This window comes from Arenimonas malthae CC-JY-1, assembly GCF_000747075.1.
Classification (GTDB): domain Bacteria; phylum Pseudomonadota; class Gammaproteobacteria; order Xanthomonadales; family Xanthomonadaceae; genus Arenimonas; species Arenimonas malthae.
This window is the reverse complement of the sequence record NZ_AVCH01000193.1, coordinates 1-57,224: the sequence shown is the minus strand read 5'-3', so window position 1 is coordinate 57,224 and position 57,224 is coordinate 1. Positions and strand designations below refer to the sequence as shown.

48 protein-coding genes and 1 other RNA gene (1 of these 49 running past the window's edge) are annotated in these 57,224 nt (G+C 68.5%); 38 read left to right on the top strand and 11 right to left on the bottom strand.

What is annotated here, in order from left to right; genetic code table 11:
- The 16 genes from rnpB to lpxC form a co-directional block, all read left to right on the top strand.
- An RNA gene (gene rnpB / locus N790_RS15360) (RNase P RNA component class A) lies at positions 1 to 259 on the top strand; it begins 95 nt to the left of the window's first position.
- 306 nt (positions 260 to 565) lie between these two features.
- Positions 566 to 1,009 carry a division/cell wall cluster transcriptional repressor MraZ gene (gene mraZ / locus N790_RS12835; protein ID WP_043804759.1) on the top strand — a complete coding sequence of 148 codons (444 nt, stop codon included), beginning with the start codon at positions 566 to 568 and terminating at the stop codon, positions 1,007 to 1,009.
- Positions 1,010 to 1,023: 14 nt separating this feature from the next.
- Complete coding sequence (gene rsmH / locus N790_RS12830; protein ID WP_043804757.1) at positions 1,024 to 1,968, top strand: 16S rRNA (cytosine(1402)-N(4))-methyltransferase RsmH; 945 nt, start codon at positions 1,024 to 1,026, stop codon at positions 1,966 to 1,968.
- Complete coding sequence (ftsL, locus tag N790_RS12825; protein WP_043804755.1) at positions 1,965 to 2,234, top strand: cell division protein FtsL; 270 nt, start codon at positions 1,965 to 1,967, stop codon at positions 2,232 to 2,234. The genes rsmH and ftsL overlap by 4 nt, the downstream gene beginning before the upstream one ends.
- Positions 2,231 to 3,994 carry a peptidoglycan D,D-transpeptidase FtsI family protein gene (locus N790_RS12820; RefSeq protein ID WP_043804754.1) on the top strand — a complete coding sequence of 588 codons (1,764 nt, stop codon included), beginning with the start codon at positions 2,231 to 2,233 and terminating at the stop codon, positions 3,992 to 3,994. Before ftsL ends, N790_RS12820 begins: the two co-directional genes overlap by 4 nt.
- On the top strand, positions 3,991 to 5,469 hold the full coding sequence (locus N790_RS12815) for a UDP-N-acetylmuramoyl-L-alanyl-D-glutamate--2,6-diaminopimelate ligase (protein ID WP_043804780.1): 1,479 nt from the start codon (positions 3,991 to 3,993) through the stop codon (positions 5,467 to 5,469). The genes N790_RS12820 and N790_RS12815 overlap by 4 nt, the downstream gene beginning before the upstream one ends.
- The gene (locus N790_RS12810; protein ID WP_043804752.1) at positions 5,466 to 6,848 is read left to right on the top strand and encodes a UDP-N-acetylmuramoyl-tripeptide--D-alanyl-D-alanine ligase; all 1,383 of its coding nucleotides are present in this window, start codon (positions 5,466 to 5,468) and stop codon (positions 6,846 to 6,848) included. The genes N790_RS12815 and N790_RS12810 overlap by 4 nt, the downstream gene beginning before the upstream one ends.
- On the top strand, positions 6,838 to 7,920 hold the full coding sequence (mraY, locus tag N790_RS12805; RefSeq protein ID WP_043804751.1) for a phospho-N-acetylmuramoyl-pentapeptide-transferase: 1,083 nt from the start codon (positions 6,838 to 6,840) through the stop codon (positions 7,918 to 7,920). The genes N790_RS12810 and mraY overlap by 11 nt, the downstream gene beginning before the upstream one ends.
- Before the next feature lies 1 nt (position 7,921).
- Complete coding sequence (gene ftsW, locus N790_RS12800) at positions 7,922 to 9,232, top strand: putative lipid II flippase FtsW (protein WP_043804749.1); 1,311 nt, start codon at positions 7,922 to 7,924, stop codon at positions 9,230 to 9,232.
- Positions 9,229 to 10,314 carry an undecaprenyldiphospho-muramoylpentapeptide beta-N-acetylglucosaminyltransferase gene (murG, locus tag N790_RS12795; protein WP_043804748.1) on the top strand — a complete coding sequence of 362 codons (1,086 nt, stop codon included), beginning with the start codon at positions 9,229 to 9,231 and terminating at the stop codon, positions 10,312 to 10,314. The genes ftsW and murG overlap by 4 nt, the downstream gene beginning before the upstream one ends.
- Positions 10,311 to 11,744: a UDP-N-acetylmuramate--L-alanine ligase gene (murC, locus tag N790_RS12790; RefSeq protein WP_043804745.1), complete on the top strand. Its 1,434-nt coding sequence runs from the start codon at positions 10,311 to 10,313 to the stop codon at positions 11,742 to 11,744. Before murG ends, murC begins: the two co-directional genes overlap by 4 nt.
- Positions 11,741 to 12,706, top strand: a complete 966-nt coding sequence (locus N790_RS12785) for a D-alanine--D-alanine ligase (protein ID WP_043804744.1) — start codon at positions 11,741 to 11,743, stop codon at positions 12,704 to 12,706. Before murC ends, N790_RS12785 begins: the two co-directional genes overlap by 4 nt.
- On the top strand, positions 12,703 to 13,428 hold the full coding sequence (locus N790_RS12780; RefSeq protein ID WP_043804742.1) for a cell division protein FtsQ/DivIB: 726 nt from the start codon (positions 12,703 to 12,705) through the stop codon (positions 13,426 to 13,428). The genes N790_RS12785 and N790_RS12780 overlap by 4 nt, the downstream gene beginning before the upstream one ends.
- Positions 13,425 to 14,660, top strand: a complete 1,236-nt coding sequence (gene ftsA, locus N790_RS12775) for a cell division protein FtsA (RefSeq protein ID WP_043804740.1) — start codon at positions 13,425 to 13,427, stop codon at positions 14,658 to 14,660. Before N790_RS12780 ends, ftsA begins: the two co-directional genes overlap by 4 nt.
- An 82-nt stretch (positions 14,661 to 14,742) precedes the next feature.
- Positions 14,743 to 15,966, top strand: coding sequence for a cell division protein FtsZ (gene ftsZ, locus N790_RS12770; protein WP_043804739.1), 1,224 nt, complete (start codon positions 14,743 to 14,745; stop codon positions 15,964 to 15,966).
- 322 nt (positions 15,967 to 16,288) lie between these two features.
- Complete coding sequence (gene lpxC, locus N790_RS12765; RefSeq protein WP_043804737.1) at positions 16,289 to 17,200, top strand: UDP-3-O-acyl-N-acetylglucosamine deacetylase; 912 nt, start codon at positions 16,289 to 16,291, stop codon at positions 17,198 to 17,200.
- Positions 17,201 to 17,269: 69 nt separating this feature from the next.
- Here the strand turns inward: lpxC and N790_RS15355 are convergent, their stop codons facing one another.
- The gene (locus N790_RS15355; protein WP_084062919.1) at positions 17,270 to 17,776 is read right to left on the bottom strand and encodes a DciA family protein; all 507 of its coding nucleotides are present in this window, start codon (positions 17,774 to 17,776) and stop codon (positions 17,270 to 17,272) included.
- Between N790_RS15355 and N790_RS12755 the strand changes: the two genes are divergently transcribed.
- The 3 genes from N790_RS12755 (at position 17,763) to N790_RS12745 (ending at position 22,516) form a co-directional block, all read left to right on the top strand.
- Complete coding sequence (locus N790_RS12755; protein ID WP_043804735.1) at positions 17,763 to 18,674, top strand: M23 family metallopeptidase; 912 nt, start codon at positions 17,763 to 17,765, stop codon at positions 18,672 to 18,674. The two genes, N790_RS15355 and N790_RS12755, sit on opposite strands and share 14 nt — an antisense overlap.
- A gap of 128 nt (positions 18,675 to 18,802) precedes the next feature.
- Positions 18,803 to 21,547, top strand: a complete 2,745-nt coding sequence (gene secA, locus N790_RS12750) for a preprotein translocase subunit SecA (RefSeq protein WP_043804733.1) — start codon at positions 18,803 to 18,805, stop codon at positions 21,545 to 21,547.
- An 18-nt stretch (positions 21,548 to 21,565) separates the two neighbouring features.
- Complete coding sequence (locus N790_RS12745; protein WP_043804731.1) at positions 21,566 to 22,516, top strand: Nudix family hydrolase; 951 nt, start codon at positions 21,566 to 21,568, stop codon at positions 22,514 to 22,516.
- Positions 22,517 to 22,531: 15 nt separating this feature from the next.
- Here the strand turns inward: N790_RS12745 and coaE are convergent, their stop codons facing one another.
- The 4 genes from coaE to pilB are packed head-to-tail and all read right to left on the bottom strand — an operon-like array spanning position 22,532 to position 26,991.
- Positions 22,532 to 23,137: a dephospho-CoA kinase gene (gene coaE / locus N790_RS12740; protein ID WP_043804729.1), complete on the bottom strand. Its 606-nt coding sequence runs from the start codon at positions 23,135 to 23,137 to the stop codon at positions 22,532 to 22,534.
- A 4-nt stretch (positions 23,138 to 23,141) separates the two neighbouring features.
- A complete protein-coding gene (locus tag N790_RS12735) occupies positions 23,142 to 24,008 on the bottom strand; it encodes a prepilin peptidase (RefSeq protein WP_052385937.1) in 867 nt (288 codons plus the stop codon).
- A gap of 7 nt (positions 24,009 to 24,015) precedes the next feature.
- On the bottom strand, positions 24,016 to 25,263 hold the full coding sequence (locus tag N790_RS12730) for a type II secretion system F family protein (protein WP_043804727.1): 1,248 nt from the start codon (positions 25,261 to 25,263) through the stop codon (positions 24,016 to 24,018).
- 3 nt (positions 25,264 to 25,266) lie between these two features.
- Positions 25,267 to 26,991 carry a type IV-A pilus assembly ATPase PilB gene (gene pilB, locus N790_RS12725; RefSeq protein ID WP_043804726.1) on the bottom strand — a complete coding sequence of 575 codons (1,725 nt, stop codon included), beginning with the start codon at positions 26,989 to 26,991 and terminating at the stop codon, positions 25,267 to 25,269.
- Between the two features lie 132 nt (positions 26,992 to 27,123).
- On the opposite strand from pilB, the gene N790_RS12720 reads away from it, so the two are divergent.
- The 10 genes from N790_RS12720 to N790_RS12690 all read left to right on the top strand — a co-directional run bounded on the left by N790_RS12720 (position 27,124) and on the right by N790_RS12690 (position 37,861).
- A complete protein-coding gene (locus tag N790_RS12720; RefSeq protein WP_043804724.1) occupies positions 27,124 to 27,978 on the top strand; it encodes a glycosyltransferase family 2 protein in 855 nt (284 codons plus the stop codon).
- A 4-nt stretch (positions 27,979 to 27,982) separates the two neighbouring features.
- The gene (locus N790_RS12715; protein ID WP_043804723.1) at positions 27,983 to 29,125 is read left to right on the top strand and encodes a glycosyltransferase family 4 protein; all 1,143 of its coding nucleotides are present in this window, start codon (positions 27,983 to 27,985) and stop codon (positions 29,123 to 29,125) included.
- Positions 29,122 to 29,877: a class I SAM-dependent methyltransferase gene (locus N790_RS12710; protein WP_084062918.1), complete on the top strand. Its 756-nt coding sequence runs from the start codon at positions 29,122 to 29,124 to the stop codon at positions 29,875 to 29,877. The genes N790_RS12715 and N790_RS12710 overlap by 4 nt, the downstream gene beginning before the upstream one ends.
- 80 nt (positions 29,878 to 29,957) lie before the next feature.
- The gene (locus N790_RS16140; protein WP_043804721.1) at positions 29,958 to 31,151 is read left to right on the top strand and encodes a lipopolysaccharide biosynthesis protein; all 1,194 of its coding nucleotides are present in this window, start codon (positions 29,958 to 29,960) and stop codon (positions 31,149 to 31,151) included.
- Complete coding sequence (locus tag N790_RS16895; protein ID WP_425388041.1) at positions 31,148 to 31,954, top strand: class I SAM-dependent methyltransferase; 807 nt, start codon at positions 31,148 to 31,150, stop codon at positions 31,952 to 31,954. The genes N790_RS16140 and N790_RS16895 overlap by 4 nt, the downstream gene beginning before the upstream one ends.
- Complete coding sequence (locus tag N790_RS15760) at positions 31,951 to 32,940, top strand: class I SAM-dependent methyltransferase (RefSeq protein ID WP_084062915.1); 990 nt, start codon at positions 31,951 to 31,953, stop codon at positions 32,938 to 32,940. The genes N790_RS16895 and N790_RS15760 overlap by 4 nt, the downstream gene beginning before the upstream one ends.
- Positions 32,941 to 32,988: 48 nt before the next feature.
- Positions 32,989 to 33,711: a TylF/MycF/NovP-related O-methyltransferase gene (locus N790_RS15755; RefSeq protein WP_084062913.1), complete on the top strand. Its 723-nt coding sequence runs from the start codon at positions 32,989 to 32,991 to the stop codon at positions 33,709 to 33,711.
- A gap of 1 nt (position 33,712) precedes the next feature.
- Positions 33,713 to 35,617, top strand: a complete 1,905-nt coding sequence (asnB, locus tag N790_RS15750) for an asparagine synthase (glutamine-hydrolyzing) (protein ID WP_084062912.1) — start codon at positions 33,713 to 33,715, stop codon at positions 35,615 to 35,617.
- The gene (locus N790_RS15350) at positions 35,610 to 36,764 is read left to right on the top strand and encodes a glycosyltransferase family 4 protein (protein ID WP_084062910.1); all 1,155 of its coding nucleotides are present in this window, start codon (positions 35,610 to 35,612) and stop codon (positions 36,762 to 36,764) included. The genes asnB and N790_RS15350 overlap by 8 nt, the downstream gene beginning before the upstream one ends.
- Positions 36,764 to 37,861 carry a glycosyltransferase family 4 protein gene (locus N790_RS12690; protein WP_043804718.1) on the top strand — a complete coding sequence of 366 codons (1,098 nt, stop codon included), beginning with the start codon at positions 36,764 to 36,766 and terminating at the stop codon, positions 37,859 to 37,861. The genes N790_RS15350 and N790_RS12690 overlap by 1 nt, the downstream gene beginning before the upstream one ends.
- Positions 37,862 to 37,920: 59 nt before the next feature.
- On the opposite strand, the gene N790_RS12685 is transcribed toward N790_RS12690, so the two are convergent.
- From N790_RS12685 to N790_RS12665, 5 genes are all read right to left on the bottom strand, one after another.
- Positions 37,921 to 39,768: a hypothetical protein gene (locus N790_RS12685; RefSeq protein ID WP_156970076.1), complete on the bottom strand. Its 1,848-nt coding sequence runs from the start codon at positions 39,766 to 39,768 to the stop codon at positions 37,921 to 37,923.
- A 186-nt stretch (positions 39,769 to 39,954) separates the two neighbouring features.
- Entirely contained in the window at positions 39,955 to 40,362 is a 408-nt protein-coding gene (locus N790_RS12680) for a pilin (RefSeq protein WP_043804716.1), read from the bottom strand.
- A gap of 122 nt (positions 40,363 to 40,484) precedes the next feature.
- On the bottom strand, positions 40,485 to 40,898 hold the full coding sequence (locus N790_RS12675; protein WP_043804714.1) for a pilin: 414 nt from the start codon (positions 40,896 to 40,898) through the stop codon (positions 40,485 to 40,487).
- A gap of 288 nt (positions 40,899 to 41,186) precedes the next feature.
- Positions 41,187 to 42,572: a sigma-54-dependent transcriptional regulator gene (locus tag N790_RS12670; RefSeq protein WP_043804712.1), complete on the bottom strand. Its 1,386-nt coding sequence runs from the start codon at positions 42,570 to 42,572 to the stop codon at positions 41,187 to 41,189.
- Positions 42,573 to 42,622: 50 nt separating this feature from the next.
- The gene (locus N790_RS12665; protein WP_052385934.1) at positions 42,623 to 44,257 is read right to left on the bottom strand and encodes a sensor histidine kinase; all 1,635 of its coding nucleotides are present in this window, start codon (positions 44,255 to 44,257) and stop codon (positions 42,623 to 42,625) included.
- A gap of 118 nt (positions 44,258 to 44,375) precedes the next feature.
- Here N790_RS12665 and sucC point away from each other — a divergent pair, with 118 nt between their 5' ends.
- The 4 genes from sucC to N790_RS12645 all read left to right on the top strand — a co-directional run bounded on the left by sucC (position 44,376) and on the right by N790_RS12645 (position 50,156).
- Positions 44,376 to 45,539 carry an ADP-forming succinate--CoA ligase subunit beta gene (gene sucC, locus N790_RS12660; RefSeq protein ID WP_043804709.1) on the top strand — a complete coding sequence of 388 codons (1,164 nt, stop codon included), beginning with the start codon at positions 44,376 to 44,378 and terminating at the stop codon, positions 45,537 to 45,539.
- 19 nt (positions 45,540 to 45,558) lie between these two features.
- A complete protein-coding gene (sucD, locus tag N790_RS12655; protein ID WP_043804706.1) occupies positions 45,559 to 46,434 on the top strand; it encodes a succinate--CoA ligase subunit alpha in 876 nt (291 codons plus the stop codon).
- A 73-nt stretch (positions 46,435 to 46,507) separates the two neighbouring features.
- Positions 46,508 to 48,526: an acyltransferase family protein gene (locus N790_RS12650; RefSeq protein WP_043804704.1), complete on the top strand. Its 2,019-nt coding sequence runs from the start codon at positions 46,508 to 46,510 to the stop codon at positions 48,524 to 48,526.
- Positions 48,513 to 50,156 (top strand): NAD+ synthase, encoded by a 1,644-nt coding sequence (locus tag N790_RS12645; RefSeq protein WP_043804702.1) that lies wholly within the window; start codon positions 48,513 to 48,515, stop codon positions 50,154 to 50,156. The genes N790_RS12650 and N790_RS12645 overlap by 14 nt, the downstream gene beginning before the upstream one ends.
- A gap of 28 nt (positions 50,157 to 50,184) precedes the next feature.
- Here the strand turns inward: N790_RS12645 and N790_RS12640 are convergent, their stop codons facing one another.
- Complete coding sequence (locus tag N790_RS12640; RefSeq protein WP_052385933.1) at positions 50,185 to 51,024, bottom strand: outer membrane protein assembly factor BamD; 840 nt, start codon at positions 51,022 to 51,024, stop codon at positions 50,185 to 50,187.
- A gap of 114 nt (positions 51,025 to 51,138) precedes the next feature.
- Between N790_RS12640 and rluD the strand changes: the two genes are divergently transcribed.
- The 5 genes from rluD to N790_RS12615 all read left to right on the top strand — a co-directional run.
- A complete protein-coding gene (gene rluD, locus N790_RS12635; RefSeq protein WP_052385932.1) occupies positions 51,139 to 52,134 on the top strand; it encodes a 23S rRNA pseudouridine(1911/1915/1917) synthase RluD in 996 nt (331 codons plus the stop codon).
- 3 nt (positions 52,135 to 52,137) lie between these two features.
- Positions 52,138 to 52,893, top strand: coding sequence for a peptidoglycan editing factor PgeF (gene pgeF / locus N790_RS12630; protein WP_043804699.1), 756 nt, complete (start codon positions 52,138 to 52,140; stop codon positions 52,891 to 52,893).
- A 67-nt stretch (positions 52,894 to 52,960) separates the two neighbouring features.
- A complete protein-coding gene (locus tag N790_RS12625) occupies positions 52,961 to 53,911 on the top strand; it encodes a tetratricopeptide repeat protein (RefSeq protein WP_169742187.1) in 951 nt (316 codons plus the stop codon).
- A 109-nt stretch (positions 53,912 to 54,020) separates the two neighbouring features.
- Positions 54,021 to 56,603, top strand: a complete 2,583-nt coding sequence (gene clpB / locus N790_RS12620; protein WP_043804694.1) for an ATP-dependent chaperone ClpB — start codon at positions 54,021 to 54,023, stop codon at positions 56,601 to 56,603.
- Positions 56,604 to 56,651: 48 nt separating this feature from the next.
- A partial coding sequence (locus N790_RS12615; RefSeq protein ID WP_043804766.1) for a deoxyribodipyrimidine photo-lyase occupies positions 56,652 to 57,224 on the top strand: 573 nt, incomplete at its 3' end.

Sequence of the window (57,224 nt, the reverse complement as noted above, 5' to 3'; positions counted from 1 at the left end):
GACGGAAAGTGCAACAGAAAACAAACCGCCGAACGGCCCGCAAGGGTGCGTGGTAAGGGCGAAACGGTGGGGTAAGAGCCCACCGCCCGGGGGGACAACGCCCCGGGGCACGGCAAACCCCACCCGGAGCAAGGCCAAATAGGGGTGCTATGGCATGGCTCGTGCCGCACCCGGGTTGGCTGCTTGAGGCCTGCGGCGACGCAGGTCCCAGAGGAATGACTGTCCACGACAGAACCCGGCTTAGCGGCCGGCTCCGCCACTTCCTCCGTCCCGTCTTGCGCAGTCGGCCCCTCGCCGGGGCCCGGCCGGGCCTTGCCGCTTGCCGGCCGGCCAGCGCCCCGGGGCTTTGGGATCTGTTTCACGCTTCCGGATCAAATCCATGTGAAACAAGCCTTGCCGAATGGTTCTTAAACAAGACTCTCAAGTATCGCGCAAGGTCTTGATCCACCTAGCGAATTTCCCCTGATTTTGTCCTTGACACCCCATAGGGGCAGGACTAACGTGGACATCAGAGGGAAATCCGGGTTTTTCGTGGGTTTGGGTGGATAAGGGCTGATCCGAAGCGATGTTCCAGGGCGAAACCGCGATCACGATCGACGACAAGGGCCGGCTGGCGATCCCAACCGCCGTCCGCGACGTCGTCGCGCGCGCCGGGAACCGCCTGGTCGTCACCTACAACCCGTACGAAACCGGCTGCCTGTGGCTGTACCCGGAAGCGGCGTGGGAAACCGTGCGCGACCAGGTGATGGCCATGCCCAACGTCAAGAAGGTCGTGCGCAACCTGCAGCTGAAGCTGGTGGGCTCCGCCACGATCGTCGAGCCCGACGGCAACGGCCGTGTGACGCTGCCGGCCAGCCACCGCCACGCCGCGGGCCTCGAGAAGAAAGCCGTGCTGCTCGGCATGGGCGGCAAGTTCGAATTGTGGAGCGAGCAGGCGCACCTCGCGCAGATCCGTCAGACCATCGGGGAAGACGAGATCAGCGAGGACATGCTCGACCTCAGGCTGTGACGGGCGTGGCCGGGATGCGGGAACAGTCGCAGCCCAGCCATCTCCCGGTGATGTACGCCCAGGTGCTGGACGGCCTGCGCGTGCTGGGGAATGGCAGGTACCTCGATGGCACCTTCGGACGCGGCGGGCATGCGCGCGGGGTGCTCGACCGGCTGGGGCCGGATGGACGGCTGTTGGTGATGGACAAGGACCCGGAAGCGATCGCCACCGCCCACGCGCTTTTCGGCGCGGACGGGCGCGTCGCCGTCTACCGTGGCTCCTTCGCCGACCTCGCCAGCTGGGAAGAAACCGCGCCGGGCCTCGATGGCGTGCTGTTCGACCTGGGCGTTTCCTCGCCCCAGCTTGACGTCGCCGAGCGCGGCTTCAGCTTCGGCAAGGACGGCCCGCTGGACATGCGCATGGACCCGGAGTCGGGCGAGAGCGCCGCCAACTGGCTGGCCCGCGCCGACGAGCGCGAGATCGCCGACGTGCTGTGGACCTACGGCGAGGAAAAGCTCAGCCGCAAGATCGCCCGCACCATCGTCGCGCGCCGCGACGAAACGCCGCTGCTGCGCACCGCCCAGCTGGCCGAGCTGATCGCCTCGGTGGTCGGCCGCGGCGACAGCAAGATCCACCCGGCCACCCGCAGCTTCCAGGCGATCCGCATCTTCATCAACCGCGAACTCGAGGACCTCGAGCGCGGGCTCGACGCCGCGCTGGCGCGGCTGAAGCCGGGCGGCCGGCTGGCGGTGATCAGCTTCCATTCGCTGGAAGACCGCATCGTCAAGCAATTCATCGCCCGCCACGCCAAGGCGCCCCCGGGCAACCGCCGCATGCCGGTGGAAGTGGCGTTCACGCCCGACCTGCGCGACCTCGGCGGCGCCCAGCGCGCCACGCCCGAGGAAACCGCCCGCAACCCGCGCGCCCGCAGCGCCGTGCTGCGCGTGGCCGAGAAGCTGCCGGCGGGAGGCGCGGCATGAGCCTGCGCCACTTCCTGCTGATGGTGCTCTCGGCGGCCGTCATCGCCAGCGCCATCGGCGTGGTCTGGTCGCGGCACCTGCACCGCCAGGCCTACATCGCGCTGAGCACGCTGGAGAACGAGCGCGACGAGCTCAACATCGAATTCGGCCGGCTGCAGCTCGAGCAGGCCACCTGGTCGGAGGCCAACCGCATCGAGCAGGTGGCCGGCGCGCGCATCGGGATGAAGTTCCCGACCGACGAAGACATCGTGGTGCTGCAGCCATGAGCGCGCGCAGCAACTACAGCCCGCGCAACCGCCTGCTGGTGGTCGGCGGCATCCTGGGCGCCTGCTTCATCGTGCTGGTGGCGCGCGCCGCGCACCTGCAGGTGATCAGCGAGGAGTTCTACCAGCAGCAGGGCGACGCGCGTTTCCTGCGCGAGATCCCCATCGCCACCTCGCGCGGCATGATCACCGACCGCAACGGCGAGCCGCTGGCGGTGTCGTCGCCGGTGGAGTCGATCTGGGCGAACCCGAAGGAGCTGCTGCAGCACCCGGACCGCCTGCCGGCCCTGGCCTCGGCGCTCAACATCCCGCTCGACCTGCTCACCCGCCGCGTGTCCGAGCGCGCCGACAAGGAGTTCGTCTACCTCAAGCGCCACCTGAACCCGGACATCGCCGCGGGCATCACCGAGTTGGGCATCCCCGGCGTGTACGCGCAGCGCGAGTTCCGCCGCTTTTACCCGCACGGCGAAGTGATGGCGCACGTGCTGGGCTTCACCAACATCGACGACATCGGCCAGGAAGGCCTGGAGCTGGCCTTCAACGACTGGCTGACCGGCAAGGAAGGCAAGCAGCGCGTCATCCGCGACCGCCGCGGCCGCGTCGTCGAAAACGTGGACCTGGTCGAAGCCGCCGAGCCGGGCAAGGACCTGGCGCTGTCCATCGACCGTCGCATCCAGTACCTGGCCTACCGCGAACTCAAGGCCGCGCTGGTGGAAACCGGCGCCACCAGCGGTTCGGTGGTGGTGCTGGACGTGCCCACCGGCGAAGTGCTGGCCATGGTGAACCTGCCGTCCTACAACCCGAACTCGCGCGTGGGCGCCGACGCCGAGTCGCGCCGCAACCGCGCGGTGACCGACGTGGTCGAGCCGGGTTCGGTGATGAAGACGCTCACCATCGCCGCGGCGCTGGAAGCGGGCAAGTTCACCCCCGAGTCGCCGATCGAGACGGCGCCGGGCTACATCGGCCTGCCGGGCGGCTACCAGGTCCGCGACTTCCGCAACTACGGCACGCTCACCGTCACCGGCATCCTGACCAAGAGCTCGAACGTCGGCGCCATCAAGGTCTCCAACGAGCTCACCGCCGAGCACCAGTACGACATGTACACGCGCTTCGGCCTGGGCCAGCGCAGCGGCAGCGGCTTCCCCGGCGAACTCGCGGGCGTGCTGCCGGCGCCGAACCGCTGGGGCCCGACCGAGAAGGCCACCATTTCCTACGGCTACGGCCTGTCCGTTACGCCGCTGCAGCTGGCGCGCGCCTACGCCGCGGTCGGCAACGGCGGCCGGGTGATGGAGCCCACCTTCGTCAAGGGCGGGGCCGGCGAGGGTACGCAGATCATCGACCCGGCCATCGCGAAGCAGCTGATGGGCATGCTCGAAACCGTGGTCGGCCCGGAAGGCACCGCGCGCCGCGCGGCCGTGCTGGGTTACCGCGTGGCAGGCAAGACCGGTACCTCGCGCAAGGCCGCGGGTGGCGGTTATGCCGCCAAGCGCTACGCCGCGGTGTTCGTGGGCCTGGTGCCGGCCAGCCAGCCGCGTTTCGCCATGGCCGTGGTCATCCACGAGCCTCAGGGCCTGGAATACGGCGGCGGCGCGGTGTCGGCGCCGGTGTTCCACCGGGTCATGGACGGCGCGCTGCGCCTGATGGACGTGCCGCCGGACAACATCGAACAGTGGTTCGCCGCGCAGGCCAAGGCCAAGCCGGCGGCGCCGGTGGCGGTGGCGCCGGCCCCGCCCGCCGCGGTCCCCGCCGGGGCTGCGCCATGACCCGCGCCATGCCCCTGCACGCGCTGCTGCGTGGCATCGCCGCGCCGCCGCCGGGTTTCGACCCGGTGGTCACCGGCCTCTCCGCCGACAGCCGCGCGCTGCGCGCCGGCGACGCCTTCTTCGCGCTCGCGGGCGCCAGCACGCACGGCCTGCGCCACGCCGCGCAGGCCGAAGCGGCCGGCGCCAGCGTCATCCTGTTCGAAGCGCCGGCGCCGGAAGGCCAGGCGCTGCCCGCCAATGCGGTCGAAGTGGCGGGCCTGCGCGGCCACCAGGGCGAACTGGCGGACCGTTTCTACGACGCGCCGTCGCGCGCGCTGCACGTGGTCGGCGTCACCGGCACCAACGGCAAGACCTCCACCGTGCAGCTGCTGGCGCAGGCGCTGAGCCTGGCCGGCGCCACCGCCGGCAGCATCGGCACGCTCGGCGCCGGCCTGCACGGCCGCGTCGTGCCGGGCGAGCGCACCACGCCCGACGTGATCGCCGTGCACCGCCTGCTGGCGGAAATGCGTGACCAGGGCGCGACGCACGTGGCCATGGAAGTGTCCTCGCACGCGCTCGAGCAAGGCCGCGTGGATGCCGTGGCTTTCCAGGTGGCGGTGTTCACCAACCTCACCCGCGACCACCTCGACTTCCACGGCACCATGGAAGCCTACGGCGCCGCCAAGGCCAGGCTGTTCGACTGGCCGACGCTGCAGGCCATGGTGGTGAACCTGGACGACCCGTTCGGCGCCCGCCTGGGCCTGGAATCCGCGCGCGGCGTGCGCCGCATCGGCGTGAGCGCGCGCGGTGCCGCCGGTGCCAGCCTGCGCGCCGAGGACGTGGTGCTGGCGCCGGAAGGCCTGCGCTTCATGCTGGCCGAGGACGGCGCCCGCCACGCGGTGGCCTCGCCGCTGCTCGGCCGCTTCAACGTCGACAACCTGCTGGCCGTGGCCGGCACGCTGCGCGCGCTGGACTGGCCGCTGGCCGACGTGGCCGCGATGCTGCCGCGCCTGTCGCCGGTGGGCGGCCGCATGAGCCGCGTCGGCGGCGAAAACGGCAAGCCGCTGGTGGTGGTGGATTACGCGCACACCCCGGACGCGCTGCAGCAGGCCCTGGCCGGGCTGCGCGAACACACCCCGGGCCGCCTGACCTGCGTGTTCGGCTGCGGCGGCGAGCGCGACGCGGGCAAGCGTCCGCTGATGGCCGCCATCGCCCAGGCCGGCGCCGACCGCGTGGTGGTCACCGACGACAACCCGCGCGGCGAGGATGGCGATGCCATCGTCGCCGGCATCCTGGCCGGCTTCAGCCGCCGCGAGGCCGTGACCGTGCAGCGCGACCGCGCCAGGGCCATCGCCGAGGCGCTGGCCGGCGCCGGCCCCGGCGACGTGGTGCTGGTGGCCGGCAAGGGCCACGAGCCCTACCAGGAAGTGGCTGGCGTGAAGCACCCGTTCGACGACCTGCAGGTGGCGCGCGCCCTGCTGGAGCGTGCACCGTGAGGCCGCTGATGCTCTCGCAGGTGGCGCGCTGGGTCGAAGGCCGGCACCTCGGCGCCGACGTCGAGATCCGCTCGGTCAGCACCGATACCCGCACGCTGGCCCCGGGCAGCCTGTTCGTGGCCCTGCGCGGCGAACGCCACGACGGCCACGCGCACGCCGACCAGGCGCTGGCCAACGGCGCCGCCGCCCTGCTGGTGCACCGCGAAGTGGATTCGCCGCTGCCGCAGGTGCTGTGCGCCGACACCCAGGATGCGCTGGGCGAACTCGCCGCCGGCGTGCAGCAGGGTCGCCCGGCCGTGGTGGTGGCGCTCACCGGCAGCAACGGCAAGACCTCGGTCAAGACCCTGGTGCTGTCCATCCTTTCCCGCGCCGGCCTGGCCTATGCCAACCCCGGCAACCGCAACAACGAGATCGGCCTGCCGCTGGCCGTGCTGGACGCGCCGGAAGACGCGCGTTTCGCCATCTACGAGATGGGCGCCGGCCAGCCGGGCGACATCGCCTACCTCGCGTCCATCGCGCCGCCGCAGGTGGCGCTGGTGAACAACATCATGCCGGCGCACATCGAGCGCATGGGCAGCCTGCTGGGCATCGCCGAGACCAAGGGCGCCATCTACGAGGCGCTGCCCGACGACGGCGTGGCGGTGGTCAACGCCGACGACGCGTTCGCGCCCTGGTTCCTGCAGCGCATCGGCAACCGTCGCGTGCTGCGCTTCGGCCTGGAGAACGACGCCGAGCTGCGCGCCAGCGCCATAAAGCTCTCGCCAGAGTCCTCGGCCTTCCGCCTGCACACGCCGGCCGGCGACGCCGACGTGGTGCTGCCGCTGCCGGGCCGCCACAGCGTGATGAACGCGCTGGCCGCCGCCGGCCTGGCGCTGGGCGCCGGCGCGACGCTGCAGCACGTGGTGGAAGGCCTGCAGTCGGCGCCGGCGGTGCCGGGCCGGCAGGTGCCGCACACCCTTTCGAACGGCGTGGTGCTGGTGGACGACAGCTACAACGCCAATCCGGGTTCGGTGGCGGCGGCGATCGCCGCGCTGGCCGAAGCGGGCGGCGACGCCTGGCTGGTGCTGGGCGACATGATGGAGCTGGGCGAGGGCGCCGGCGTGCTGCACGCCGAAGTCGGCGAGCGCGCGCGCCGCGCCGGGCTCAAGCGCCTGTGGACGGTGGGCGAACTCAGCGCCGCCGCCAGCCGCGCCTTCGGCGACGGCGCCATGCATTTTAAGGACCAGGCGGGCCTGCTGGCCGCGCTGGGGCCGGCGCTGCGCGCCGCCCCGGCCGGGCTGCGCTGCCTGGTGAAGGGTTCGCGCTCGAGCGCGATGGACAAGGTGGTGGCCGCGCTGCTGGCCGCCGACCGGCAAGGAGGCGCCACCGATGCTGCTTGAACTGGCCCGCTGGCTCAATGAAATGGGATGGATGCCGCCGCTGTTCGGCTACATCACCTTCCGGGCCATCCTGGGCGCGCTGACCGCGCTGCTGCTGTCGCTGTGGCTCGGCCCGCGGGTGATCGCGCGGCTGGCCAGGCTCAAGGGCGGCCAGCCGATCCGCACCGACGGCCCGCAGTCGCATTTCTCCAAGGCCGGCACGCCGACCATGGGCGGCGCGCTGATCCTGCTCACCATCACGCTTTCGACCCTGCTCTGGGCCGATCTGCGCAACCGCTACGTCTGGGTGCTGCTGGCGGTGATGGTGGCCTTCGGCGCCATCGGCTGGCTCGACGACTGGATCAAGATCGTGCGCCGCGACCCGAACGGCCTGAAGTCGCGGCACAAGTACGCGCTGCAGTCGCTGTTCGGCCTGGCGGCGGCGCTGGTGCTCTATTTCACCGCCGACCACGCCAACAACACCACGCTGTTCCTGCCGCTGCTCAAGGACTTCGCGATCCCGCTGGGCGCGATGTTCGTGGTGATCGCCTACTTCTGGATCGTCGGCTTCTCGAACGCGGTGAACCTGACCGACGGCCTCGACGGCCTGGCGATCATGCCGACGGTGCTGGTGGCGGCGGCGCTGGGCATCTTCGCCTACGCCTCGGGCAACGCGGTGTTCTCGCAGTACCTGCAGATCCCGGCCATCCCGGGCGCGGGCGAGATCACCATCTTCTGCGCGGCCATCGCCGGCGCCGGCCTGGGCTTCCTGTGGTTCAACACCTACCCGGCCATGGTGTTCATGGGCGACATCGGCGCGCTGGCGCTGGGCGCCGTGCTGGGCACCATCGCGGTGATCGTGCGCCAGGAAGCCATCCTGGTGCTGATGGGCGGCATCTTCGTGATCGAAACCCTGTCGGTGATGATCCAGGTCGCTAGCTTCAAGCTCACCGGCAAGCGCGTGTTCCGCATGGCGCCCATCCACCACCACTTCGAGCTCAAGGGCTGGCCGGAGCCGCGCGTGATCGTACGCTTCTGGATCATCTCGGTGATGCTCGTGCTGGTTGGCCTTGCCACGTTGAAGGTGCGCTGACATGGCCTTCACCGACGACCGCACCCAGGCCACCAAGCTCGACGCCATCGGCGGCCGCTACGACCCGGTGCTGCTGGGCCTGTCGCTGCTGCTGGCGGCCTTCGGCGTGGTGATGGTGGCTTCGAGCTCGATCGCGATCGCCGAGGGCCTGGAGGTCGGGCCGTTCTACTTCGTTACCCGCCACGTGCTGTTCCTGGGGCTGGGCATGGGCCTGGCGTACGCGGTGATGCGCACCGAGCTCAAGCTCATCGAGAAGTACAACCACGTGCTGCTGCTGGGCTGCTTCCTGCTGCTGCTGGCGGTGTTCCTGCCGGGCATCGGCCACAGCGTCAACGGCGCCCAGCGCTGGATCAACCTGGGCGTGTCGAAGTTCCAGGCGGTCGAGGCGGTGAAGGTGCTGCTGATCATCTGGATGGCCAGCTACGTCGTGCGCTACCGCGACGAGATCGGCCAGAAGTGGTCCACCCTGCTCAAGCCGCTGGGCATCGCCGGCCTGATCGTGGCCTTCCTGCTGGTGCAGCCGGACTTCGGCTCGGCCGCCCTGATCCTGGCCATCACCGGCGGCATGGTTTGGCTGGGCGGCGCGCGCATCCAGCACCTGCTGGCGATCGCCGCGCTGGCGCTGCCGGCGCTGGCCGCCATCGCGGTGGCCGCGCCCTACCGCGTGGCGCGCCTGAAGTCCTTCCTCAACCCCTGGGCCGACCCCTTCGACGACGGCTTCCAGCTGACCCAGGCGCTGATCGCCATCGGCCGCGGCGAGTGGTTCGGCGTGGGCTTGGGCGGCAGCGTGCAGAAGCTGTTCTACCTGCCCGAGGCGCACACCGACTTCATCTTCTCGGTCACGGCCGAGGAGCTGGGCTTCGTGGGTTCGGTGGGCATCATCGCGGTGTTCGCGATCTTCTCCTGGCGCACCTTCCGCCTGGGCCTGCGCGCGGTGGAGATGCGCCGCTACTTCGCCGGCTTCTGCGCCTTCGGCGTGGGCCTGTGGATCAGCCTGCAGTCCTTCGTCTCGATCGGCGTGAACCTGGGGCTGCTGCCGACCAAGGGCCTGACCCTGCCGCTGGTGTCTTCCGGCGGCTCGAGCGTGCTGGGCACCTGCGTGGCCATCGGCCTGCTGCTGCGCGTGAGCTACGAGCTCGACCGCGCCGAGCGCCAGGTGGCGCGCCTGCGCGGCGCCGGTGCGCTGCCGGCCGAAACCGACGTGCGCGACGAAACGCTGTCGCCGCAGTCGCCGGCCGCGGTGGCGCCGGTGGCCGCGGGTCCGCGCGGCTCGCGCCCGCGCATCGAACCCAAGATCGGGGCGGTGGCATGACGGCCGCGAACGCCCCCGTGCTTATCCTGGCCGGCGGCACCGGCGGCCACATCTTCCCCGGCCTGGCCGTGGCCGCGGCGCTGCGCGAACGCGCGGTGCCGGTGGTGTGGCTGGGTTCGGCCGGCGGCATGGAAACGCGGCTGGTGCCGCCCGCCGGCATCACCATCGAAACCATCTCCGTCTCGGGCCTGCGCGGCAAGGGCGCTCTGACCCTGCTGAAGGCGCCGTTCCTGCTGCTGCGTTCGATCGGCCAGGCGCTGGCGATCGTGCGCCGGCTGCGCCCGCGCGCGGTGCTGAGCTTCGGCGGTTACGCGGCGGGCCCCGGTGGCCTGTGCGCCTGGCTGCTGCGCCGCCCGCTGCTGGTGCACGAACAGAACCGCGCGCCCGGCCTGACCAACCGCGTGCTGTCGCGCCTTGCGCGCCGCGTGCTGTGCGGTTTCCCCGGTGCGTTCCCGGCGGACCGCGCGGAAGTGGTGGGCAATCCGGTTCGTCCTGAGATCGCCGCCGTGCCGCCGCCGGCCACGCGCCTCGCCGGGCGCGCCGGCCCGCCGCGCCTGCTGGTGCTGGGCGGCAGCCAGGGCGCGCATGCGCTCAACAAGGTGCTGCCGCAGGTGCTGGCGGGCGTGCCCGCCGCGTTGCGCCCGGAAGTCCGCCACCAGTGCGGCGAGCGCCACGCCGAGGCCACCCGCAAGGTCTACGCCGACGCCGGCGTCGCCGCCAGCGTCGAACCCTTCATCGCCGACATGGCCGCCGCCTATGCCTGGGCCGACCTGGTGGTCTGCCGCGCCGGCGCGCTGACCCTGGCCGAGATCTGCGCCGCCGGCGTCGGTTCGGTGCTGGTGCCGTTCCCGGCCGCGGTGGACGACCACCAGACCCGCAACGCCGAATACCTGGTCGACGCCGGCGCCGCCGTGCTGGTGCCGGAAGGCGAGGGCTTCGCCGAACGGATGGCCGCCGCCACCGCGCGCCTGCTGCCCGACGCGCCGGCGCGCCTGGCCATGGCCAGCGCCGCCCGCGGCATTTCCCATGCCGACGCCGCCGCGCGCGTCGCCGGCATCGTGCTCGAGGAGGCCCGCGCATGATCCGCCGCCTGCAGAACACCGGCGACCTGGCCCGCGCCTTCCCGCGCGTGCACTTCATCGGCATCGGCGGCGTCGGCATGAGCGGCATCGCCGAAGTGCTGGTGACCCTGGGCTACCTGGTGTCCGGTTCCGACGCCAACGACTCCGCCGCCACCCGCCGCCTCGCCGCCCTGGGCGCCACCATCCACCGCGGCCACGCCGCCGAACACGTGGAAGGCGCCGACGTGGTGGTGGTCTCGAGCGCCATCAAGGCCGACAACCCCGAGCTGGTGGCCGCCCATGCGCGCCGCATCCCGGTGGTGCCGCGCGCCGAGATGCTGGCCGAGCTGATGCGCTTCAAGCGCGGCATCGCCATCGCCGGCACCCACGGCAAGACCACCACCACCTCGCTGGTGGCCAGCGTGCTCAGCGAAGGCGGGCTCGACCCGACCTTCGTCATCGGCGGCCAGCTGCTGTCGGCCGGCGCCAACGCGCGCCTGGGCGGCGGCCAGTGGCTGGTGGCCGAAGCCGACGAGAGCGACGGCAGCTTCCTGCGCCTGAACCCGCTGGTGGCCGTGGTCACCAACATCGACGCCGACCACCTCGAGAACTACGGCGGCGACTTCGCCCGGGTGCAGGCCGCCTTCAACGAATTCCTGCACCGGCTGCCGTTCTACGGCCTGGCCGTGCTGTGCGTGGACGACCCCGAAGTCGCCGCGCTGGCCGCGCAGACGCCGCGCCACCTGGTCACCTACGGCATCCGCGAGCCGGCCGACGTGCGCGCCACCGACGTGCGCCAGGACGGCCCCTGCATGCGCTTCACCCTGCACCTGCCGGAAGCGCAGCCGCAGGCGGTGACGCTGAACCTGCCCGGCGCGCACAACGTGCTCAACGCGCTGGCCGCCGCCGCCATCGGCTGGCAGCTGGGCGTCACCCCGGCCGCCATCGCCACGGCGCTGGAGAAGTTCCAGGGCATCGGCCGCCGCTTCAACCTCAAGGGCGAACTCGACTTCGGCCGCGGCAAGGCGCTGCTGGTGGACGACTACGGCCACCACCCGCGCGAACTCGAGGCCGTGTTCGCCGCGGCCCGCGGCGGCTGGCCGGAGCGCCGCCTGGTGGTGGCTTTCCAGCCACACCGCTACAGCCGCACCCGCGACCTGTTCGATGACTTCGCCGCCGTGCTTTCCAGCGCCGACGCCGTGCTGCTGACCGACGTCTACCCGGCGGGCGAGGCCCCCATCGCCGGCGCCGACGCCAAGTCGCTGGCCCGCGCCATCCGCGCCCGCGGCCGCATCGACCCGGTGCTGGCCGGCAGCGCCCGCGACCTGCCGCGCGTGCTGGCCGACGTGCTGGCCGACGGCGACCTGCTGCTGGTGATGGGCGCGGGCGACATCGGCCACGTCGCCGCCGAACTCGCGGCCCATGGACTCAAAGGAGTGACCCAGGCATGACGCCGACCGTTCCCGCCCTGCGCTGCACCGACGCCCGCGCCTTCGGCCGCGTCGCCGTGCTGATGGGCGGCACCAGCGCCGAGCGCGAGGTGTCGCTCGATTCCGGCCGCAACGTGCTCGCCGCGCTGCAGGCGCGCGGCGTCGATGCGCATGCCGTCGACGGCATTCCGGCGCTGGTGGAGGCGCTGGTGGCCAAGCGCTTCGACCGCGTCTTCAACATCCTGCACGGCAACAAGGGCGGCGGCGAAGACGGCGTGCTGCAGGGCCTGTGCGAGGCGCTGGGCGTGCCGGTCACCGGCTCGGGCGTACTGGGTTCGGCGCTGGGCATGGACAAGATCCGCACCAAGCAGGTGTGGCTGTCGCTGGGCCTGCCGACGCCGCGCTACGTGCGCCTGGCCAAGGGCGACGACGTCCACGCCGCGGCCCGCTCGCTCGGCCTGCCGGTGATCGTGAAGCCCTCTTGCGAAGGTTCGAGCGTGGGCGTCTCCCGCGTCTTCAACGAGGCCGACCTCGAGGCCGCCGTCGCGCTGGCCGCGGCCTACCCCGGCGAGTTGCTGATGGAACAGCTGGTGGTGGGCGGCGAATACACCGTCGGCATCCTGGGCGACATCGCGCTGCCGAGCATCCGAATCGTGCCCGCCGGCGAGTACTACGACTACCACGCCAAGTACCAGGCCGAAGACACCCAGTACCTGTGCCCGGGACTGGAAGGCGAAGCCGAGGCCGGCATCCGCGCGCTGGCGCTGGCCGCGTTCCGCGCCGCCGGCTGCAGCGGCTGGGGCCGGGTGGACGTGATGCGCGACGCCGCCGGCAACAACTACCTGCTCGAAGTGAACACCGCGCCGGGCATGACCAGCCACTCGCTGGTGCCCAAGGCCGCCGGCCAGGTCGGCATCGGCTTCGAGGAACTGTGCTGGCGCGTGCTCGAGACCAGCCTGCCGAAGGAGGGCGCCGGCGCATGAACGCCCTGCTGCGCATCGCCGCGTGGATCCTGGCGATCGGCCTGGTGGCCCTGCCCGTGGTGGCGGTGCTCAATGGCTGGATCGCGGGCGAGCGGTGGCCGATGCGCCGCCTCGCCGTCACCGGCGAATTCCGCCAGGTGGACGAGGCCGCCGTGCGCGAGGCCGTGCTGCCGATGGTGCGCGACGGCTTCTTCGCCGTGGACCTCGACCAGGTGCGCGCCGCCGTGGCCGCGCTGCCCTGGGTCGAAAAGGTCGAGGTGCGCAAGCGCTGGCCGGACCGGCTGGAAGTGAGCCTGAGCGAACACACCCCGGTGGCGCGCTGGGGCGAGGACCGCATGCTTTCCGAAGACGGCGAACTGTTCGCCGCGCCGGAAGGCGCCGGCGCCGGCCTGCCGCGCTTCGAAGGCCCGGAAGACCGCGCCTCCGAGCTGATGTCGCTGCACAGCCTGGCGCGGCCGCTGTTCCTGCCGCTGGGCCTGAAGGTCGACGTGGTGCGCCTGAGCGCCCGCGGCAGCTGGACGCTGCTGCTCGACGACGGCACCGAGATCGAGGCCGGGCGCGGCGACCCGCAGTCCCGCCTGGCCCGCTTCGCGCGGATGCTGCCGCAGCTGCGCGCCGACCCGGCCCGCCGCGTGGTCCGCGCCGACCTCCGCTACACCAATGGCTTCGCGATCGTCTGGCAGGACGTTCCCGCGCCCACCCCGCAGGAAGGAAACACATGAATCGCAAGGGCGACAAGTCGCTGATCGTCGGCCTCGACATCGGCACCTCGAAGGTCACCGCGCTGGTGGGCGAATACTCGCCCGGCCACGAGATCGAGGTGATCGGCATCGGTTCGCATGAATCGCGCGGCATGAAGCGCGGCGTGGTGGTGGACATCGAGTCCACCGTGCAGTCGATCCAGCGCGCGGTGGAGGAAGCCGAGCTGATGGCCGGCTGCGAGATCCGTTCGGTCTACGCCTCGATTTCCGGCAGCCACACCCAGTGCCGCAACTCGCCCGGCATCGTGCCGGTGGCGGGCGGCGAGGTGACCTACGCCGACCTCGACCGCGTGCTCGAGGCCGCCAAGGCGGTCGCGGTGCCGGCCGACCAGAAGATCCTGCACGCCATCCCGCAGGAGTACATCGTCGACAACTCCCAGGAAGGCATCCGCAACCCGGTGGGCATGAGCGGCGTGCGCCTGGAAGTGCGCGCGCACCTGGTCACCGGCGCGCAGTCGGCCGCCAGCAACGTCATGAAGTGCGTGCAGCGCTGCGGCCTGCAGGTGGACGACCTGATCCTGAGCTCGCTGGCGTCCAGCACCGCCGTGCTCACCAGCGACGAGAAGGAGCTGGGCGTGGTGCTGGTGGACATCGGCGCCGGCACCACCGACATCGCGGTGTTCGTGCAGGGCGCGATCCGCCATTCCGCCTCGCTGCCGATCGCCGGCGACCAGGTCACCAACGACATCGCCCACCTGCTGCGCACGCCCACGCCGGAAGCCGAGCAGATCAAGGTGCGCTACGCCTGCGCCCTGGCCCAGCTGGCCACCGCCGAGGAATCGATCCAGGTGCCGAGCGTGGGCGACCGCCCGCCGCGCCGCCTGGCCCGGCAGGCGCTGGCCGAGGCGGTGCAGAACCGCTACGAGGAAATCTTCGAGATGGTGCAGGCCGAACTGCGCCGCTCCGGCTTCGAGGAGCTGGTGCGCGCCGGCCTGGTGCTCACCGGCGGCGCCTCGCGCATGGAAGGCGTGGTCGAGCTGGCCGAGGAAATGCTGCACATGCCGGTGCGGGTGGGTATCCCCCAGCACGTGTCCGGCCTGGGCGAAGTGGTCGGCAACCCGGTGCATGCCACCGGCGTCGGCCTGCTGCTCTGGGGCAGCCAGATTGAGAACCCGCGCCGCCCGGCCCTGTCGGCGGGCAAGGCCGGGACGATTTGGACGAAGTTCAAGAACTGGTACCGAGGTGAGTTCTGAACCGCGTCACTGCAACAACCGAGGCACCCGAATAACAACAACCAATAGCAATCCCTGGATTCGAATCACGGAGGACGAGGACATGGCACATTTCGAACTGATCGAGAAGCTGGCACCCAATGCGGTGATCAAGGTGGTGGGCGTGGGCGGCGGCGGCGGCAACGCCGTGGCGCACATGGTGAACGCGGGCGTGGAGGGCGTGGAGTTCATCACCGCCAACACCGACGCGCAGGCCATCAAGCAGTGCGGCGCCAAGCTGCAGCTGCAGCTGGGCAGCAACGTCACCAAGGGCCTGGGCGCCGGCGCCAACCCCGAGGTCGGCCGCCAGGCCGCGCTCGAGGACCGCGAGCGCATCGTCGAGGCCCTCGAGGGCGCCGACATGGTGTTCATCACCGCCGGCATGGGCGGCGGCACCGGCACGGGCGCCGCCCCGGTCGTGGCCCAGCTCGCCAAGGAAATGGGCATCCTGACCGTCGCGGTCATCACCAAGCCGTTCCCGTTCGAGGGCCGCCGCCGCATGCAGGTGGCGCTCAAGGGCATCGAGGAGCTGAGCCACCACTGCGACTCGCTGATCACCATCCCGAACGAGAAGCTGATCACCGTGCTTGGCCGCCAGGCCACCATGGTGCAGGCCTTCCGCGCCGCCAACGACGTGCTGCTGGGTGCCGTGAAGGGCATTGCCGACCTGATCGTCAGCCCGGGCCTGATCAACGTGGACTTCGCCGACGTGCGCACGGTCATGTCCGAGATGGGCCTGGCCATGATGGGCACCGGCATCGCCCGCGGCGACGACCGCGCCCAGGCCGCCGCCGAGGCCGCCATCTCCAACCCGCTGCTGGACGAGGTGAACCTGTCGGGCGCCAACGGCGTGCTGGTCAACATCACCGCCGGCCCGGACTTCACCATGGCCGAGTTCGACGAGATCGGCCGCACCATCGAGGACTTCGCCTCCGAGGACGCCACCGTCGTCATCGGCACCTCGCTGGACCCTGAGATGCAGGACGAGGTGCGCGTGACCGTGGTGGCCACCGGCCTGAACCGCGGCGTGGTGCGCCAGCCGGTCCGGAACCCGGAGAAGGAAACCTACCGGGCGCCGGTGAAGCTGGTCCGCAATGCCACCACCGGCATGTACGACGACAGCGCCATGGCCAACGTGAACGCCGCGCCGACCGCCGGCGGCCACCTGGGCCTGCGCGCGGGCCGGGGTTCGGAGCCGGTGTCGGGCAGCGAGACCGCCCTGTCGGGCCTGGGCAACGACCACAGCTACCTGGACATCCCGGCCTTCCTGCGCCGCCAGGCCGACTGAGCCGTACCCGGCGGCCGCCGGCGCCCGACCAGGCGCCAGGCCGCCACCACCGGCCACCCGGGATGGGCGGCCGGGCAACAACCGCGGGCCCCGGGCCCGCGGGCAGTGTCCCCAGGGGTCAGGAAACCTTGGCCCGCCGGTCCGCCGGCGGGCCCTTTTCCGGGCCGGCGGGGGAGGGTCCCGGTGTGCAACGACTGGCCGGAAATGCCAATATCGTTGCAGAATCGAGACAAGCGTTTGAATGTTAGGTTTTCGTTTGTTGGCCGGTGTGTTATCGTCCTCGACGGTTTTGCGCGCTCCCGCCCCGGAGACCGCCACAAAAATGATCAGACAGCGAACCCTCAAGAACGTCATCCGCGCCACCGGCGTCGGCCTGCATAGCGGCGAAAAGGTCTACATGACCCTGCGCCCGGCTGCGCCCGACACCGGCATCGTGTTCCGCCGCGTCGACTTCGACCAGCCGGTCGAGATCCACGCCAAGGCCGAGCGCGTGGGCGACACCAGCCTTTGCACCGCGCTGGTCGAGGGCAATGTCCGGGTCATGACCATCGAGCACCTGCTCTCGGCCATGGCCGGCCTCGGCATCGACAATGCCTACGTCGACCTGTCCACGGCCGAAGTGCCCATCATGGACGGCTCGGCCGGCCCCTTCGTGTTCCTGCTGCAGTCGGCGGGCATCGAGGAGCAGAACAAGGCCAAGCGCTTCATCCGCATCAAGAAGCCGATCAAGGTCGAGGACGGGGACAAGTGGGCCCGCTTCGAGCCCTTCGAGGGCTTCAAGGTCGGTTTCACCATCGACTTCCAGCACCCGATCTTCAACAAGGCGACCTCGAGCACCGAGATCGACTTCTCCACGACCTCGTTCGTGAAGGAAGTCAGCCGGGCCCGCACCTTCGGCTTCATGAAGGACATCGAGTTCCTGCGCGAGCGCAACCTGGCGCTGGGCGGCTCGATGGACAACGCCATCGTGCTCGACGACTACCGGGTGCTCAACGACGACGGCCTCCGCTACGAGGATGAATTCGTCAAGCACAAGATCCTCGACGCCATCGGCGACCTGTACCTGCTGGGCCACAGCCTGATCGGCGCCTTCTACGGCTACAAGTCCGGCCACGCGCTCAACAACCAGCTGCTGCGCGCCCTCCTCGCCGACACCTCGGCCTGGGAAGAAGTGACTTTCGAGGACCCGGCCCTGGCGCCGATCTCCTACGCGCACCCGGCCCAGGCGGTCTGAGCACCGCTTCATCCGCCCCTTAACGCGGATTTAACGCCCGGTTAACGACACGCTACGTTCCACGGGGCATCATGCCCCGTCGGTCTTTGGCCGGGTCGAGGCAGCCAGCCGCAGAAGCTGGGCCTTCAGCCCCGGGTCCGAAACCGACTGGGCGGTGGCCCGCAGTGAATCGCGGACCTCCTCGGAAAGTGGTTTCGACGAGCCGGTTCCTGCGGGGATGGCGGGTTCCGGCGGCACCACCTTCACCACCAGCGTCCTGGCCTTGAGCCCGGCCGCGGCCGCCGCGCCCAGCAGGGCATCGGCATGAAGCCGCAGCTTGGCCTTCCAGACCGGGGCGCTGACCAGGAACACCACGTTCTTTTCATCCACGTTGGCCAGCCTGCACTGGTCGGCCAAGGTGGCGGGGAGACTCTGGCGCAGCACGAGGTCGAGTTCGCCCAGCCAACGGGCGCGTTCGACCACGCTGGCCAACCCGGTCCCGGACAGCGCCTCCAAGGCGCGCGGGGGCAGGGTGGTCGGTGGCGCGGCGCCGCGGACGAAAGGTTTGGGTGGCTTAGACATGATGAATGTCATCATCGCAGCAAATTTCCTCCGTTCGCCAAAGAAATTGGCGTTCGACCAGCCCAAGGTGGCCGCCACGGCCCTGGGCGCCGTCGCCCTGGTGCTCGGCCTGGCCTTCACCGCCGGCTTCCTGGCCCGGGGCGCCGATGGCGCGGCCCGCGCCGAGATCGCCAAGCTCCAGGCGGAATTCGACCAGCAGGCGCGTGAACTCGCCGCCGCCCGCGACGAAGCCCAGCTCGAGGTCAACGCCATCGCCGCCCGCGTCGGCGAACTGCAGGCCCAGGCCAACCGCCTCAACGCCCTCGGCGACCGCCTGACCCAGGTCGGCAAGCTCAAGGACGGCGAATTCAACTTCAACGAGCTGCCCGGCCAGGGCGGCGCCGAATCCGCCGAGGACGTGCCCGCCGGCGACCTGCTGTCGAGCCTGGACGCGCTGGAAGCGCAGTTCGCCCACTCCGGCCGCCAGCTTTCGGTGCTCGAGTCGATGCTGTTCAACCAGAAGCTCGAGAACAAGCGCACCCCGGCCGGCATGCCCGCCCCGGGCTACATCTCCTCCCGCTACGGCGGCCGCAACGATCCCTTCGGCCGCGGCCGCGCCCACCACGCGGGCATCGACATCGACGCCAATTCCGGCGACCCGGTGACCGCCGCCGCCGAGGGCGTGGTCAGCTTCTCCGGCGTGCGCAGCGGTTACGGCAACGTCGTCGAGATCGACCACGGCAACGGCTACAAGACGCTGTACGCGCACAATTCCGCCAACCTCGTGCGTTCGGGCGACATCGTCCGCGCCGGCCAGCAGATCGCCAAGGTCGGCTCCACCGGCCGTTCCACGGGCTCGCACCTGCACTTCGAGGTCCAGCTCAATGGCCGCCAGGTCAACCCGCGGCAGTACCTGGACAAGGCCCGCGGCTGAGCCACCCGGCCGGGCTTGATACCCCGGCCACCGTCCCCAAGTTAGACTAGACGGCCGCGACGCCCCCGGGCAGCCGCGGCTTTTTTGCTTTCGCGCCCTGCGCGTCCCGCCACCAACCGGCTTTTCCAATGCTCAACAGCTTGCTCACCCGCATCTTCGGCAGCCGCAACGAACGACTGCTCCGCCAGTTCCAGAAGAACGTCGCCAAGATCAACGCACTCGAGCCTGGGCTGGAAAAGCTCGACGACGACGCCCTCCGGGCCAAGACCGATGAATTCCGCGCCCGCATCGCCGCCGGCGCCAGCCTCGACGACCTGCTGCCGGAAGCCTTCGCCGTCTGCCGCGAAGCCTCCCGCCGCGTACTGGGCCTGCGCCACTACGACGTGCAGCTGATCGGCGGCATGGTGCTGCACTCGGGCCGCATCGCCGAGATGCGCACCGGCGAAGGCAAGACCCTGGTCGCCACCCTGCCCACCTACCTCAACGCGCTCGCCGGCAAGGGCGTGCACGTGGTGACGGTGAACGACTACCTGGCCAAGCGCGACTCGGCCTGGATGGGCCGCCTGTACAACTTCCTGGGCATGAGCGTCGGCGTGGTCTACCCGGGCATGCCGCATTCGGACAAGAAGGGCGCCTACGCCGCCGACATCACCTACGGCACCAACAACGAATACGGCTTCGACTACCTGCGCGACAACATGGCGCTGGCCAAGGAAGACCGCTTCCAGCGCGGCCAGTTCTTCGCCATCGTCGACGAGGTCGACTCGATCCTGATCGACGAGGCCCGCACCCCGCTCATCATCTCCGGCCCGGCCGATGAGTCCCCGGAGCTCTACGTCAAGGTCAACCGCATCGTTCCCAAGCTCATCAAGCAGGAATCGGAGACCGGCGAAGGCGACTTCTGGGTGGACGAGAAGGGCAAGCAGGCCCACCTGTCCGAGCAGGGCATGGAGCACGCCGAGGAGCTGCTGCGCGAAGCCGGCATCATCGCCGAGGGCGACGGCCTGTACTCGGGCAACAACCTGGCCGTGGTGCACCACCTCAACGCCGCGCTGCGCGCGCACGCCATCTACCAGCGCGACGTGGACTACATCGTGCGCGACGGCGAGGTGGTCATCGTCGACGAATTCACCGGCCGCACCCTGCCGGGCCGCCGCTGGTCCGACGGCCTGCACCAGGCCGTGGAAGCGAAGGAAGGCGTGCCGATCCAGCGCGAGAACCAGACGCTGGCCTCGATCACCTTCCAGAACTACTTCCGCATGTACGCCAAGCTCGGCGGCATGACCGGCACGGCCGACACCGAAGCCTACGAGTTCCAGACCATCTACGGCCTGGAAGTGGTGGTCATCCCGACCCACCGTCCGATGGTCCGCAAGGACCACGCCGACCTGGTGTACCTGGCCCGCCCGGCCAAGTTCAACGCGGTCATCGAGGACATCAAGGACTGCTACTCGCGCGGCCAGCCCGTGCTGGTGGGCACCACCTCGATCGAGACCTCGGAACTGCTGGCCACCCAGCTCAAGAAGGCCGGCATCCCGCACGAGGTGCTCAACGCCAAGCAGCACGAGCGCGAGGCGCAGATCGTCGCCAACGCCGGCCGCCCGAAGGCGGTGACCATCGCCACCAACATGGCCGGCCGCGGCACCGACATCGTGCTCGGCGGTTCGCTCGAGGCCGAGCTGCACGCGCTGGGCGAAGGCGCCAGCGAGGCCGACATGGCCCGCGTGAAGGCCGACTGGCAGAAGCGCCACGACGAAGTGAAGGCCCTCGGCGGCCTGCACATCATCGGCACCGAGCGCCACGAAAGCCGCCGCATCGACAACCAGCTGCGCGGCCGCGCCGGCCGCCAGGGCGACCCGGGCTCGTCCCGCTTCTACCTGTCGCTGGAAGACAACCTGATGCGCATCTTCGCCGCCGACTGGGTCCAGAAGGCCATGCGCGGCATGGGCATGAAGGAAGACGACGTCATCGAGTCGGGACTGGTGACCAAGCAGATACAGAACGCCCAGCGCAAGGTCGAGTCGCACAACTTCGACATCCGCAAGAACCTGCTGGACTTCGACGACGTCGCCAACGACCAGCGCAAGGTGATCTACCAGCAGCGCAACGAGCTGCTCGAGTCCGACTCGGTGGAAGAAGCCATCGCCGCGATCCGCGAGGACGTGCTGGCCGAGATCACCCGCCGCCACGTGCCCGCCGATTCGATCGACGAGCAGTGGGACCTGCCGCTGCTCGAGCGCACCCTGGCCGACGAGTACGGCCTGGTGGTCGACCTGCAGGGCCCGGCCAAGACCGAGGAGGCGATCGACGCCGACCGCATCCTCGAGCTGGTGCAGCAGGCCGGCGAGCGCCTGTTCGCCGACAAGCAGGCCCAGCTGGGCCCCGAGATGATGCGCCACCTGGAAAAGCACCTGATGCTCAACGTGCTCGACCAGAACTGGAAGGAGCACCTGGCGCGCATGGACTACCTGCGCCAGGGCATCCACCTGCGCGGCTACGCCCAGAAGCAGCCCAAGCAGGAGTACAAGCGCGAGAGCTTCGAGCTGTTCACCGAGATGCTCGACAAGGTGAAGCTGGAAGTGGTGTCCCTGCTTGCCCGCGTGCGCATCCGCAACGAAGAGGAGGTGGCCGCGATGGAGGCCGCCGAGCGCCAGCGCCTGGCGGCGCAGGAGCGCAAGATGCAGTTCCAGCACCCGGAAACGGGTGGCTACGGCACCGAGGACGAGGCCGCCCAGGCCCAGGCGCTGGCCGCGGAAGGCCAGGGCGTGCTGGCCGGCACCTTCACCCGCGACGAGCCCAAGGTCGGCCGCAACGACCCTTGCCCCTGCGGCAGCGGCAAGAAGTTCAAGCAGTGCCACGGCAAGCTCGACTGACCGAGGAACCCCGGCCGGATGCCCGCCGACCGACCTAAGCCCGTGCACGTGGTCGCGGCCGTCCTCCGGGACGCCCGCGGCCGGATCCTGCTGGCCCGGCGCACCGCCGGGCGCGACCTGGCCGGCGCCTGGGAGTTCCCGGGCGGCAAGGTGGAGCCGGGCGAAACGGCGCTGCAGGCCCTCGACCGCGAACTGCACGAGGAGCTGGGCATCCGCGTGCTGGGGGCCGAGCCGCTGGTGGCGGTGCCCCAGGCCTATCCGTCCAAGCGCATCGTCCTGGACGTTTATTCCGTGACCGCCTTCGAGGGCACGCCCCGCGGCCGCGAGCGCCAGGCCCTGGCGTGGACCCCGCCGGAAAAGCTGCGCGACTACCCCATGCCCCCGGCCGACCGACCGGTGGTGGCGGCGCTGACCTCGCCTGCGCGTTACCTCATCAGCCCCGAGCCGGAAGAGCCGGCGGCCTGGCTGGGCAAGCTGGAGAAGGCGCTGAAGGGCGGCATCCGCCGCGTCCAGCTGCGCGCCCGCGGCCTGCCGGCCCGCACCCTGGCCGACCTGGCCATGGACGCCCGCACCCGCTGCCACGCGGCCGGGGCAGAGCTGCTGGTCAACGGCGAACCTGGCCTGGCCGCCGACCTGGGCCTGGGCTTGCACCTGCGTTCCGACCAGCTCATGGCCCTACAGGCGCGCCCGCTGCCCGCCGGGCAGCTGGTGGGCGCCTCCTGCCACGATGCCGATGAACTGGCCCAGGCGGAGCGCCTGGGGCTGGATTTCGCCGTCCTGGGGCCCGTGCGGGCCACCGAGAGCCATCCGGGGGCCACGCCCCTGGGGTGGGACCGGTTCGCGGCCCTGCGCGAGGCGGTTTCCCTGCCCATCTATGCCTTGGGCGGCATGCGCTCCGCTGATGTCGCCACCGCGCGCCGGCATGGCGGGCAGGGCGTGGCCGGCATCCGGGCTTTCTGGCCGCGCTGAGCGCTGAAGTCGCGCCTACGGGAGCGCGAGGTAGCGCTGGTGCAGGCGGGTGACGGCGGCTTCGAGCTGCGCCAGCGGGCCATCGTTGATGAGCACGTCATTGGCCATGGCCAGTCGCTGCCGGCGGGTGGCCTGGGCGGCCACCATGCGCGCGGCCAGGTCGGCGGTGATGCCGTCGCGCTGCTGCAGCCGGGCCAGTTGCACCGCTTCAGGGACGTCCACCACCACGATCCGGTCCAGCCAGGGGTAGGCCTGGCGGCCGCCGCCTTCGGCGAGCAGCGGGATGGCCACGATGGCGTAAGGGCCGTCGGCCGCCTCGCAGGCCGTCCGCAGCCAGGCCCGGATGGGCGGGTGCAGGATGGCTTCCAGGTCGGCCTTGGCCGCCGGGTCGGCGAACACGCGCTGGCGCATGCGTGCGCGGTCCAGGCGGCCGTCCGGGCCCAGGCTGTCGGCGCCGAACCGGGCCATGACCTGGGCCAGGGCGGGCTGGCCCGGCTCGATGACCGCGCGGGCGGCGACGTCGGCATCCGCCACCGTGACGCCCAGGGATTCGAAGACGCGGGTTGCTGCGGACTTTCCCGAAGCCACGCCGCCCGTCACCGCCACGATGCGGCGGGCCATGGCCTCAGTTCAGGCCGGACCAGGCCCGGTAGGCCTGGATCAGCTGCGGGCCCCACATCAGCTGCACCCAGCCCGCGGCGGCCAGGTAGGGGCCGAAGGGAATGGGCGTGGCGCGGTCCTGGCCGCGCAGGGCGATCCAGGCGCTGCCGACGATGGCGCCGATGAAGGACGACATCAGCACGATCGGCAGGATGCCCGCCACGCCGCACCAGGCGCCCAGGGCCGCCAGCAACTTGAAGTCGCCGTGGCCCATGCCTTCCTTGCCGGTGAGCAGCTTGAAGCCCCAGTACACGCTCCACAGGCTCAGGTAGCCGACGATGCCGCCGAAGATGGCCTGCACCGGGGACACGAACAGGGTCATCGTGGACAGGCCCAGGCCCAGCCAGAGCAGCGGGTAGGTGAGCTGGTCGGGCAGCAGGGTGGTGCGCAGGTCGATGCCGGTCAGTGCCACCAGGAAGCCGGTGAAGGTGATGGCCGCCAGGGCTTCCATGCCGAAACCGAAGCGCCAGACGCAGGCCGCGAACAGCAGGCCGGTGGCCAGCTCGACGACCGGGTACTGCCAGGAGATCGGGCTGCCGCAGCCCCGGCACTTGCCGCGCAGCAGGGCGAAGCTGAGCACGGGGATGTTTTCCCAGGGCGCCAGCTTGTGGCCGCACTTGGGGCAGGCCGAACGCTGGACGACGATGCCCGGCGGGGCCGGCTCGTACTGCTCGGATTGTTCCAGGATTTCCCGGCTGTCCCGCCGCCACTGCCATTCCAGGCGGGGCGGCAGGCGCAGGATCACCACGTTCAGGAAGCTGCCGACCAGCAGGCCGAAGAGCAGGGCGATGCCGGCCGACAGGGCGGCCGAGGCCTGGAGCGCGTCGAGCATGCGGGGCTCAGCCGACCGTGGCGGCGAGCTTGAAGATCGGCAGGTACATGCCGACCACCATGCCACCCACCAGGGTACCGATGACCACCATGATGAAAGGCTCGATCAGGCTGGCCAGCGCGTCCACGGAGTTGTTGACCTCCTGCTCGTAGAACTCGGCCACCTTGAGCAGCATGGTGTCCAGGGCGCCGGCCTCTTCGCCGATGGCGGTCATCTGCACCACCATGTGCGGGAAGATGTTGACCTGCTTCATGGCCACGTTGAGCTGGTAGCCCACCGAGACGTCCTCGCGGATGCGGATGACCGCGTCGTTGTAGACGATGGAACCGGTGGCGCCGGCCACGGTTTCCAGCGCCTCGACCAGCGGCACGCCGGCCTTGAAGGTCAGGGCCAGGGTACGGGCGTAGCGGGCGATGGCGGACTGGTGGAGGATCTGCCCAATGACGGGGAGCTTGAGCATCATGCGGTCGACGAAGCGTTCGAGCGCCATGGATCGCTTGTATGCAAACAAGAAGCCTGCGATGGAGCCCACCACGCCCAGCAGGATGGCCCACCACCAGGACGTCAGGAAACGCGAGGCGTTGACGATCATCTGGGTGAAGGCCGGTAGGTCCGCACCAAAGCCCTTGAAAACGTCCTCGAACTGCGGCACCACGTAGATGAGCAGGACGGCGCTCACCAGGATGGCCACTGCCATCACCGCCGCAGGATAGAAGAGCGCCTTCTTGATCTTGCCCTTGAGTGCTTCGGTGCGCTCCTTGTAGGTCGCGACGGTATCGAGGACCGTGTCGAGTACGCCGGCGCTTTCGCCCGCGCGGGTAAGGTTGCGGTAGAGCAGGTCGAACTGCACCGGGTGCCGGGCCATGGCCTCGCTCAGCGAGCTGCCGCCCGAAATGTTGTCCCGGATGTCGATCAGCATGTCGCGCATGCGCGGGTTCTTCTGGCCCGAGGCCAGGATCTCGAAGCTCTGCACCATCGGCACGCCCGACTGCAGCATGGTGGCGATCTGGCGGCTGAAGACGGAAATGTCCTGGGCCGAAATGGCGCTTCCGGCGGCACCGAACAGCGGCTTGGACTTGGCCCGGACCACCGTGGGGTTGATGCCCTGCTTGCGCAGTTCGGCCCGCAGCAGGTTGGCGTTCTTGGACGTGGTCTCGCCCTTCATCTTCACGCCGCGCTTGTCGGTGCCCTCCCAGGTGAACTGCTGCATCTCGGAGGTGCGCGGAGCGGGGGCTTTCGCAGCGGTGGTCGCCATGGCTTAGTCCTTGGTCACGCGGTTGATTTCGGCCAGGCTGGTCACGCCCTGCCTGGCCTTGAAGAGGGCGGACTGGCGCAGGTCGCGCACGCCGGCGTCCTGGGCCGCCTGGGCGATCTGCAGCGCGTTGCCGCCTTCCAGGATGATCTTCTGGATGTTCTCGGCCATCGGCATCACCTGGTAGATGCCGACGCGGCCCTTGTAGCCGTCGTTGCAGTCGTCGCAGCCCACCGGCTCGTACAGGGTGATGCCCGCCTTGATTTCCTCGGGCGTGTAGCCTTCGGCCAGCAGGGCGTTCTCGGGCAGGTGGATGGGCTTCTTGCAGTCGTGCAGGCGGCGGGCCAGGCGCTGGGCGATGATGATCGTCACCGAGGAGGTGATGTTGTAGGGCGCGATGCCCATGTTCATCAGGCGGCTGACCGTCTGCGGGGCGTCGTTGGTGTGCAGGGTGGACAGCACCAGGTGGCCCGTCTGGGCCGCCTTCACGGCGATTTCGGCGGTTTCCAGGTCGCGGATTTCGCCGACCATGATCACGTCCGGGTCCTGGCGCAGGAAGCTGCGGAGGGCCGCGGCGAAGGTCATGCCCTTCTTCGGGTTCATCTGCACCTGGTTGATGCCCGGGACGCGGATTTCGACCGGGTCCTCGGCGGTGGAGATGTTGCGTTCGTCGGTATTGAGGATGTTCAGGCCGGTGTACAGGGACACCGTCTTGCCGGAGCCGGTGGGACCGGTGACCAGGATCATGCCGTAGGGCTTCGCCAGGGCGTCCAGGTAAAGCTGCTTCTGGTCGTCCTCGTAGCCCAGCTTGTCGATGCCCAGCTTGGCCGCGCTGCCGTCGAGCAGGCGCAGCACGACCTTTTCGCCGAACAGGGTGGGGCAGGTGGACACGCGGAAGTCCATCTGCTTTGTCTTGCTGATGTTGAGCTTGATGCGGCCGTCCTGCGGCAGGCGGCGCTCGGCGATGTCCAGCGCGGCCATGACCTTCAGGCGGGCGGTGATGCGCGGGTGCAACTTCACCGGGGCCTTGGCCACGGTGCGCAGGATGCCGTCCATGCGCAGGCGCACCCGGTATTCGGTTTCGTAGGGCTCGAAGTGGATGTCCGAGGCGCCGCGCTTGATCGAGTCCAGCAGGACCTTGTTCACGAAGCGAACGACCGGGGTGTCGTCGCTGCCCTTGGCGTCGGCCAGGTTGTCGGCGGCGTCGTCGTCGCCGGCGCTGGACTCCAGGCCTTCGAGGCCTTCGTCGTCGCCCATGCCCTGGTCCATCGAGTCGCTGGCCGTCAGGGCTTGCTCGATGGTGCGGCGCAGCCGGTCCTCGTCCACCAGGATGGGCTCGACCGTCAGGTTGGCGGCGAACTTGATCTCGTCCAGGGCCCGGGTGTTGGTCGGGTCGGCGATGCCCACGAACAGGCGGTTGCCGCGCTTGAACAGCGGCAGGGCCTGGTGCTTGGTGATCAGCTCCTCGCTGACCAGCTTGGTGGCGGCCTGGTTCAGGTCCAGGGCGCTGCCGTCGAACAGGGGCATGCCGAACTCGATGGCATTGGCCCCGGCGATGTGGGCGGCCGTGACCAGCTTCTTCTCGAGCAGGTACAGGTGGACCGGCTTCTTCTGCTTGCTGGCCTCGTCCAGGGCCTTGCGGGCGTCGGCCTCGCTCAGGTTCCCGTCCAGCACCAGACGCCGGGCAATGCCGGTGATCCCCACCAGGTTGGCAGTCGCGTTGGCGTTCACCCTTCCTCCCCGAGTCGCGCCTTGGCGTCAACTCTAACCGAAAATGCCGGTCCGGCCAGCCCTGGGACCCCCGGTCCCGGTCGACGGCCGTCCGTGTAAAGTACCCCAGCATCAGGTGGATGCGGGGAATTCATGAAGATAAGCATCATTCTTCCAGCCAAGAACGAGGCCGAGGGGCTGCGGCGGACATTGCCCGGGCTTGCGGCGGTGCTCCCCGGGGCCGAGGTCATCGTGGTGGATGATGGGTCGACCGATGACACCGCGGCCGTCGCCCAAAGCTTTGGCGCCCGCGTGCTGACTTCACCTTACTCCATGGGAAATGGTGCCGCCATCAAGCGAGGCGCCCGTGCGGCGACGGGTGAAGTGCTGGTCTTCATGGATGCCGACGGTCAGCATGACCCAGCCCACATTCCCCGCCTGCTCGGACGGCTGGATCAAGGCTTCGACATGGTGGTGGGTGCCCGGGATGGCGATGGCCAGGCCAGCGTGGGCAGGGGCTTGGCGAACAAGCTATACAACCGGCTGGCAAGCTGGATGACCGGTCACCGGGTCCTCGACCTCACTTCGGGATTTCGGGTGGTGCGCGCGAACAGGTTCCGCGAGTTCCTCCACCTGCTGCCCAACGGATTCAGCTACCCGACTACCAGCACCATGGCGTTCTTCCGGAGCGCATACCCGGTGGGCTACGAAGCGATCAGGGTGGACAAGCGCGTGGGCAAGGCCAGCCACATCCGCCCGCTGAAGGACGGCATTCGTTTCCTCCTGATCATCTTCAAGATCGCCACCCTGTACTCGCCCCTCAAGTTGTTCGCGCCGGTTGGCGTCGGCTTCTTCCTGCTGGGCGCGGGTTATTACAGCTATACCTTCGCCACCGAAGGGCGGTTCACCAACATGAGCGCACTGCTGCTCAGTGCCTCGGTGATCATCTTCCTGATCGGGCTCATTTCCGAACAAATCACGTCCCTGACCTATCGCCGGGATACGTAAGCCGATGGCGGCGCAAGACGCGGTGTTGTTGGTCACCCGCAATTTCCCGCCGCTGCTGGGGGGCATGGAGAAGCTCAACCATCGGTTGCTGCAGGGGTTGGCTCCGCGCTGGGAACCGCTCCTGTGCGGGCCGGAAGGCAGCGGCTCCCATGTGGCTGCCGGATTCGAGGTGGTCGAGGTTCCTCTGGTTCCCCTGCATCGGTTCCTTCTGCAATCACTGCTCGCGGCCATCGGAATGGCGCGTCGGCGCCGGCCGTCCTGGGTTCTGGCCGGCAGCGGACTGACGGCGCCGCTCGCCTGGACGGCGGCGCGCCTATCTGGCGCGCGTTGCGCCGTCTATCTTCATGGCCTTGACGTGATTGCGCCGAGCTGGGTCTACCAGAAGCTCTGGCTGCCATTTATCAGGCGCTGCGACCTGGCTTTCGCCAACAGCCTGAATACCGCGGCACTGGCCCGCTCGCGCGGAGTGCAGGCAAGCCGGCTGCATGTCGTCAATCCTGGCGTCGACCAGGTGGCGGTGCCTCCGGCGGCCGTGCCCGCCCGCAAGCTCTGGGGGCTCGATGGTCGCCCGATGCTGGTGTCGGTGGGGCGCTTCACCCGGAGGAAGGGCTTGGCGGCATTCGTCCGCGAGGCGCTGCCGGCGATAGTGGCGCAGGTGCCGGACGTTGTCCTGGTGATCATCGGTACCGAGGCAACGGAAGCGCTTCACGGGGCCAAGGCTGGCGAGCAATCCAGGATCCGCCAGGCAGCCAGCGAGGCTGGCGTGCAGGATCACGTCTACTTCGCGGGGCGCTGCGACCAAGCCACTCTGGAATCGGCCTTGGCGAGCGCTGACTGCCACGTCTTCCCGGTGCTGGACCTGCCGGGGGACGTCGAAGGCTTCGGCATGGTGGCACTGGAGGCCGCCAGCTTCGGATTGGCCAGCGTGGCTTTCCGCGTGGGTGGTGTGCCGGATGCCATCGCGGATGGACACACGGGTCGCCTGGTGCCGCCGGGAGACTATGCCGAATTCGCCGCGGCTGTCGTAGAGCAGTTGCAGCGTGGTCGATCGCCGGCATCGGAGGCGGCCTGCCGGGAGTACGCGCAAGCCAGGAGCTGGGGCGCGTTCTCGGCCAGGATCAACGCACTTCTGGAGTCGGCCGCATGACCGATGTGGTCCAGCGCCAGCCACACGCCGTGCTGGATCTGGCCTCGCGCCGTGCGAAGGCCGTAAAGATTGAGCGCCTGCTCCGGCTTGAAGAGCGCAGCGGCCACCTTCGCTTGCTGGAAGTGGGCACGGGAAGCGGTGGAATTGCCCACTATTTCGGCACCCACCCCAGCGGCCGATTCGAAGTGCACGCAGTGGATGTGGTGGACAGCCGCCTGGTGACGGAGGGCTTCTCCTACCAGGACGTAGCAGGCGTTGAACTGCCATTTCCTGACGGTTGCTTCGACCTGGCCTTGAGCAACCATGTCATTGAGCACGTAGGCGGGGATGAAGCACAGCTGCTGCATCTCTTGGAGCTTCGGCGCATCCTGGCGCCCGGCGGGATGGCCTACCTCGCGGTACCCAATCGCTGGATGTTGGTGGAACCGCATTATTCGCTCGCCTTCCTCAGTTGGTGGCCGGAGGCTTGGCGATCAGGGTGGCTGAGGTTGTGGCGAAGAGGCAGTGTCTACGATTGCCGTCCGTTGAGTCGTGCCGGCGTTGAAAGCCGCCTTGCCGCGGCAGGCTTTGGGTTCGAACAGGTCCACGCCGAGGCCCTTCGCGCCACATTCGAGATCGAGCGGCCAGACGCCCTGCTGTGGAGACTGCTGCTGCGACACGTCCCGCCCTGGTTGCACCACGCGGCGCGCGGTGCCTACCCCACGCTCATCTACCGGCTTTGGCATCGAACGCCCCGCGGGGTTGCGCAGTGAGTGCCGGGGATCCCGGGGCCAGACAGGGAGCTTGGCTCTGGCCACGCTTTGGTGGGCTGGCCCGCAGTACTCTGGCTGTGATGGCCTGGAACATTGCGCGGCTGGCAGCCCAGCTCGCATGGGTCATCCTGATGGCGCGTACCCTCGGCGTGGAAGGCTATGGCACGTTCTCCGGTGTCGCGGGACTTGCTCTGGCCATCAGCGGGCTCGCCGGGGCTGGGCTCGGCTTGCGCCTGTACCAGGATGTCGCCCGGACGCCGGGCCTGCTCGGAATACGTTGGGCGCAAGCTGTGCGGGCACTGGCTTGGTCGGGTGCGCTGCTTTGGCTCGGCTTCATCCTGTTTGGATCGATGGTGTATCCCGGCCTGTCGGTTGGGGTGCTGGCCTGCGTCGGCGCGGCTGAACTAATTGGTACGCCGATGGTGGTGCATGTGGCTTTTGCCTATGCCGCCCATGGTCGAATGGCGCAGGCGGCGGCGGCGCCAGTCGCGCTCTCTTGCGGACGGGTCCTGGCGGTACTGGTCTTGCCACTGTTCGCCTCGGAAGGCGACATGCAGACCTACGCGCTTCTGCATGTCATCACGACGATGGTGGGCGCCGGGCTGATCTGGCGACGCTGTCGCAGGCAGCTTTCGCCCCCTGCGACCGCGGCGACGCTGGACCGCGGCGCGCTTGGCGAAGGCGCAAGGCTCTCGGCCATCTGGGCCAGTGGCCTGGCGCTGGGCGCCGTCGACAAGGCTGTCGCGCTTCGTGAAGGCGGCGCCGGGCTGGCCGGCCAGTACACCGCCGCCAACCGCTTTGCTAGCCTGCTCACCTTGCCAGTCGATGCTTTGGTTACTGCGGTGATGCCGCGCCTCTTTCGAGCGGGAGCGGGGCACTCCACCCATCCTGGGCTGGTGGGTTGGCTCTTGGCTGCGGCCTTGCTGTATGGGCTGGTGGCAGGCGGTTTGCTCTGGTCTGGCGCCGGCTTGCTTCCCGGCATCGTGGGTGCGGAATTTGGCCCAGCGGTGCCGGCACTGCAGGTGCTCGCGCTTTACGTGCCCGCTTACTGCCTGCGCATCCTGGGAGCGAATATCCTGCTTGGATATGGCTGGATCCGGTGGCGGCTTGCCAGCGAGCTCTTGGTACTCGCGACCACTGTGCTGCTGATGGCATGGTTGATTCCCCGGCGCGGTGCCGAGGGTGCGGCCTGGGCGTTGGTCATGGCGGAGGGCCTGCTGGCCCTCCTGCTCTGGGTGCGGGTACTGGTTGGCTGGCCGAGGGCAAAGGCGTGACTGGCAGGAGCATCACCTACCTCCATTACATTCGGGATGCCGAGCTTGAGGTGGCCCTGGCCTGGTTGCCGCCGCCGGCGAGTGGCGCCCGGATACTCGACCTTGGGGCTGGGACGGGGCGCCAGGCGGCCCGGCTCGCTGCCTTGGGGTACCATGTAACGGCAGTAGACCTGCCGAGCAGCGCCTATGCGGCGCAGCGTGTCCATCCCGTCATTGATTACGACGGCAGGAATATTCCACTTCCCGATGGCTCAGTGGATATCGTTTTCAGTTCCAACGTGCTCGAGCACGTCCCTGCCGTGGAAGCCCTTCTTTGTGAGACCGCCCGCGTGCTCGCTCCGGGCGGCCGCGCCGTACATATACTTCCAACGCCAGCCTGGCGCTGGTGGACGAGTGCGACGCACTACCCTTGGGTAGTCACGCGACTGGTGGGGCGGCTGGCGTCCAAAGCGATCGGGCTCGCATCGGAAGGGCATTCGGCTGCCAGCGGGGGTCCCACGCTGGCCTGGCCGACGCGCCACGGTGAGCGCGGGAATGCACTGACGGAGGCATGGTACTTCTCTAGGCATTGGTGGCGTGAGTGCTTCAGGCGCGCAGGTTTCGATCTGGAGGCATCTGCCCCGGTGGGTCTGGCGTACTCAGGAAGCATGCTGCTTGGCGGGAGGCTCCCAATCTCCTGGCGCAGGCGGATTGCACGCTTCGCCGGCTCTTCCTGCCGGATATATGTAATCAAGCCCCATCGCGCGGCTGGCCCGGTCCAGCCAGTCAGCATGGGATCCGCAATCACACGGATTGGCCGATGAAAGACCGATATTCCCGCCTTGTTGCCCCTGGCTCAGGTGCTCCGCTCGTCATGGAAGGCGGCGCGTTCGTTGCCCCGGATGGTGCCCGCTATCCGGTGATTGACGGAGTGCCGCGCTTCGTGGGAAGCGAAAACTATGCCAGTGCGTTCGGTGAGCAATGGGTGCGGTTTCCGAAGACGCAACTTGACTCAGTTACCGGCATTCCGGTTTCGGCCGTCCGGCTCGAGAGATGCCTGCGTCGTCCTCTATCGTCGCTGGAGGGCCAGCTTGTCCTGGAGGCCGGATCCGGCGCGGGACGATTCACCGAGCTGCTTCTGGCAAACGGGGCCACGGTGGATTCCTTCGACTACTCCTCCGCCGTCGTGGCGAATGCTGGAAACAACGGCTTGCATCCCGCGTTATGCCTGGTGCAGGCGGATGTTCGTGCCATGCCCTTTCCCGAGGCTTGTTATGACTTGGTGCTGTGCCTCGGCGTGGTGCAGCACACCCCCGATCCCGAAGAAACCATACGGGCATTGTGGTCGCGAGTTCGCCCGGGTGGCCGCTTGGTCTTCGACCATTACCGGGCAAAAATCCGGAACTACCTTCCGCCGCCAATCGGGGTGGCTGGGATGGCTTATCGCTGGTACTTCCTGCGATTGCCAAAGGAACACCAATTCGCGGCGGTCAAGCGCGTGGTGGACAGATGGTTCCCACTGGTCTGGAGGTACCGTGAATCACGGTTGGCGCAGTTCCTCTTGAGCAGGCTAAATCCGGTTGTCAACTACTACCCCCACTTCGGGCTACGTGATCGCGACATGTACTACGAGTGGATGCTGCTTGATACGCATGATGCGATGACCGATGTGTTCAAGCACCGGCGCACCCGTGGCCAGATCAGGCAGCTGCTGGAATCGCTCGGCGCCGACGAAATTGAAGTGACGCATGGAGGCAATGGAGTCGAGGCCTCATGTCGAAAGCCGCCAGATGGCAAATCAGGCGTGTGAAGGGCTGGCTTGATAGGGCGCGTGATATCCAAGAAGGAGTGGTCTTAAATGCTCGGTTACATCAGGTCGGTCAGAGATGCGCTTCGGGCTTCCAAGCTGTCGGACATCCCGCCTTGGCAGAGGGCTGTGCTCGCGGAAGTGAAGCCATACACGATGGCGGGAGTGGCGCGCACGCTTTCAACAATCTCCGTTGTGGAGTACATAGTCAAACAAGGCATTCAGGGCGCGGTTGTAGAATGCGGCGTATGGCGAGGTGGTCAGATGATGGCTGCAGCGCTCTCCCTGCTGGAACTGAAGGCTGAGCGGGATATATTTCTCTTTGATACGTTCTCGGGCATGACGGAGCCAGGCGTATCGGACTTGGATCATTCGGGGGCGCCTGCTGCGCCCGTGTACATGGATTCTCTCGGCCGTCCAATTGGCAGCCGCTGGTGTGAAGCCGGGATCGATGATGTCCGACGCAACCTGAATTCCACGGGTTACCCATCTTCACGAATCCATTATGTTCAGGGCGATGTCGAAGAAACGATCCCGCGTGCTGCTCCGGAACAAATCGCCTACCTTCGCCTGGACACAGATTGGTATTCGTCCACGGCTCACGAACTTGAGCATCTTTTCCCGAGAGTGTCGCAGCATGGCGTCGTAACGATCGATGACTACGGCCATTGGTTGGGGGCCCGTCAGGCGACCGATGAGTATCTCGCGAAGAACAGGGTGCGCGCGATGATGCACAGAATTGACTATTCTGCTCGTCAGTTCGTAAAGGTCTGAAATGTGCGGGTTCGCTGGAGTGGTTGGCCCCGGCTCCTTCGATGCCGCGCTGATTGGGTCGATGGGACATTCCCTTTCGCACCGTGGACCGGATGGGCAAGGCGAATGGCGCGACCCCGCCGCCAGGATTGCCTTGGTCCATCGTCGCTTGAGTATCCTGGATCTCTCGCCCGCAGGCGCTCAGCCAATGAATTCGGCGGACGGTCGATGGGTGATTGCCTTCAATGGCGAGATCTACGACCACGCCGATCTGCGGACTGCGCTCGAGGCGGATGCGCCCCGTTCTTGGCGCGGGCATTCCGACACCGAGGTGCTGCTGGAGGCGATTGCCGCCTGGGGAGTCGAGTCGGCGCTGTCGCGATGCAATGGCATGTTTGCCCTCGCCGCATGGGATCGTCGTGAAAGGAGCTTGGTGCTCGCACGCGACCGTACCGGCGAAAAGCCGCTCTACGTAGGTGCGGTTGGTCCTGATCTCGTCTTCGCATCGGAACTCAAGGCGTTCCGCCGTCACCCGGCATGGCGGCACGCCGTGGACCCGAACGCACTCGGGTGGTTGCTCGAGATGGGCTATGTTCCAGCTCCATGGAGTATCCATCCCGGCGTATTCAAGCTGCCTGCGGGCAGCCTGCTCAGACTTTCAGCCCATGATGCGGAATGGCGCCCCTGCGTTTCCGGATTCTTGCGCAGAGCGGAGCGCTGGTGGAAGCTCGAGGACTTGGTCGCCAAGGCCAAAGCATCGCCCTGGAAGGATGGTGAGCAAGCCGCGCTGGCTGCGGTCAAGGAAACGATCGACGACGCGGTCCGCTTGCGAATGCTCGCAGACGTATCCGTCGGTGCGCTGCTTTCGGGTGGGATTGACTCGACACTGGTGGTCGCCAGCATGGCCCGCCAGTCGAGTCGACCGGTGCGTACCTTCACCGTCGGTTTCGAAGTGCCCGCAATCGACGAGGCGGGCCAAGCCCTCGCAACGGCCCGGCATCTCGGTACCCAGCACACTCAAGTCGACCTTCCGGCGGAGGCCGCGCTTTCCCTGGTGAGCCGCCTGCCCGAGGTATACGACGAGCCTTTTGCGGATGCAGCGCAACTGCCGGCCATCTTGGTCGCCGAAGCGGCTCGTCGACAGGTTGTCGTGGCACTGACTGGTGACGGTGGTGATGAAGTATTCCACGGCTACCAGCGGTATCTTGATGCCGAACGCAACTGGTCCGGGATTGGAAGGCTTCCACATGCCGTACGCTGCGTAATGGCCGGTGGATTGAGGCTTGCGGGCAGGGCATGTCCGGCCGGTGAGACGCGCAGTCGCCTGATCCGCCAGGCAGGTCGAATCGGAGTCCGAGATATCGAGGAATACGGTGCTGCGCTGATGCGGCTACCCGGTGCCCGTGGCGCGCCTCACGCGGGCGATCCGGCATGGCCGGGCGTGCCGACGGCATTGTCTGGGGCTGGGGTAGGCGAGAGGTTGCGGTTCCTCGACCAGGCATTTTCGTTGCCCGAAGGCATCCATGCCAAGCTCGATCGCGCGAGCATGTCTGTTGGGCTTGAATTGCGGGTCCCTTTGCTGGACCTGCGATTGCTGGAGCTCGCATGGCGCATGCCTCCGCAATGGCATGCGCGGGACGGCGTCGGCAAGCGGCTGCTCAGGCAACTGGCTCGGGAAGCAGCGCCGCCCGGCACGGCCCTGCGCAGGAAGCAGGGCTTCGATGTACCCGTTTCGGCATGGCTTCGAGGCCCGCTGCGCGACTGGGCCGAATCGCTACTGTCGCCGTCGGCGCTCGCGCGCGAACCCTTGCTCGATCCGTTGCATGTGCGCGCGCTCTGGGAAGATCACCTTGCGCGGCGCGCAGATCATGGATATGCACTTTGGGCGTTACTGATGTTTCGGTCGTGGAGCGAGCACCATGCCTGAAGCATTGCCACGGATACTCGTCCTGGCCAATCTGCCCTCGCACGTGCTTGGCGGTGCCGAGAACCAGGTGGCCCGATTGGTCGGGGCGTGGCGCGCCTTGGGTGCCGATGTCGAAGTGGCGGGGCACCGGATTCCGGACGGCGTGCAGGTGATCGGAGGCCACCGCGTGCGCACGCACCACCTTCGGACTTGGCCGCGATTTGGGCGGATTGGCCGCGGACTTGGATATGCTTTCTCCCTCCTGGGGCTGCTGGTAGTGCGGCGGGCGGACTTCGATGTGGCTTATTGCCGTGGGCTTGGCGATGGCGTGCTCGGCGTTGCCTTGTGGCGGTTCTTCGGTATCTGCCGCTGGAAGATCGTGGCTGTTCCAATCAATGCACGGGGGACGGGCGACGCCTATTTCCTTCGTTCGCTGCCATTGGCGCGCGTATGGTTGCGGCTTCTCGACAGGAAGGTGGACTGCTTCAATCTGATCAATGCCGAGACAGCGGCGGACCTCGATGCCCTCGGGCTCCGTCGCGCCCGCCGGACAGCTATCCCAAACGGCATTCCCATTCTCCCGCCGATAGTACGCAGGGAGGTGGCCGAAGTCCGGCGACTGGTCTGGACGGGGCGCTTCGAGCCGCAGAAAGGGCTCGACCTGCTCTTGCCTGCGCTGGCCGCGCGCCGGCGCGCAGGGGCACGCTTCCGCCTGACGCTTTGGGGCGACGGGGCAATGCGTGAGTCACTCCGGCGCCAGGTCGATGCGCTTGGCATCGGCGAGGACGTCGTGTTCGCCGGGGTCTGTCCGGCCGAGGGAGTCCGGGACGCGCTCCGCGATGCGGATGCGTTTGTGCTCCCATCGCGATACGAAGGCATGTCGAATTCCGCGCTGGAGGCAATGGAAGCGGGATTGCCCGTGCTCTGTACCCGCTGCGGGGGAATCGACAAGGAGATCGAGAACGGCGCGGGCTGGACGTGTGCGCCAGACGACGGGGGTTCACTCGATTCCGCGCTTGAGGAAATGTTCTCCTCGCCGGCCTCGGATTGGCTGGCGCGTGGCAGGCGTGCCCGCGAACTGGTGGAGGCGCATTACGCAATCGATGGCGTGGCGGTCCGCAATCTTGCGATGATCGCTTCCGTTGTGAACGAGACCGGAAGCGCCTGATGCGTGTCCTCATGGTATGCAAGCGCCAGTACACGGGTCGCGATTTGCTTGACGACCGATACGGGCGGCTGCACGAGATTCCCGCCGGGCTCGCCGCGCTCGGGCATGAGGTATTGGTCGTGGCTGCGTCCTATCGGCGTTCTGGCGCGGTCGACCGATTTGCCGATGGCGTGCACTGGCTTGGCGTCGACGTGCTGCCCTGGCCCGGTGCCCTCTTCGCCGCTTGGCGGGGCGCGGCGCGAACCTTTCGTCCGGACGTCATCGTCGCAAGCTCGGATGCACTCCACCTGGTGGCAGGCGAACGCTTTGCGCGGCGGCTGGCGTTGCCGGTGGTGCTGGATCTCTATGACGATTATGAGTCTTTCGGGCTCACAAGGCTGCCGGGCCTGCGCGCGGCGCTGCGAAGTGCCTGCACGCGGGCTGATGCCCTGGTGGCGGTCAGCAGGGCGCTCGCCGCGCTGCTGGTGGAGCGGGGAGTGGCGGTCGACCGTATCACGGTGATTGGCAACGGCGTGCCGGTTCAATTCGCCCCGGATCTGTCCCGCGACCAGGCGCGCATGGCTTTGGGGCTTCCCGGGGGGGTGCCGCTGGTAGGTACGGCCGGTGCGCTTTCGTTTGGTCGTGGTATCGACGACCTGTTCTCCGCATTCGAGCGCCTGCAGTCCTCGCGGCCAGGTGTTCGACTGGTGTTGGCGGGGCCATGCGACCGCGATGTCGGTGCGGCCATTCCCCGGGGCACGCTAGACTTGGGCCATCGACCGCATCCGGAAGTTGGCCTCGTGTTTCGCGCGCTCGATGTCGGCGTGGTCTGCAATCGGGACGACGCGTTCGCACGGGCGTGTCATCCGATGAAGCTGGTAGAGATGGCTGCGTGCGGGTTGCCGCTGGTAGCGGCCGACATAGGCGAGGTTTCGCGCCTCTTGGCGGATCGCCCGGACGCCCGGTACGTGGCCGGAGACGCAGGGATGCTGGCCCTTCGAATCGGTGCCCAGCTCGATTCGCCGGCGCCGGTGGACCCGGGGTTGGCGGAACCCTGGACCAGTCTTGCGGAGCGCTTTGCTGCTGTCCTTGATGCCACGGTCGGTGCGCACCACTGAATCGGTATAGAAAGTGCGCCCCGGTCGAGCCTGGCGTACGAGGGTCGGACTAGCCGGCCTCAGCGTTCCGGCAAGGATATGCCCAGCTCATCGGCGCGCGTGAGCATGGCGGTGGCTTGGCGGACATGGCCTTCGCTCAGCAGGCTTGCGGCCACTTGGCTGATGTACCCGGGATCCTCCCGGCTCATCTCTACGACGCGTGCGAAGGCCTTGTCCGCGGAGTCCTGGTCCTTCAGGTAGTTGAGCAGGTGGTCCCCATACTGCGCGTAGAGCTGGGCAGGCATTTCCCGGCGCGAGAGCAGGGTTCCATAGACCTTGGACAACCGTCGATCATCCAGTTCGATGCCCTTGTAGCGTTGGCCGAGCAGGCCGGTGACGGCCATGATTTCCTGGGGGCCGATCGGCTGGGTGCTTACCTTCTCCTGCATCGAATCCCACCACTCATCCTTCACCGGCTGGCCCGTACTCGCAGCCATTAGGATTAGCCCTTGCTCCGGAAGCGGGGATGAGCCCGGAAGTTTTGATCCGCGCTCGAACTCCCGCATGCCGAACGAGTAGAAGGGGGATTCGGGATCGCCATGTGCCATGCCGACGTACAGCGTGGCGAGGTCGCTGCTCGCGCGCGGCGACCCGGGGTTTATGGCCACCAACTGGGACGCGAGGTGGAACGGGTCGCCCCAAGCGGCGCTACGGAGCAGCGTCAGGAAAATGGCGAAGCAAGCCACGGTGACGACGGCGAATCGCTTGATCGCGGGTCCGTCCCGGGTCGGGATGATGCGCACCAGTTCGGTTGCGGCGAGCAGGAAGCCCAGGAGCGCGAAATAGTTCCGGTGTTCGAACACCAGCTCCAGCGGTATTACGTTGCTGGTAAGCGCATGTGCGCAAAAAAACCAGAGTATGCCCAGGGAGAAAAGCGGAAGCCTGCTCCTCAGGCGCCATGCGGAGAATGCCAGTGCTGCCAGCAGCAGTCCGCCGAAGAGGGTTGTCGGCGGATCCAACAGTCCCCGCGATACGGAATAGTTGTCGTAGTAGAAAGTCAGGTTCTGGGGCAGCGGGAGCGCCATCCATTGCAGATAGAGCGGCAGGGCCCGGAGCTGGGTCAGGAGGCGCTCTAGCAGCGTGAAGTTGCGGCCTTCGTAGGCATTTGGTTCCGCGGCGACGGGTAGGATGAAAACCAAGAAGGCAAGGAGCGCCGCCGCCACCGCGATTGAGTAGACCATGATCCAGGCCTTTTGGACCCTTTGGTCTTTGGCTCCAAATCCCAAGACCGTCAGCTCCAGTGCAAGGCAGAATGCCGGCACGAGCGCGGCTGTCTCTTTTGCGAGCAGTCCCAGACCGGTCAATGGAAGCACCGCCAGTAGCCAGGGCCATCCGGTGGCGCCCCTGGCCTGGGCGAGGCGTCCCTTGAGATAGGCGTTCAGGGCCAGCAGCGCGAACAGCAGGGAAAGCGTCTCCATGCGCTGCACGACATACAGCACGGTCGAGACTTGCAGCGGGTGCGCCGCCCAGAGCAGCGCGATGAGGAAAGCAAGCCGGGTGTGAGGTCCGCTTGGGGTGTCCCGTGAGTCAAGCAGCTGGCGGAGGAGCAGGAAGACGAGGATCGTGTTTAGAAGATGAACCAGCAGGCCGCTCGTCTTGAAGCCCTTCGGGTCCATGCCACCCGTGGCGTGGTCGATTGCAAACGAGATGGTCGCGATCGGTCGACCGTAGGTCCCCGATTCATAGGCGCCGGCCGCCCGACGCATCGATTCCAGGTCGATTGCATCCGCGTGGATTCGCTCGTTGGTGACGATATTGGGATAGTCGTCGAACAGGAAATCCCCACCCAGCCCCGGATAATAGGCGGCTGTGGTCAACGCGAGCAGCAGGGCTGCCCAGAGCCACAAGGGGGCGGGTCTTTTCGTCATGTTGGGGCTCTCGGGCTAAGGCGTGGCGCTGCCGGTGTCTGACGAATGGTACATCGCGTCAGCAGCGAAGCGAGCCTGGATCGGCTTGACTGGAAGCCTTGGAACGACGCCCCGGCGCGGGTCGTGGCGATGTCTCGCGGGCGGTGGCCGACGGCCCGAAATGGGCCTCGACGGCGGCTGCCTCGTTTACTGGCAGCCTTCGGGCTTGTAGCGGTCCTCCGCCACGGTCGTGGTGCAGCGCCAGATGCCTGTGCTGTTGCGCTCGATCCGCACGACGAGTCCGTTGATCCGGGGATGGCCGGCGAGCGTGCACTGGATGTAGCCGAGCGTCGGAGACGGATCCATGCTCAGCGTGCTGCAGCGCGGGGTGGGGGATCGAAGGCCAATGTCCCCGATCGCGAAACTGCTGGAGTTGTTGGCGATGACCTGCGCTTCATAAAGCGCCTTGCCTGCCGTGATGTCGGCCAGGCCTGCCGTAACCTGGGACCGGATGGTGTAGTCCTGATAGGCCGGGATGGCAATGGCGGCCAGGATGGCGATGATCGCGACTACGATCATCAGTTCGATCAACGTGAAACCCTTCATCTGGCGCATGCATTGTCCCCTTGCTGCAGCCGAAACGATCGCGGTGTGAGTCCTCTACGCACTGCGGGAGAGGATTTCTCCTCTCCCGCAGCGAGTCCTACTACAACAGGGTCCCAGAGGCAGGATCCTGATTACGGCTCGCAGCCGCCCGGGATGTACTTGGCGTCGATGCCGGCGGTGACGCTGCAGATCCAGGCGCCCGAGGTGTTGCGCGTCAGCAGGACGCTCTCGCCGCTAACCTTCGGGTTGCCAGTCAGCACGCACTCCAGTTCGCCGGTCTCGCCGGGGGTCACGTTGATCGCCGAGCAACGGGCGGTATCGTCAGCAAGGCCGATATCGGCGTTGTCGAAGGTGCTCGGCGTGCCCTTGTTGATGATTTCCTCGAACGCGGTCACGCCGCCACGGATGTCGGCCAGGCCAGCGGTGACCTGCGAACGGGCGATGTAGTCCTGATACGCCGGCAGCGCGATGGCAGCCAGGATGGCGATGATCGCGACCACGATCATCAGCTCGATCAGGGTGAAGCCTTTCTGGATGTTCTTCATGGGTGAATCCCCTAGGTGGATTGTGGTTGTCACGTCTTCGAACGGTTATCCCGTCCTTGGGTAGCCGTGCCGAAGCACGTGCTATATCGGTGATGCATCAACTGTGCCAGCCGCATTACGCGACCGTCACAGGCCGGAATATAGGCATAAGGTTGAACGCAAGGCCAGCCAAGAACGGGACAGGCGGCACGGTTTTCCGGGCGGTCGTCAGAATGTGACGCAAAGCGTCAGTTTGTGTCGCGGCAACCTGTGAACTGCATCACACAGTGACGCAAACGACCCGTCGGATCACTCCATCCCCAGCTTCTTCAACTTGTACCGCAGCGCCCGGAAAGTGATGCCCAGCTGGGCGGCGGTCTTGGTCTTGTTGTAGCGGTTCGCCTCGAGTGCCTTCTGGATGGTCTCGCGCTCCATCTGCTCGATGGCGTCGGGCAGGGCGGTGCCGTCGGCCAGGCCGGGCGGGATGGCGGGCGAGGGCGCCGCGGCGATGGGGCGCAGCGGCATGTCGGCCTCCTGGCCGATCAGGCTGTCCACCTGGGGCAGGTACAGGTCGGCCACCTCGATGGTCTGGCCGTCGCACAGGGCCACGGCACGCTCGAGGATGTTCTCAAGCTCGCGCACGTTGCCCGGGAAGGGGTAGGCCGCCAGCGCCGCCTCGGCCTCTTCCGACAGGGCAGGCAGCCGATCGGCCTGGTCGCCGGCCAGGCGCTTGAGGATGGCCTCGGCGATCACCGGGATGTCCTCGCGGCGCTGGCGCAGCGGCGGCACCGCCAGCTCGATCACGTTGATGCGGTAGTACAGGTCCTGGCGGAACTTGCCGTCTTCCACCAGCTTGGCCAGGTTCTTGTGCGTGGCCGACAGGATGCGCACGTCGACCGGCAACTCGGCCTGGGCGCCCACGGGGCGCACGGATTTCTCCTGGATCACGCGCAGCAGCTTCACCTGCATGTGCAGCGGCAGCTCGGCCACTTCGTCCAGGAACAGGGTGCCGCCGTTGGCGGCCTGGAACAGGCCTTCCTTGTCGGCGTGGGCGCCCGTGAAGCTGCCCTTCTTGTGGCCGAACAGCTCGCTTTCCATCAGCTCGGACGGGATGGCGCCGCAGTTCACCGGCACGAAGCTGCCGCCCGCGCGCGAGCCCTGTTCGTGGATCAGCCGGGCCACCAGCTCCTTGCCCACGCCCGATTCGCCGCTGATGTACACCGGCGCCTGGCTGCGCGCGACGCGCTGGATGGTCTGGCGCAGCTGCTGCATGCGCGGCGAATCGCCCAGCAGGCGCGCGCTGGCCGGCATGGCCTTGCGCTGTTCGTTGAGGTCGAGGGCGTGCTGCACCAGCCGGCGCAGCACCGCCAGGTCCACGGGTTTGGTGACGAAGTCGAAGGCGCCGGCCTTGAGTGCGTTCACCGCGGCCTCGACGTTGCCGAAGGCGGTGATCATGGCCACCGGGATGTCCGGGTAGCGCTGGGCGATGTGTTCGATCAGTTCCTGGCCGGAACCATCCGGCAGGCGCATGTCGGTCAGGCACAGGTCGTAGGCGCCCTGGGCCAGCTGGGCCTTGGCCGAGGCCACGTCGGCGGCGGTATCCACCCGCAGGCCCATTCGGCCCAGGGTGAGGACCAGAAGCTCCCGGATGTCGCGCTCGTCATCTACTACCAGGGCGCTGCGGGGGGTTGCCATGCGGTCAGGAAGGGCTGGGGACCCCTACACATTAGCTGAACACGGCCGTCTCAGGCCAGATTGAGCCGGCCCGGGCTGGCCTCGTCCTTCATCAGGGTCATGCCCGGCGGCAGGATGATGCGGAAGCAGCTGCCGCCGCCCGGCACCGGCTGGTAGCTCAGGGTGCACTGGTTGGCTTCGCACAGCTGCTGGGCGATGTAGAGGCCCAGGCCGGTGCCATGTTCGCTGGTCGTATAGAAAGGAGTGAAGATCTGGCTGGCCACGGCCGGCGGGATGCCCGGGCCGCGGTCGATCACGTTCAGCTCCGGCGGGGCGCCCGGCGGGGCGGTGCGCACCGACACCGTAACCTTGGCCGGTTCGCCCGGCATGCGACCGTAGGTCAGGGCGTTCTGGACCAGGATGGTCAGCACCTGGTGCAGGTGCCGCGGGTCGGCCATGGCCAGCACGCTGCGCTCGCTCACCGACTGCAGGATGTCGGTTTCCAGCGGGTGGCTGGCCCGGTACTCGTCCACGAACCTGCGGGCGAACTGGCTGATGTCGATCGACTCGGGCTGGCTGCGCTCGCGCCGGGCCAGGCCCAGGATGTCCTGGACGATGCCGTTCATGCGGTGGCACTGGGTGTGGATGATCTCCAGCAGGCGCTTGTCGGCCTCGGGCAGCTCCGTGGCCTCTTCCAGAAGCTGCACCGAATACATGATGGCCGCCAGCGGGTTGCGGATCTCGTGGGCGATGGAGGCCGAGAGCCGGCCCAGGGTGGCCAGGGTCAGCTCCTCGGCCCGGTCCGAGAACACCCGGCTGTCGTCGAGGAAGATCAGGAACAGGTTGTCGGTGAGGCTCAGGGAGACGAAGCGGGGCAGCACCTCGGGGGTGCCGTCGCCCAAGGTCATGGCCTTGGGCGTCTCGCCCCGGCCCTGGCGCCAGGTGAGCAGGGCGCGATGCAGGGGCATGGCGATGTCGGCCAGCTGCCGGCGGTCTGGCGAGGGTTTGCCCAGCAGGCCCCAGGCCGCCTCGTTGCACACCTTCACCAGGTGCTCGCCGTCCACCACCAGGATGCCGGTGCGCATGCGCCGGATCACCAGCTCGTTGATCTCGGCCTGGTTGGCCAGCTCCTCGCCGCGCTGCTCGGCCAGGGCCTGGGATTCGAGCACCTGGCGGCTGAGTAGTTCGCACAGCACCGCCGTGGCCAGGTAGGTCACCGAGAACATCACCGATTCGGCCAGCGGGCGGGCGCTTTCCGAAGCAATGGCGCGCAGGTACAGGCTGTCGGCCAGCACCACCGCGCAGGCCGCGCCCGCGAAGCCGAGGCCGGCCTTCTGCGGCAGGATGAGCGCGCCCGCGCCCACGTTGAACAGCAGCAGCAGGGCCACGCCGCCCTGGCTGCCGCTGGTGGTGGCCAGCACCAGGGCGGCCACCAGGATGTCGATGGCCAGGCCGATGCCGGCCTGGCGGGCGGCGCTGAGCTCGCTGCGGTAGCCGGCGATGAGCAGCGAGATCGCGGCCACCATGTACAGCACCACGATGGTCTGCAGCATCGCCGGTTCGCGGATCTGCAGCAGGAACTCGCCGGCCGGGCTGAAGGCCACCAGGGCCAGCAGGCACGCCTCCAGCACGCGGTAGAGCGTGAAGAAGTACAGCTCCCGCCGCTGGGGGCTGGGGTTGGCCGGTTTTCGGGGGGTGGACGCCATGGCCCCCAGTATGCCCTGCGGCCGGCTTGTCAAGGCAGGGGGCTTTTTGCGTTGGGCGGGCGCTGTCGGCGACAATACCGCCCCCGTTCGCGACCCCATCCCCATACAAGGTATCGGCATGAACTTCCACGAATACCAAGCCAAGCAGCTGTTCGCCGACTACGGCATCGCCGTCCCGGCGGGCCGCGTCGCCCGCTCCCCCGATGAGGCCGTGGAAGCGGCCAAGGCCATCGGCGGCGACTTCTGGGTGGTCAAGGCGCAGATCCACGCCGGCGGCCGCGGCAAGGCCGGCGGCGTCAAGCTGGCCAAGACCCTCGAGGACGTGCGCAAGTACGCCGAGGGCATGCTCGGCACCAAGATGGCCACCTACCAGACCGCCGGCGTCGAACTGCCGGTGGATTCGGTGCTGGTGACCCAGGCCACTGACATCGCCAAGGAGCTCTACCTCTCGGTGCTGGTCGACCGCGCCACCCGCTCCATCACCTTCATCGCCTCGGCCGAGGGCGGCATGGAGATCGAGCAGGTCGCCGCCGAGAACCCGGACGCGATCAAGTCGCTCAACGTCAACTTCGTGCAGGGCCTGCAGCCCTACCAGTGCCGCGAAATGGGCTTCGCCCTGGGCCTGAACGCCAAGCAGGTCAACCAGCTGAGCAAGATCATGCTGGGCCTGTACAAGCTGTTCAACGAAAAGGACCTGGCGCTGGTCGAACTCAACCCGCTGGCCATCCTCACCAACGGCGACCTGGCCGTGCTCGACGGCAAGATCAACTCCGACGACAACGCCACCTTCCGCCACCCGGAACTGGCCGCCATGCGCGACATCCGCCAGGAAGACGAGACCGAGGTCCTGGCCTCCAAGCATGACCTCAACTACGTCACCATGGACGGCAACATCGGCTGCATGGTGAATGGCGCCGGCCTGGCCATGGCCACCATGGACGTGATCAAGCTCAACGGCGGCGAGCCGGCGAACTTCCTCGACGTGGGCGGCGGCGCCAACAAGGAGCGCGTCACCGAGGCCTTCAAGCTCATCCTGTCCTCGGACAAGGTCAAGGCCATCTTCGTCAACATCTTCGGCGGCATCGTGCGCTGCGACATGATCGCGGAAGGCATCATCGCCGCGGTGAAGGAAGTGGGCGTCAAGATCCCCGTCATCGTGCGCCTCGAAGGCACCAACGTGGAGAAGGGCAAGGAGCTGCTGCGCAACTCCGGCCTTGCCATCATCCCGGCCGACGACATCAACGACGGCGCCAAGAAGTCCGTCGCCGCCGTCGCCGCCTGAGCCCACAAGGACATCCTCCATGAGCGTTTTGATCAACAAGAACACCAAGGTCATCGTCCAGGGCTTCACCGGCCAGCAGGGCACCTTCCACGCCGAGCAGATGGTCGAGTACGGCACCAAGGTCGTCGGCGGCGTCACCCCGGGCAAGGGCGGCACCACCCACATCGGCCTGCCGGTGTTCAACACCGTGCGCGAGGCCGTCGATGAAACCGGCGCCGACGCGTCCGTCATCTACGTGCCGCCGCCGTTCGCGGCCGACGCCATCCTCGAGGCGGCCGACGCCGGCATCCGCGTGATCGTGTGCATCACCGAGGGCATCCCGGTGCTGGACATGCTGCGCGTGAAAAACACCCTGCGTGGCTACGACGACGTCGTGCTGATCGGCCCGAACTGCCCCGGCGTCATCACCCCGGGCGAGTGCAAGATCGGCATCATGCCGGGCCACATCCACATGCCGGGCAAGATCGGCATCGTGTCGCGCTCGGGCACGCTGACCTATGAAGCCGTGAAGCAGACCACCGACGCCGGCCTCGGCCAGTCGACCTGCATCGGCATCGGCGGCGACCCGATCAACGGCACCAACTTCATCGACGCCCTGAAGCTGTTCCAAGACGACCCGCAGACCGAGGGCATCATCATGGTCGGCGAGATCGGCGGCAGCGCCGAGGAAGAAGCGGCCGAGTTCATCGCCGAGTACGTGACCAAGCCGGTGGTCGGCTTCATCGCCGGCGCCTCGGCCCCGGCCGGCAAGCGCATGGGCCACGCCGGCGCCATCGCCTCCGGCGGCAAGGGCACCGCGGCCGGCAAGTTCGAGGCCCTCGAGAAGGCCGGCGTCACCACGGTGAAGAGCCCGGGCGACCTGGGCAAGGCCATCGCGGCGAAGCTGAAGGGCTGAGCCGTGAAGGGGGCGTTCCGGTCGGACGCCCCCTGTTTCACTGCCGCTCTCCGGAAGTTTGGACGGTAACCGGGTGGCGGGTATCCCCTATCGCCCCGAAATCGATGGCCTGCGCGCCATCGCCGTGCTTTCTGTCGTCCTTTACCACGTCGACGCGACGATCCTCCCCGGCGGATTCGTCGGCGTCGATGTTTTCTTCGTGATCTCCGGTTATCTGATCACCTCTCTGCTCGCCACTGAGCTGGGGGCAACAGGTCGCATCGACCTGGCCGCGTTCTACGCCAGGCGAGTGAAGCGGCTGATGCCTGCTCTGGTTCTTGTCGTGGCCGCGGTGGTGGCCATATACGCCTTGTTGGCCATGGTTTCCGGCGCAGGCATCCAGGACCTCGTGCGATCTGCCGTGGCCTCGCTCGCCTTTTTCCCGAACATCCACTTCAAGGGAACCACCGGCGGCTACTTCGAGCCTGCGGCGGACGAGCTTCCGCTCCTGCACCTGTGGTCGCTGGGCGTCGAAGAGCAGTTCTACCTACTCTTCCCTCTACTGCTGTGGCTGCTGCTTTCAGGGGGAAGGCGCCTGGCGGGGGCGGCTCTGTTCCTGTCTTGCCTGGCATCGCTGGTGCTTGCCGAGGTTTGGCTGCGCACCGACCCGGAATCCGCTTTCTTCCTGATGCCTGCGAGGCTCTGGGAGCTGGGCGCAGGCGCGCTGGTGGCGCTGTCCCCTGCCAACGGCAGGCTTCGGGGCGATGGCAGCGTTTCCGCTGCCGCGGGTTTGGCGTTGATTGGCCTTGCCGCGGCAACGACGGGTGTTTGGCTTCCATTTCCTGGCCTGGGGGCGCTCCCGGCAGTGGTGGGCAGCGTGCTCGTGCTTTACAGCGTCCACGTCCATCCCGCCGCGGATGCGACGCATGGCGCGGCCGCCTGGCTGCGCTGGCGACCGTTTGTGGCGTTGGGCCTGCTTTCGTACTCGTGGTATCTCTGGCATTGGCCCTTGCTGGTGCTTGAGCGCAAGCTCAATTTCGCCCCCGCCCAGCTGGAAACGAGGTTGTTGGTTGCCTTGCTGGCGCTTGGCCTGGCATGGGTCAGCTACCGATTCGTGGAGACCCCCGTCCGCCAGTCGCGGCGGTTGCCGGCACGCAGGGCCCTGCTTCTCGGTGCACTGGCCATCCTGGGGATGATCGCCCTGCTTGGCGGGCTCGACCGCCGCCTGCAGCCTGCCCACAGGGAGCCGACGCTGGCGGAACGCACGCGCATGGATCGACCGCAGGACCAGCGGCGCTGCCACGTCTACCTGAAGTCGGAAGTCGAATCCCTGGATCCCGGCGGTTGCGTGCAGGGCAGCGGTTCTTCACCGGAGTTCGCGGTATGGGGTGATTCGCACGCCTTGGCGTGGCGCCCGTTCGCCAGGCGGCTGGCGGAAGACGCCGGGGCCCAGTTCATTTCGGTGAGCATGGACTCCTGCCCCCCGGTGGAACGCTATTCCGGATACCGCGCCGACATACCGACCCACGCCCGCGATTGCAGGCGGTTCAATGGCCGGGTTCTCGAATTCCTTGCCACCGCGGCGCCACAGCGGATCATCATCGCCGCCCGCTGGACGAGCTACCTCGCGCCCGGGGGCGTGTCCCCACGACCGCGTGACAAGGCAATGTCGCCGGAGCAGTTCGAAGCCGCCCTGGACACGGTGGTTTCGAAGTTGGCGGGCAAGCAGGAGGTGCTACTGATCGCTCCGGTTTCCGAGCTTCGGCGCGGCGCTCCCGAGTGCATCGAGAGCCGGCGTGAGAAGGAATGCGCGTATACGCGCCAGGAGGTGCTGGATTCCACTGCAGCCGCCAGGCGCCTGCTGCTGTCGGTCGCCGCCAGGCACTCGAACGTGACGGTGGTCGATGCCATGGATTTCTTCTGCGATGGAGTGTCCTGCCCGGTCACCCGGGATGGATACGGACTCTTCTGGGACGACGACCATGTGTCTGCCACGGCTGCCGCGGCTTTCGCCGACCGCTTCCTGGCAGACCCGGCGCGATACACTCTTGGGGCGCCCTCGATTATGGATCCGGTCAACCCGCGAGAGATGCCGATCGATGCAGACGAGTAACGCGACCACCCTCCGCCTCGCCCTCGCCCAGTTCGACTTCCCCGTGGGAGCCGTGCAGGCGAACGCGCGCCGCATCGCCGGGCTCATCGCCGAGGCGCGCGACCGGCACGGCGCCGACCTGGTGCTGTTCCCCGAGCTGGCGATTTCCGGCTATCCGCCGGAAGACCTGCTGCTTCGCCCGGCGTTCCTGGCCGCTTGCGAGGCGGCGCTGGCCGAGGTGGCGAAGGCCTGCACCGGCATCACCGCCGTGGTGGGCTGGCCGCAGGCGGCGGGCGCCATCGTGTACAACGCCGCCAGCGTGCTGCGCGACGGACGGATCGAGGCCACCTACCGCAAGCGCGAACTGCCCAATTACGCGGTGTTCGACGAACGCCGCTATTTCGACGTGGACCCGGACGGCGGCGCCTTCGCCTTCGAGGTGAAGGGCGTCCAGGTCGGCCTGGTCATCTGCGAAGACCTCTGGTTCCCCGAGCCGCTGGCCCAGACCGCCGCGCTTGGCGCCGAACTGGTGCTGGTGCCCAACGCTTCGCCCTTCGAGCGCGACAAGACCGCGCAGCGCGACATGCTGCTGGCCCAGCGCGTGCAGGAAGCCGGCGTGGCCGTGGCCTACCTCAACGCCGTGGGCGGCCAGGACGAGCTGGTGTTCGACGGCGCCTCGGTGCTGGCCGACGGCGACGGCGGCGTGCACCCCGCGGCACGCGCCTTCGAGGACCACTGGCTGGTGGCCGACTTCGATGCCGGCACGCGCCGCTTCAGCCGCCTGCACTGGCCGGAGGAGGAGGACGAAAGCCACGCCTCGCTGGCCTACCGCGCCATCGTGCGCGGCATCCGCGACTATTGCGGCAAGAATGGCTTCGACCGCGTCTGGCTGGGCCTGTCCGGCGGCATCGATTCGGGCCTGGTGCTGGCGCTGGCGGTGGACGCGCTCGGCGCCCGCAACGTCAACGCCGTGCGCCTGCCCTCGCGCTACACCAGCGACCTGAGCAACGACCTGGCCAACGAGCAGGCGCACCTGCTCGGCGTGCGGCTGGAAACGGTGGCCATCGAAACGCCGTTCGAAGGCTTCCTGCAGGCGCTGGCGCCGCTGTTCGACGGCCTCGCGCCCGGCATCGCCGAGGAGAACCTGCAGTCGCGCAGCCGCGGCGCGCTGATGATGGCGCTCTCGAACAAGTTCGGCGGCCTGCTGCTCACCACCGGCAACAAGAGCGAATACGCGGTGGGCTACGCCACCATCTACGGCGACATGTGCGGCGGATTCGCGCCCATCAAGGACCTGTACAAGACCGAGGTCGTGTCGCTGTGCCGCTGGCGCAACGCGCAGTCACCGGCCATTCCCGAACTGGTGATCACCCGCCCGCCTTCGGCCGAGTTGCGCGAGAACCAGACCGACCAGGATTCATTGCCGCCCTACGACGTGCTCGACGGCATCCTGCTGCGTTACGTCGACCAGGAGCGTTCCCCGGCCGAGATCGTCGGCGACGGTTTCGACGCCGCCACCGTGGAGCGCGTGCTGCGCCTGGTGCGGGTGAACGAATGGAAGCGGCGCCAAGCCGCCCCGGGCCCCAAGCTGTCGCGGCGCGCCTTCGGCCGCGAGCGCCGCTACCCGATCACGTCCGGCTGGCGCGACTGACGCGCCGCTCCCGCGGGAAGCGGCGGGCTTACTTGCCCGAGAACGGGTTGAGCTTGCCGAAGAAGCCTCGGCCGCGCGGCCAGTCGCCTTCCAGGTACGGGTGGTCGGCGTAGTTCTGCTCGAGCACCTTGCGGGCGTCGGCGGCCAGGTCGTCCTGGCCCAGCGCGGTGTAGGACGCCGCCATCAGCGCCAGCGCGTCGCCCTCGTACTCGCTCTGCGGGTAGGTCTGGAGGATGTACTTGCCGCGGTTGGCGGCGGCCACGAAGGCGTCGCGCTGCAGGTAATAAAGGCCGACGTTGATTTCGTGGCGGGCCAGCTGGTTGCGCAGGTAGATCATGCGCTGGCGGGCGTCCGGGGCGTAGCGGCTGTTCGGGTAGCGGCGCACGACCTCGGCGAAGTCGTTGAGCGACTGCGTGGTGGCGCCCAGGTCGCGCGAGGACATGTCCTGGCGGGCGATGCGCAGCAGCGTGGCCTTGTTGTGGTCGAAGTTGACCAGCGCCTTGAGGTAATAGGCGTAGTCGATGTGGCGGTGGGTCGGGTAGGTGCGGATGAAGCGGTTGATCGAGGAGGTGGCTTCCTCGGTCTTGGCCTGGCGGTACTGCACGTAGGCCAGCTCCAGCTGCGCCTGCTCGCTGTAGGCGCCGTACGGGAAGCGCGCGACCAGGCGCTGGTAGTAAAGGGCCGACCGGTTGAAGTTGCCCGCCTGCAGCGCCGACTTGCCTTCGGCGTACATGGCTTCGACCGGCAGGGTTTCGGTCGGCTTCTCGGCGTCCTTGTCGAACAGGCGGCCCATGGTCTTGCAGCCGGCAAGGCTGGCGACGAGCACCAGGAGGGCGAAAAGTCGGAGCAGGCCGGTCGGTCGGGTCATCAGGAGGGCAGGTCAGGACGCTGCGGGCAGCAAGTTCGGGGATAATACCGGAAAGCCCGCTGTCGCCTCCATGAACCGGGGCCGGCCCCTTCCCAGGCCCCAGGAACCCCGCCCATGCCCCCGATTCCCACCCCCGACACCGACGATTCCGAGCGCGAACTGCTCGAGGCCAGCGTGCCCCTGGCCTCCGCCGGCCGCCGCTTCGACCAGGTGCTGGCCGAGCTCTTCCCCGACTTCTCGCGCTCGCGCCTGAGCGAGTGGATCAAGTCCGGCGACGCCCTGCTCGATGGCCGCCTGGTCAAGCCCAAGGAAGCGGTGCGCGGCGGCGAACCCATCACCCTGTCGGTGCGCATGGAAGTCGAAACCGATGCCCAGCCCGAGGACATCCCGCTCGACATCCTGTACGAGGACGAGGACGTGCTGGTGGTCAACAAGCCGGCTGGCCTGGTGGTGCACCCCGGCGCCGGCAACCCGCGTGGCACCCTGGTCAATGCCCTGCTGAACTTCGACGCGCGCCTGGCCGAACTGGCCCGCGCCGGCATCGTGCACCGCCTCGACAAGGACACCTCGGGCCTGATGGTGGTCGCCCGTACGCTGCGCGCCCACACCTCGCTGGTCGAGCAGCTTTCTGGCCGCGAAGTGCACCGCCAGTACCTGGCCGTGGTGCAGGGCACCATGGTGGCCGGCAGCACGGTGAACGAACCCATCGGCCGCCACCCCACCGACCGGGTGCGCATGGCCGTGGTGAAGGAAGGCGGCCGCGATGCCGTCACCCATTACCGCGTGCGCGAGAAGTTCCGCGCCCACACCCTGGTGGAGTGCCGCCTGGAAACCGGCCGCACCCACCAGATCCGCGTGCACATGGCGTACGTGCGCCATCCCATCGTCGGCGACCCGCTGTACGGCGGCTCCTACCGCCAGCCCAAGGCCGCCACCGAGGCGCTGGCGGCGCGCCTGCAGGGCTTCAGGCGCCAGGCCCTGCACGCCGAGAAGCTGACCTTCCGCCACCCGGCCACCGGCGAGCCCGTCACCACCGAGGCGCCGATGCCCGAGGACATGCTGGGCCTGCTGCACGACCTGCGCGAAGACACCGCGGCCTTCAAGGGCTGAGCGATGCCGGCGCCGGCCTGGTTCGACGCCGACTGGCCCGCCCCGCCGGGCGTGCGTGCGCTCACCACGCTGCGCGGCGGCGAGGGCGTGTCGGCGCCACCTTTCGACCGCTTCAACCTGGGCCTGCGCTGCGGCGACGACCCGGACGCGGCCCGCGAAAACCGCCGCCGCCTGGCGGAGTGGCTGGCGCTGCCGTCGCCGCCGCGCTGGCTCGACCAGGTGCATGGCACCGCCGTGCACCGTGCGCTCGCCGGTGCCGCGCCGCCGGAGGAACCGCAGGCCGACGCCAGCGTCACCGGCGAGCCGGGCGTGGTGCTGGCCGTGCTGACCGCCGACTGCCTGCCGGTGGTGTTCGCCGCCCGCGATGGCAGCGAAGTGGGCGTGGCGCATGCCGGCTGGCGTGGCCTGGCGGCCGGCGTACTGGAAGCCACGGTGGCGGCGATGCACACGCCACCCGGACGGCTGCTGGCCTGGCTCGGCCCGGCGGCGGGGCCGCAGGCCTATGAAATCGGCGCCGAGGTGCGCGACGCCTTCGTGGCCACCGACCCGGACGCCGGCACGGCCTTCGTGGCCACGCGTCCGGGCCACTGGCGCGTCGACCTGTATGCCCTGGCCCGACGCCGCCTCGCAGCGGTTGGCGTGGCGGAAGTGCACGGCGGCAACCGCTGCACCATCAGCGAGCCGGCGTCCTTCTTCTCGCACCGCCGCGACGGCCGCAGCGGCCGGCTCGCCACGCTCGTCTGGACGCTGAACAACTGACATCCGGCAGGTGATGCCGCGCCTCGCTTGTGCGAACGTGCGTCGGTCCCCCCACCGGAGTCACCCGATGCGTCGAGCCTTGCTGGCCCTGCTGTTCCTCGCGGCAACGCCCGCTTCCGCCGCCACGGTGGCCGAAGCCGAGGCCCTGCTCAAGGCCCGCGACCCGCGCGCCGCGGGCGCGGTTGCGCCGCTGCTGGCGGCCAAGCCGCGCGACCCCGCCGTCCGCGTGCTGCAGACGCGGGTGCTGCTGCAGCAGCGCAAGGCCAAGGACGCGCTTGAGTTCGCCGAGGAAACCGTGGAGATGGCGCCCGACTACGCCCCGGCGCACTACTGGCTGGGCAATGCCTTCGGCGCCCGCATCGGCCAGGTGGGCATGCTGTCGCAGGCCTCGATGGCGCCGAAGATCCGCGCCTCGTTCCAGCGCGCGCTCGACATCGACCCCAACCTGCACGCCGCCCGCATTGGCCTGGTGGAGTTCTACCTGCAGGCCCCCGGCATCGTCGGCGGCAGCGTGGACGAGGCCCGCAGGCAGGCCGACGAACTCAAGCGCCGCGATCCGCCGTACGGCCACTACGCCCGCGCCCGCGTGCTGGCCAAGGAGGGCAAGGAAGCGCAGGCCAGGCAGGCCTACCTGGCCGCGCACGCCGCGCGCCCGGAACAGGCCGAATTCCGCATGGCCGCCGGCCTGGCCCACCAGCAATCGGGCGACTGGGAGCGGTCGTTCGCGATCTTCGAAGCCTGGACCCGCGAAGACCCCAAGGCCGCCGGCGCCTGGTACCAGATCGGCCGCGCCGCGGCGCTCTCGGGCCAGCGCCTCGAGATCGGCGCCGACGCCCTGCGCCGCTACCTGTCGCTGCCGGCCGCGGTGGGCGACCCCGAGCCGAAACACGCCTGGTACCGGCTGGGCCAGGTGCTGGTGCATGCCGGCGACAAGGCGGGCGCACGGGCGGCTTTCCAGCAGGCGCTGAAGGCCGACCCGAAGTTCGCGGAGCCCAAGGCCGAGCTCGCCAAGCTCTGAGGTCCATCCGCCGGCGCGTCCCCGCGCTTGAAATGGCCGCCTGGGGCCGCCATTTCGAGGGCATGCGGGCGGCAAGGCGCCGCCCCCTGCCTTTCAAGGGGAACCCCCGATGCGGATGGACAAACTGACCTCGCGCTTCCAGCAGGCCCTGAGCGACGCGCAGTCGCTGGCCGTCGGCCGCGACCACAACCTGATCGAACCGGCGCACGTGCTGCTGGCCCTGCTCGACCAGCAGGGCGGCAGCACCCGGCCCACGCTGGCGCAGGCCGGCGTGAACGTCGCGGCCCTGCGCCAGCGGCTGGCCGAGGCGCTCGACAAGCTGCCGAAGGTGTCCGGCCAGGAGGGCAACCTCTCGGTCGGCAACGACCTGGCGCGGCTGCTGAACCTGAGCGACAAGCTGGCGCAGCAGCGCGGCGACGCCTTCATCGCCAGCGAACTGTTCGTGCTGGCCTGCCTGGACGACAAGGGCGAGGCCGGCACCGCCCTCAAGGCCGCCGGCGCGAAGAAGGAAGCGCTGGAAAAGGCCATCGACGCCCTGCGCGGCGGCGAGAAGGTGGCCGACGCCAATGCCGAGGAAAACCGCCAGGCGCTGGAGAAATACACCATCGACCTCACCGCCCGCGCGGAAAGCGGCAAGCTCGACCCGGTCATCGGCCGCGACGAGGAAATCCGCCGCACCGTGCAGGTGCTGCAGCGGCGCACCAAGAACAACCCGGTGCTGATCGGCGAGCCCGGCGTGGGCAAGACCGCCATCGTCGAAGGCCTGGCCCAGCGCATCGTCAACGGCGAAGTGCCCGAGGGCCTGCGCGGCAAGCGCGTGCTCTCGCTCGACATGGGCGCGCTGATCGCCGGTGCGAAGTTCCGCGGCGAGTTCGAGGAACGGCTCAAGGGCGTGCTCAACGACCTGTCCAAGCAGGAAGGGCAGGTCATCCTGTTCATCGACGAGCTGCACACCATGGTCGGTGCCGGCAAGGCCGAGGGCGCCATGGACGCGGGCAACATGCTCAAGCCGGCGCTGGCGCGCGGCGAACTGCACTGCATCGGCGCCACCACGCTCGACGAGTACCGCAAGTACGTGGAGAAGGACGCCGCGCTCGAGCGCCGCTTCCAGAAGGTGTTCGTGGGCGAGCCCTCGGTGGAGGACACCATCGCCATCCTGCGCGGCCTGAAGGAGCGCTACGCCGTGCACCACGGCGTGGAAATCACCGACCCGGCGATCGTGGCGGCGGCGACGCTGTCGCATCGCTACATCGCCGACCGCCAGCTGCCCGACAAGGCCATCGACCTGATGGACGAGGCCGCCTCGCGCATCCGCATGGAGATCGATTCCAAGCCGGAGGAGATGGACCGCAAGGAGCGCCGCCTGATCCAGCTCAAGATCCAGCGCGAGGCCCTGAAGAAGGAGAAGGACAAGGAATCGCAGCAGCGCCTGGCCGACCTGGAGGAGGAGATCGCCACGCTCGAACGCGAGTTCAACGACCTCGAGGAAATCTGGAAGGCCGAGAAGGCCACGCTGACCGGCGCCACCAGGGTGAAGGAGCAGCTGGAGCAGGCGCGCCTGGAGCTCGAGGCGGCGCACCGCCGCCAGGACTTCGCCAAGGCCAGCGAGATCCAGTACGGCCGCATCCCCGAGCTGGAAAAGCAGCTCGCCGCGGCGCAGGAAGTCGAAACCCAGGGCTTCCAGCTGCTGCAGGACAAGGTGACGGCCGAAGAGATCGCGGAAGTGGTGTCGCGCTGGACCGGCATCCCGGTGAGCAAGATGCTCGAGGGCGAGCGCGAGAAGCTGCTGAAGATGGAGGATGCGCTGCACGGCCGCGTGGTGGGCCAGCACGAGGCGGTGAAGGCGGTGTCCGATGCCATCCGCCGTTCGCGCGCCGGCCTGTCGGATCCGAACCGGCCCAATGGCTCGTTCCTGTTCCTGGGCCCCACGGGCGTGGGCAAGACCGAGCTGTGCAAGGCGCTGGCCGGCTTCCTGTTCGACACCGAGGACGCCATGGTGCGCATCGACATGAGCGAGTTCATGGAGAAGCACTCCGTGGCCCGCCTGATCGGCGCGCCCCCGGGTTACGTGGGTTATGAAGAGGGTGGCTACCTCACCGAGGCGGTGCGGCGCCGGCCCTACAGCGTGCTGCTGCTCGACGAGGTCGAGAAGGCGCACCCGGACGTGTTCAACGTGCTGCTGCAGGTGCTCGACGACGGCCGCCTCACCGACGGCCAGGGCCGCACGGTGGACTTCCGCAACACCGTGATCGTGATGACCTCGAACCTGGGCAGCCAGCACATCCAGGAGCTCAGCGGCGAGGGCGACGCGGCCTACGTGCAGATGAAGGCGGCGGTGATGGGCGTGGTGCAGTCGCATTTCCGCCCGGAGTTCATCAACCGCCTCGACGAGATCGTGGTGTTCCACCCGCTGGGCCGCGACCAGATCCAGGCCATCGCCCGCATCCAGACCGCCTACCTTTCGAAGCGGCTGGCCGAGCGGCAGATCCGGCTCGAGATCAGCGACGAGGCGCTGGCGCTGCTGGGCAACGTCGGCTTCGACCCGGTCTACGGCGCCCGTCCGCTCAAGCGAGCGATCCAGCAGCAGCTGGAGAACCCGCTGGCGCAGAAGATCCTGGCCGGCGAGTTCGGCCAGGGCGACACCGTGCGGATCGGCGCCGAAGGCGGCACCTTGACCTTCACCAAGCTCTGACCCCCTTTCTTTCCACCTGTTTCACGCGGCGGGCGGCAGCATCATGCGATGCCGTTGCACCTCGTCTGGTTCAAGCGTGACCTGAGGACCTTCGACCACGCGCCGCTGGCGGAAGCCGCGGCGCGCGGGCCGGTGCTGCCCCTGTACGTGGCCGAGCCCTCGTACTGGGCCTTGCCCGACACCAGCGGCCGGCAGTGGGAGGCGGTCGCCGATGGCCTGCGGGAATTGCGCGAGGACCTGGCGCGCCTGGGCCAGCCCCTGGTCGTGCGAATGGGCGACGCGGTCGGCGTGCTCGAAGACCTGCGCAGGCGCCACGGCATCGCCGCCCTGTGGTCGCACGAGGAAACCGGCAACGGCTGGACCTACGCCCGCGACCGCCGGGTGGCCGCCTGGGCCCGCGGCCATGGCATACCCTGGCACGAGACCCCGAGCGGAGGCGTGGTGCGCCGCTTGCGCAGCCGCAACCGCTGGGCCTCGCAGTGGGAAGCGCGTTTGGCGCCGGCGCCCCTGCCCGAACCCGGGCTGGTGCCGCTGGCCGGCATCGAGCCCGGGGCCATCCCCACCGCCGACGACCTGGGCCTGGCGCCCGACCCCTGCCCGGGCCGCCAGCGCGGTGGCCGC

Coding starts and splice junctions, on each gene's coding strand:
- N790_RS12820 (WP_043804754.1), top strand. CDS start 2,231: ATGAGCGCGCGCAGCAACTACAGCCCGCGCAACCGCCTGCTGGTGGTC.
- clpB (WP_043804694.1), top strand. CDS start 54,021: ATGCGGATGGACAAACTGACCTCGCGCTTCCAGCAGGCCCTGAGCGAC.
- N790_RS12680 (WP_043804716.1), bottom strand. CDS start 40,362: ATGCGCCAGATGAAGGGTTTCACGTTGATCGAACTGATGATCGTAGTC.
- N790_RS15755 (WP_084062913.1), top strand. CDS start 32,989: ATGCTCGGTTACATCAGGTCGGTCAGAGATGCGCTTCGGGCTTCCAAG.
- N790_RS12730 (WP_043804727.1), bottom strand. CDS start 25,263: ATGGCGACCACCGCTGCGAAAGCCCCCGCTCCGCGCACCTCCGAGATG.
- N790_RS12640 (WP_052385933.1), bottom strand. CDS start 51,024: ATGACCCGACCGACCGGCCTGCTCCGACTTTTCGCCCTCCTGGTGCTC.
- N790_RS12735 (WP_052385937.1), bottom strand. CDS start 24,008: ATGCTCGACGCGCTCCAGGCCTCGGCCGCCCTGTCGGCCGGCATCGCC.
- N790_RS16140 (WP_043804721.1), top strand. CDS start 29,958: ATGGCCTGGAACATTGCGCGGCTGGCAGCCCAGCTCGCATGGGTCATC.
- N790_RS12670 (WP_043804712.1), bottom strand. CDS start 42,572: ATGGCAACCCCCCGCAGCGCCCTGGTAGTAGATGACGAGCGCGACATC.
- N790_RS12710 (WP_084062918.1), top strand. CDS start 29,122: ATGACCGATGTGGTCCAGCGCCAGCCACACGCCGTGCTGGATCTGGCC.
- N790_RS12785 (WP_043804744.1), top strand. CDS start 11,741: ATGACGCCGACCGTTCCCGCCCTGCGCTGCACCGACGCCCGCGCCTTC.
- mraY (WP_043804751.1), top strand. CDS start 6,838: ATGCTGCTTGAACTGGCCCGCTGGCTCAATGAAATGGGATGGATGCCG.
- N790_RS12690 (WP_043804718.1), top strand. CDS start 36,764: ATGCGTGTCCTCATGGTATGCAAGCGCCAGTACACGGGTCGCGATTTG.
- N790_RS12645 (WP_043804702.1), top strand. CDS start 48,513: ATGCAGACGAGTAACGCGACCACCCTCCGCCTCGCCCTCGCCCAGTTC.
- pgeF (WP_043804699.1), top strand. CDS start 52,138: ATGCCGGCGCCGGCCTGGTTCGACGCCGACTGGCCCGCCCCGCCGGGC.
- secA (WP_043804733.1), top strand. CDS start 18,803: ATGCTCAACAGCTTGCTCACCCGCATCTTCGGCAGCCGCAACGAACGA.
- sucC (WP_043804709.1), top strand. CDS start 44,376: ATGAACTTCCACGAATACCAAGCCAAGCAGCTGTTCGCCGACTACGGC.
- rsmH (WP_043804757.1), top strand. CDS start 1,024: ATGCGGGAACAGTCGCAGCCCAGCCATCTCCCGGTGATGTACGCCCAG.
- rluD (WP_052385932.1), top strand. CDS start 51,139: ATGCCCCCGATTCCCACCCCCGACACCGACGATTCCGAGCGCGAACTG.
- N790_RS15760 (WP_084062915.1), top strand. CDS start 31,951: ATGAAAGACCGATATTCCCGCCTTGTTGCCCCTGGCTCAGGTGCTCCG.
- N790_RS12780 (WP_043804742.1), top strand. CDS start 12,703: ATGAACGCCCTGCTGCGCATCGCCGCGTGGATCCTGGCGATCGGCCTG.
- N790_RS12755 (WP_043804735.1), top strand. CDS start 17,763: ATGAATGTCATCATCGCAGCAAATTTCCTCCGTTCGCCAAAGAAATTG.
- ftsL (WP_043804755.1), top strand. CDS start 1,965: ATGAGCCTGCGCCACTTCCTGCTGATGGTGCTCTCGGCGGCCGTCATC.
- N790_RS12665 (WP_052385934.1), bottom strand. CDS start 44,257: ATGGCGTCCACCCCCCGAAAACCGGCCAACCCCAGCCCCCAGCGGCGG.
- coaE (WP_043804729.1), bottom strand. CDS start 23,137: ATGGCCCGCCGCATCGTGGCGGTGACGGGCGGCGTGGCTTCGGGAAAG.
- sucD (WP_043804706.1), top strand. CDS start 45,559: ATGAGCGTTTTGATCAACAAGAACACCAAGGTCATCGTCCAGGGCTTC.
- N790_RS12715 (WP_043804723.1), top strand. CDS start 27,983: ATGGCGGCGCAAGACGCGGTGTTGTTGGTCACCCGCAATTTCCCGCCG.
- N790_RS12745 (WP_043804731.1), top strand. CDS start 21,566: ATGCCCGCCGACCGACCTAAGCCCGTGCACGTGGTCGCGGCCGTCCTC.
- N790_RS12675 (WP_043804714.1), bottom strand. CDS start 40,898: ATGAAGAACATCCAGAAAGGCTTCACCCTGATCGAGCTGATGATCGTG.
- asnB (WP_084062912.1), top strand. CDS start 33,713: ATGTGCGGGTTCGCTGGAGTGGTTGGCCCCGGCTCCTTCGATGCCGCG.
- lpxC (WP_043804737.1), top strand. CDS start 16,289: ATGATCAGACAGCGAACCCTCAAGAACGTCATCCGCGCCACCGGCGTC.
- murC (WP_043804745.1), top strand. CDS start 10,311: ATGATCCGCCGCCTGCAGAACACCGGCGACCTGGCCCGCGCCTTCCCG.
- N790_RS12625 (WP_169742187.1), top strand. CDS start 52,961: ATGCGTCGAGCCTTGCTGGCCCTGCTGTTCCTCGCGGCAACGCCCGCT.
- N790_RS15350 (WP_084062910.1), top strand. CDS start 35,610: ATGCCTGAAGCATTGCCACGGATACTCGTCCTGGCCAATCTGCCCTCG.
- N790_RS12685 (WP_156970076.1), bottom strand. CDS start 39,768: ATGACGAAAAGACCCGCCCCCTTGTGGCTCTGGGCAGCCCTGCTGCTC.
- N790_RS12815 (WP_043804780.1), top strand. CDS start 3,991: ATGACCCGCGCCATGCCCCTGCACGCGCTGCTGCGTGGCATCGCCGCG.
- ftsA (WP_043804740.1), top strand. CDS start 13,425: ATGAATCGCAAGGGCGACAAGTCGCTGATCGTCGGCCTCGACATCGGC.
- murG (WP_043804748.1), top strand. CDS start 9,229: ATGACGGCCGCGAACGCCCCCGTGCTTATCCTGGCCGGCGGCACCGGC.
- mraZ (WP_043804759.1), top strand. CDS start 566: ATGTTCCAGGGCGAAACCGCGATCACGATCGACGACAAGGGCCGGCTG.
- ftsW (WP_043804749.1), top strand. CDS start 7,922: ATGGCCTTCACCGACGACCGCACCCAGGCCACCAAGCTCGACGCCATC.
- ftsZ (WP_043804739.1), top strand. CDS start 14,743: ATGGCACATTTCGAACTGATCGAGAAGCTGGCACCCAATGCGGTGATC.
- N790_RS15355 (WP_084062919.1), bottom strand. CDS start 17,776: ATGATGACATTCATCATGTCTAAGCCACCCAAACCTTTCGTCCGCGGC.
- N790_RS12720 (WP_043804724.1), top strand. CDS start 27,124: ATGAAGATAAGCATCATTCTTCCAGCCAAGAACGAGGCCGAGGGGCTG.